The following is a 56,345-nucleotide window of genomic DNA, read 5'->3' as shown; positions in this document are numbered from 1 at the left end:
ACTCCGCCGCGACAAGGGCGATCTTGCGCCGGATCTCTGCCGAAGCGGGAGGCGGAGTCTTCCGACTCGGGGCGGCGGGTCGAGAGGAAGCCTTCCGGGCTTGGGCAGGCTTTTCCTCCGAGGCTTGGAGAGCCTTGTCGGCCATCTGTTGCAGCTCGGACTTTCCCGGGAGGTCCCCGGCTTCTTTGCGGGAAGCGTCGGTCCACTTTCCGCGCTTTTGGCTGGGACGACTCTGCTTTTTGCTGGAGCGCTCGGATGGTTTCATTCCTAAACTAAAGCCATACTCTCCTCTCCGGTGGCAAGCGACGGCAAGCTTTTATAGTTGCGCCTCTACCCGAGGGGACAATTGGCTTGCCTGGGCTGGACGGGGGCGGAAAATGAGATCGTGCGTCGGGCGTTTCAGTGGGCTGCCCTCCTGCTTTGCCTTTCTCTGCTCCTCTTTTGGGCCTGGCGAAGCTCGCTGGAGCGGACCGACGGCCGCTATGACGCGCAGATCCGGATAGCCAGCGAGCGATACGGCGTCGATCCGCTGCTGATCCGTGCGGTCATCTGGCAAGAGACCCGTTTTCGCCTCAATAAGATAGGACGCGTCGGGGAACTCGGCCTCATGCAGGTGAGGCCGACGACCGCGCTCGACTGGGCGCGGAGCGAGAAGCGAGCGGACTTCCGGCCCGAGCAGCTTGCCGATCCTCAGATCAATATCCTGGCCGGCGGCTGGTATCTCGCGCGAGCTCTCCGCCACTGGCAGGATACCGACAATCCGTGCGTGTTCGCTCTTGCCGAATATAATGCGGGGCGACGCAATGCCCTTCGCTGGGTTGACCCGGCGCGGCCGAGGAGCAGTCGTGCCTTTCTCTCGCGGATCGGCTTTCCCAAGACGCGGAAGTACGTGCGCGAAACCCTGGACCGTATCGCTTTATACCGTACGGGAGTGCCGTGGAGGGCGTGTACCGATCTTTTTTCCCAACCCATGGGAGCAGGGGAAAGGAAAGAAGCTGTGCATGTCGCGGGCCGGCCGTAGCGCGGGCTTCGTTTCCCGTAAAAGAGTGAGAAGGAGAAAAACGGGTTGCCAAGCCCGCTTCCTGGTGCATGATGGAGGATCGGTCGGGCCCTTAGCTCAGCGGATTAGAGCGTCTGACTACGGATCAGAAGGTCGTAGGTTCAAATCCTACAGGGCCCAGGCGGAGCAGTTGCGCGGGTGTAGTTCAATGGTAGAACGGCAGCCTTCCAAGCTGCATACGAGGGTTCGATTCCCTTCACCCGCTCGGGGCGATTCGCCTGCCTGTCTCCCAAGCGTTCTCCTGCGGCTTGCGAACTGAACCTGTCTGCATCGTTGGGACTTGGATTTCCCTCCTCGCAGGTTGTCGTCATACCGCTCCGGGGGAAACCCTGGCGCCGCGCCTCGCATCCAAGCCCATTTGCGGCGCTTCGGCCACGAAATTGGTGAGAAATGGCGGTTAGTGATGAAACCGAGTAGCCCGCCTTCCGGGACGGACGGTAGGTTTTCCCTCCCATGAGCCGAGAGCTCGATGGAGGTCGGCCAGGAAATGGTCGGCCATGTCTCGGGAAAATCCCTCTCGAACCACGATGCGGAGAACCGCAACCGCTTGCGCATCGGGAGGCATCGTGTAGGCGGGCACTTGCCATCCGCGCTCGCGCAGCTTTTCGGAGAGGTCGAATGCCGCCTCGGAAGGCAGGTTTTTTAGCTTGAAGGCGAAGGCGGGGATTTGAGAGCCGTCGCTGACGAGATCGAAGGGCCCCATTTTCGCAATCCGGTCGGAAAGAAAGAGGGCGGTTTCCCGCATCGCCTGCAGGATGCGAGTGTAACCCGCGCGGCCAAGTCGGAGAAAGTTGTAGTACTGGCCGACGACTGGTGCGCCGGAGCGAGAGAAGTTTAAGCCGAAGGTCGGCATCTCACTCCCGAGATAGTTGACGCGAAAGATCAGCTCTTCGGGCACTGCTTCCTGCGAACGCCAGAGAACCCAGCCGACGCCGGGATAGACGAAGCCGTACTTGTGACCGGAAACGTTGATCGACTGGACCAGGGGCAAGCGGAAGTCCCACCTCAGGTGCGGCTCGAGGAACGGAGCGATAAATCCTCCGCTAGCGGCATCGATGTGTAGAGGAACCTCCCATCCCTTGGCTTGTCCCCAGCGGACCAGTTCGTCGTGAATCGCCTCGATCGGCTCGTATTCCCCGGTCATGGTCGTGCCCAGAATGCCGATCACCCCGATCGAGTTTTCGTCGACATAGGTGGAGGCGCCGGTCGGCGTCGTAACATAGCAACCGGGGGTCACTGAGATCAGCCTCGGCTCCACCTCGAAGTAGCGACAGAACTTTTCCCAGACAACCTGAACGTTCGTGCCCATGACGAGATTGGGCCGGTCCGCAGGCAAGCCTGCGGCCAGCCGCCGCTTCCGCCATCGCCATTTGAACGCCAGGCCTGCCAGCATCGCTGCTTCAGAAGATCCGAGAGTCGAAGTGCCGAGCGGGCTGTCGGTCGGGCGAGCGTGAAACAGACGGGCCAAAATGCTCACGCAGCGCTGCTCGATTTCAGCGGTCTGGGGATACTCGTCCTTGTCGATCAGGTTCTTGGGGAGGCTTTCCACCATGAGATCGCGGGCCTCCTTTTCCATCCAGGTCGTCACGAAGGTGGCAAGATTGAGCCGCTCCTGCCCGTCGAGCAAAAGCTCGTCATGAATGAGCTGATAGGCGATCTCGGGCGACATCTCCTCATCCGGCAGGCGATGGCTCGGAGCGGGCTTGCTCATTGCCCTTCGCGCGTAAGCGGGGGAAAGAAAGGATTCCGGGGCGTCGTGCGGGTGAAAAATGACTCTGTGCATGGTGAGTATCCTCCTGGGGGCTTGAGGTCAGGCCTTTCGCAGTCGCTCGACCAGTCCGTGGCGAAGACCGCGCACGCTGACGGTCAAACGATCGATGCCCAAGGCGGCAAGCGTCGAAAAGAGGACGGCGACTCCGGGGAGAAAGATATCCGCCCGCTTCGCGGGAACCCCGGGGAGGGCTTGTAATCGAGCCAGATCCGATCGAGAGAGTTCTTCCAGGATGCGCTGGATCGCATCCGCAGAGACGGAGAAAAGATGGATCTTTTCCCGGTCGAATTGCCGAAGCTCCTGCACCAGCGCAGCCAGGGCGGTTGCCGTGCCCCCGACGGCAACCAGGGTGCGATTACGCGGGGAAAAGTCGCGGAGGGCTTCCTTGAGCTGCTTTTCTAGGGTGAGGAGCATCGAGGCCAGGCATTTGCCGCCGATCGGGTATCCCGAGACGAATCGATCGCGAACGCGAATACAGCCCAGTGGCACACTCAAGCGGGCTTCGATCGCTCCGCCTCCGCCTTGTGTCCATTGCGAGCTTCCTCCGCCGACCTCCGTAACGAGGAGCTCTCGGTGTTGCAGGAATGGGTCGGCGGCCACGCCGTGAAAGGTGATCTCCGCCTCTTCCTCTCCCGAGAGCAGGAGAACCGGGCAAGCGAGCAGCCCGCTGATCCGCTTGAGGAACTGTTTCCGGTTTCGACTGTCCCGAACGGCGCTGGTCGCTGCCGCGATGCGGCGATTGGCTCGCCACTGATCGGCTGCCTCACGAAGACTTCGAAGGACCGTCTCGGTTCGCTCCACGGCTTCTTCCGCCAACTCTCCGGTGGCCAGGACTCCTTCGACGAGACGGGTGGTGGAGCTGCGATGATCCAGTGTCCGAAGATCCGCTCCGTCCCACTCAGCCACGAGGAACTTGATCGAGTTGCTCCCGATGTCGAAGGTGGCGTAGCGCGGCAAAGCGGGAACCCTCTCTCGGCATCTTGGGGCCAGCGGAAGCTCCTGGTGCCCTACGGCGGAAAGAAGTGGTTCGGTCGTCATGGAGGAGGCTCTCCGTCTACGCGCGCGGCTTGCTCAAGAATCTCTTCGAGTTCTCCAATCAGCCGGTCGATCTTTCGCAAGTCCTTCCGTCGTCCCTTTTCTGGGACGATCAGCAGCGATTCGAGCTTGGCGGCCGCTTTGGCCAGGAGCCTCTGTCCTCTCTTGCCCGCCCGCTCCTCCAGGTGCTCCAATTTCTGAGCGGTCAACGTGATCTGACGGATTTCTCTCTGCAGGCGTGCCACATAGTGTGCGGCGGTTTCCTCGAGCAGGAACGAAAGGGAGGACAAGCTCTGCTCCACTTCCTCCAAGTCGCTTGGGCGCGCCAGGAGTCGCGGAAATCGCTTCATGCTACCGCCTCCGGTGTCCCACGGAAGACGATCTGCCCATCGGAAAAATCGACGGAGAGCGCGGTGTTGTCGGCAATTTCTCCTGCGACGATCTTGCGGGAGAGCGGGGTCTCCAGTTCCTTTTGGATCACTCGCTTGAGCGGACGGGCTCCGTAGGTGGGGCTGTAGCCCACCTGGGCCAGATGTTGCTTGGCGGCGTCGGTCAACTCCAGGGTGATCGATCGTTCGGCGAGGCGCTTGCGCAGTTCTGCGAGTTGCAGATCGACGATCTTCTGGAGCTGGGGCAGTTGCAACGGCTTGAAGAGCACGATCTCATCCAGGCGGTTGAGGAACTCCGGCCGGAAATGAGCCCGGAGTTCTTCCATGACGCGGCCGCGCACTGCTTCCGGGATCTCTCCCATGGGTTCGATTCCTTCGGTCAGGTAGATGCTTCCAATGTTGGAAGTCATGATGATGATCGCATTCCGAAAGTCGACCGTGCGGCCTTGGCTATCGGTAAGCCGACCGTCATCCAGAATCTGGAGAAAGACGTTGAAGACATCGGCGTGGGCCTTCTCCACCTCGTCGACGAGAATCACACTGTACGGCTTGCGCCGAGCTGCCTCGGTCAACTGCCCTCCCTCCTCGAATCCGACGTATCCCGGGGGAGCGCCGATCAGGCGGGCGACCTGGTGCTTCTCCATGTATTCGCTCATGTCGAGCCGAATCATGTTCTCCTCGCTATCGAAGAGCGCTTCCGCCAACGCCCGGGCGAGCTCGGTCTTTCCCACGCCCGTCGGCCCCAGGAAGAAGAAAGATCCGATCGGCCGCTTGGGATCCTTGAGGCCGGAGCGGGCGCGGATCACGGCATCGGCCACGGCCGCTACCGCCTCGTCCTGGCCGATCACTCGCTGATGGAGGAGGGAATCGAGCCGGAGCAGCTTCTCCCTTTCTCCCTCCAGGAGCTTGGAGACGGGAACCCCGGTCCATCGCGCAACGACCTCTGCGATCTCCTCCGGAGTGACCTCCTCCCGAAGGAGCCTTCCGCTCGCTTCACCCTTGGCGAAGCCTTCCTCCAGTTCCTGGAGCCGCCGCTTCAGTTCGGGAATTTTCCCGTACTGGAGCTCAGCGACTCGGTTGAGGTCGTAGGCTCGCTGGGCGATCTCCATCTCGTGCTCCGCTGCTTGGAGCTCTCCGCGTACCTTTTGCAGGCCGCCGATCGATCCCTTCTCCTCTTGCCATCGGGCCCGGATCCGATCCCGCTCGCTGCGCAGGTTGGCGAGCTCTCCCTCCAGGGTTTCCAAGCGCTTGCGCGAAGCGTCATCCCGTTCCTTGCGCAGCGCCTCCTTCTCGATTTCGAGCTGGAGGACGCGCCGTTCCAGCCCTTCCAGCTCCTCGGGCATGCTTTCCATTTCCGCCTTCAGCTTGGCCGCTGCTTCATCCATCAAGTCGATCGCCTTGTCCGGGAGGAACCGATCCGTGATGTAGCGGTGGGAAAGTACCGTTGCCGCCACGAGGGCGCTATCCTGAATCCGCACTCCGTGGTGAAGTTCGTACCGCTGGCGCAGGCCGCGGAGAATCGAAATGGTATCCTCCACGGTCGGCTCGGAGACGAGGACAGGCTGGAAGCGCCGTTCCAGGGCCGCATCCTTCTCTATGTATTTCCGGTATTCGTCGAGAGTCGTGGCTCCGATGCAATGGAGCTCACCCCGCGCAAGGAGCGGCTTGAGCATGTTGCCCGCGTCTATCGCCCCTTCCGCGCGTCCCGCCCCCACCATGGTGTGAATCTCGTCGATGAAGAGAAGGATCTGTCCTTCCGATGCCGTTACTTCCTTGAGGACCGCCTTGAGCCTCTCCTCGAACTCTCCTCGGTACTTGGCGCCGGCAACCAGCGCACCCATGTCAAGCTGAACGACGCGCTTGCTTTTCAAGCTCTCGGGAACGTCGCTTGCCACGATACGCTGCGCCAGTCCTTCGACGATGGCGGTCTTTCCGACCCCTGGCTCCCCGATCAAGACGGGGTTGTTTTTCGTCCGTCGGGAAAGCACCTGAATCGTGCGCCGGATCTCCGCATCCCTTCCGATCACCGGGTCGAGCTTGCCCTTTTGCGCAAGCTCGGTAAGGTCGCGTCCATACTTTTGGAGCGCTTCATAGGTTTCTTCTGGATTGGGGCTGGTCACCCGCTGGTGGCCCCGAACCTCCGTCAAGGCGCGCAGAAAGGCTTCTCGGCTGAGACCTGCTTCGCGCAGCAGGCGCCCGGTCACCGTGGCCGGCGGCTCGTCCAGGAGCGTCAGCATGAGGTGCTCCACACTGACGAATTCATCCTTTAGACGCCTTGCCTCCTCCTGTGCTTTGACCAAGGCTTCGCGGAAACGTTGGGTGACATAAGCCTCGCTGTTGGACCCGGAGACGCGGGGCAGCCGTTGGAGCTCCTGGCTCAAGCGCTCCCGCAGCTTGGCGACATCAACTCCTGCGCGGTCGAGCAACCGGGGCACGAGCCCTTGCTCTTCAGCCAACAGTGCTTCGCATAGATGCTCGACGTCCACTGACTGGTGGGAGTGCCGTAGGGTTAGGTTTTGCGCCTCGGCGATAGCCGCCTGCGCTTTTTCTGTGAATCGATTCATAGGGAAGGCCTACCTCAGAAACTTACTGGAGGCAGGAGGGAAAGCGCAAAACTTTTACTGCCCCGCATGGGGTGGCGGCACCTCGGGCACGAACTTTGTGAGACGTGCAGGTTAAGGCTCCGGAGCCCGCCTGCGAAAAAGAGCCTCGCCAGCGATCCAAAGCCAGCCGATGCCCAAGAGACTGCCTCCGAACGGGGTGGCCCGGGTCCAGCCGAGGTTTCCGCTGAGGACCCACGCGTACAGGCTTCCGGAAAAGAGGATGATGCCGAAGAGGAAGCAGAGGGAGGGGATGGCGAAGCCCTTAGGATACCGGCTCAAGGAGAGAAGTGCCAACACGTGGACGAACTGGTACAAGACAGCCGTTTTCCAGGTTTCCAGGGAGTGGGGAAGGAGGGGAGAGGTGGAGAGCCGGTGTGCGCCATAGGTGGCCGCGACGATGCCCAAAAAGCCAAGCAAGCCAGCCGAGAAAGTTCGAAAGCGACTCATGTTGCGAGATTTGTCGGACAGGATGCCCTCTGCTGTCGAGCCGATTTCGAAAACCCGAGTCCAAGCATGAAAAGGACGCGCGTTCTTTCAACCTTAGGTTAGTCTGAGAGCCGCAGGAGAACGCTTGTGAGACTTACAGGTTAGGATTGTCAAGAGGTTGGCAAACGCGTATAGGGAAAGCGCCATGGCCGAGCGGCACCGCGCACGACAAATCGCGGATCGGCTCTCTGGCGCTCAAGCGCAGCTTTTCAAGCGCGTCTGCCTGGTCGGCTTCGATGGCGTGGTCGAAGAGTCGTTCCGGGTGGTTGACCATCGCCGGTCGCACGATCATTACACTGTTCTTACTTCGATCGAGCAATTTTTGACGCGCCTGCGCAAAGAGGCGCAAGAGGAGGAAGGCCATTCCTTCGGCTTTGATCTCGTCGAGGGTCAACCCCGAATGAGCGGCAGCGCGCCTTGGTTTTGCTCCGCTCTGGGCGCCTTGGGCGCCCAAGTTGACTTCCTCGGCGCGTGCGGGAATCCGGGGTGCGTGCATCCAGCCTTTGCCGAAGCGGAACGGCGCGCCACCGTTCATCCCCTGGCTTCTCCTGCCTATGTGCGCGTCTTGGAATTTAGTGGCGGCCGCGTTTCTTTCGGAGATTACCGGCCCTTGGAGGAGATCACCTGGGAGCTCCTGGAAGAGCGAGTCGGAGGGGGCGCTTTGCGCGAGCTGTGGGCAAAGGCGGACCTAGCCGCGTTTCTGAATTGGTCGCGGCTCCCGCATCTTTCTCTCCTTTGGAAGCGGCTTCTATCCGAGCTTTGCCATGCTTCCGCCTCCCCGCGAAAGCTCCTTCTTTTCGACCTGGGGGATCTTCGCCAATCGACGGAGGCCGACCTCCTGGCCGCGCTCAAGATCCTGACCGAGTTCCAGGCGGACCACGACGTGATGCTGAGTTTGAACGATCGGGAAAGCGAAGTCGTCGCCCGCGTCCTCCACCTGCCTGAAATCGACCTGGATATCGCAAGCGCTCCTTCTTTGGCTGCGGCCATTCGAGAAAAAGTCGGGATTTCCACCGTAGGGATCCATTGCCCAAGATTTGCTGCGGCCTCCGACGGAGTGGCCGAGGAAGGGCTGGGAACCCCCCATACGACAAAGCCGAAAATCGTTCTTCAAGCGGGAGATCATTTCAATGCTGGATTTTGCGCCGGACGGCTTCTCGGCTGGAAGCTCGCGCACTGTCTCCAACTGGGAGTCGCCTGTGCCGGTTTCTACGTCCGGCATGCCGCAAGCCCGACCCGCGAGCAGCTCGTCCGTTTCCTGCGGACGTTCTGAGCGCCATGGGGAAGCGTATCGTGAACGGGACCCCTCTTTGGCACGGAACACGAGCTCAAGCGCCGATAGGATGCCCGTGCCGCAAGATTCCCGGCAATGTCGTGGCGGGGGGGGTCAGAGATCGCGCTCCGCGCGCCGATTGAAAAGGAGCCAAAACAAGATGAACATCCATAGGCCACTGGCCCTGAGGGCAGCCGCTCTTCTCCTGGCAGTTATGCCGTTGTCCCTTCACGCCGAGCCCCCATCCACCAAGCCCGCGCCCACGGCCCCAGCGAAGAAAAAGAACTGGACGCCGCCTTCGCACAAGATGCTCGCTCAAGTTCTCTCCGATCGGACGATGGCGGCACATCCCGAGTTGTTGAGCGTCACATTTCATGGCGTTCCGCCAGGAATGGACAAAGTCTACACGATGTTCGCCGGGTCGTTTCCAGAGCGGATCGGCAACCCGGATGATCCGGATGACATCGATGTGATCACCAAAGGGATCACGATCGTCGATCCGCGTTGGTATCGCACGACCGACCATCCGAAAAAATTCCTGGTGATGCTGCCGCTGCGCGACAAGAACAAGGAAAACATCGGGCTCATCGTCTACGCGTTCAAGCTGGATACAAATCCCGGCAAGGGCGAGCGAGAATTCATTGCCGAGGCGCTCGATTTGCGCGACGCACTCAGCGAGCAGATCCCGAGTTACGAAGCACTCTTCGCCGCTCCGCAATGAGACGCCGCGCGCTCAAAAAGGAAGAGGCGGAATGGGAGATTTTTCACGCAAGAACAACGGGAAGGAGAAGGAAGGTGCTTGGGCCCCTCGGAAGGATATCGTCCTCTGCCGCTTCGGCGGCGCTCGCCTGGTTGATCGCTGGGATCGCATCGCCCAACGCGCATGCGCTGAAATTCGTCGCGATCCAGCATCATCGACATGCCGATGCCTCCATCCCGCCCTGGAAGCCAGGAAAGTTGGATCTGCAACCGGAAGAAGAACTCCATATCGTGGGCGCCGACGTCATGGATCAGATGACGCTCGGTTGGGTATGGCGGATGCGAGAGGCCTATCCGCGGCTGAGTGTCACAATGGAAGCTCGCGCGTCGGGCACCGGTATTCCTGCGCTGATCGATGGGCGGACGCAGGTGGCGACGATCGGGCGCGAGATGCTGCCGTCCGAGGAAAAGGCATTCGTCGATCGGTTTGGCTATCCGCCGTTTGCCATTCGCGTGGCGACGGGCAGCGTCGGTTCTCTTGGCAAGACGGCCGCGATCGTCATTCTCGTGGACAAGGAATCCGATCCCGGGTCTGAGCTTAGCCCAGCTCGATGGCATCTATGGAGAAGATCGTAAACGCGGCGAGAAAACGGAGATTCGAACCTGGGGCGACCTGGGGCTCAAGGGCGACTGGGAGAAGCGCCCGATTCACCTTTACGGCTTGGCGGTACCGAATGGGATCGAAGCCTATTTCCGGGCGCGCGTCCTGGAAGGCGGGGCTTACAAGCCCGACATTCAGTTCGTCAAGGGCAGTGGGTTCACGCACGCCTTCAACATGGCGGTCCACGAGATGGCCGCGAAACCCGGCGGTCTGACCTACGCGACGCTGGCGAATGTCGAGCCGAACGTGAGGCCTGTACCCCTGTCCGAGAGCCCACGCGGTCCTTTCCTGTTGCCTACGACCGAGACGGTCTACGAACACACCTATCCGTTAATCGCTCTATCTACCTCTATGTGAACCGGGCTCCCGGCAGGCCGCTTGAGCCCAAGATAGAGGAATTTTTAAAGCTCGTGCTGAGCAGGCAGGGACAGGAAGAGGTTGCGAAGGACGGCGTCTACTCTGACGCCGAATCTCGTTCGCGAAGAGCGCGCGCGGCTGCGCAATTGAGAATGCTGCGCGAGGAGGCAGGGAGAGCTTGCGGATCAAAGGTCCGCCCGGACCGAGCCGATTTTCAGTCGCCATTTCTCACAAGCGCTCTCCTGCGGCTTGCGAAATGGGCTCGTCTGCTTCGTTGGACCTGGTTTCCATCCTTGCCGTAGATCTTCATAGAGCTCCGGGGGAAACCGGCGCCGCGCCTCGGGTACGAACTTTGTGGGACATGCAGTCTATGGGGTGGGCCTTCGGCAACGATGGAAAACCAATTCGAAGCAGGCAGGGACGCTTGGATCATTCCGGTGCAAGAGGAAATGCGGGAGAGATGGCGGCTAGACCGCGACAGGAGCGCAAATGGAAGGCTCCGGATGATAGTCGACTAGCGAAATATCTTCGTAGCGGATCTCCTCCAGCGATCGGACACCTGGATGAATCTCCACGCGGGGAAGGGGTTTCGGGGCTCGGCCGAGCTGGATTCTGGCTTGTTCTAGGTGGTTCGCGTAGAGGTGGAGATCGCCGAAGGTGTGGATGAACTCCTTCGGCCGCAGGTCGCAGACATGCGCGACGAGCAGGGTGAGCAGAGAGTAGGAGGCGATATTGAAGGGGACGCCGAGGAAGAGGTCGGCACTCCGCTGATAAAGTTGGCAGGAGAGGGAGCCGTCCTGCACATAGAATTGAAAGAGGACATGACACGCGGGAAGCGCCATCTGGCCGAGCTCGGCGGGATTCCAGGCGGTAACCAGGAGACGACGGCTGGATGGGTTGCGGCGGATCTGGTCGAGGAGCTCCTGGATCTGATCGACCGAGGTTCCGTCCGAGCCTCGCCAGTTCCGCCATTGCGCCCCGTAGATTCGCCCCAAATTTCCCTGGGCGTCCGCCCACTCATCCCAGATCGTGACTCCGTTGGCTTGAAGGGTTGCGACATTGGTTTCTCCCCGCAGGAACCAGAGAAGCTCGTGGACGACCGACTTCCAATGGATTCTCTTGGTGGTCAGGAGAGGGAAGGTGGTGGTTAGATCGAATCGAAGCTGGGCGCCGAAGAGGGAGTAGGTGCCGGTCCCTGTGCGATCGGAGCGACGAGTGCCCTCGCGGAGCACGGTCTGCAGCAGATCGAGGTAATTGCGCATGCGAGGTCGACACCGACTGTAGGAGAAGAATGAAATCGTCACAATCCCAAGAGGTCAAGGCTTCGTCCGAAACGCCCATGATGACGCAATATCGGGAGCGGAAGGCCGAATTGCCTGGGGATGTGCTGCTCCTCTTCCGGCTGGGAGATTTCTACGAACTTTTTGAAGAAGACGCGAAAGTCGGGGCGAATCTCCTCGGGCTTGCGCTCACGCACCGGCATGGGATGCCGATGTGCGGGATGCCCGTCGAGTCGGCGGATGGGTATATTGCCCGTCTGGTGCAGGGAGGGAGGCGGGTCGCGGTCTGCGAACAAGTGGAGACTCCACAGCCAGGGAAGCTGGTTCGACGGGAAATCACTCGGATCATCACCCCGGGCAGCCTGCTCGACCCAGGGTCGCTCCGCTCGAAAGAAAACAACTTCTGCCTAGCTCTGGTCGCCGGCCGTCATCGCCTCGGAGTCGCCGCCGCCGACCTGGGAACCGGTGAGTTTCGCGCAGGAGAATTGGGAAGAGAGGAGGAGCTGGTCAACCTGCTCTGCCGCCTTCGGCCCAGCGAGATCCTTCTGCCGGAGGAGGCGTCGGACGCGCGTCCGGGCCAGCCTCGGATCGGGAGGCTGGAGGAACTTCTCGGAAGATGGGGCAAGCCTGTGCTGACCCGGCACAAGAAGTGGGCCTTCACCTCGGAACACGCTGCGGCTCTTTTGCTCACCCATTTCCGGGTGAAATCCCTGGCGGGCTTTGGACTCGCCGGGGCCCCTCTGGCCCTTTCCGCTGCGGGAGGTCTCCTCCACTACCTGCGCGAGGAACTGCGCCAGGATCTCTCCCACGTGCGGGAGATCGTCGCGATCTGCCGGGAAGAGTTGCTCATTCTGGATGCCGTGGCCCAGCGCACCTTGGAGCTTCTCTCCGCGCCGAGCCGAGGAAAAAGTTTTCTCGAGGCGATCGACCGAACGCTGACTCCAGGGGGGGGAAGGTTGGTGCGCCAGTGGGTCGCCGAACCTCTCCGCGATCCAGAGAAGATTCGAGCGCGTCAGGATGCCGTTGCTGATTGGGCGGAGCGAGACCGAAGCCGACGATCGCTTCGGGAGATCCTCCCCGGGATAAGAGATCTGGAACGGCTGCTCGCCAGGGTGGCTCAGGGGTCGGCCAGCCCTCGGGAGATCGGGGCGATCAAGGATTCTCTCAAGCCGCTGGCCAAGATCCAGGAGCTTCTGCCCCCGTCTGGCAAGTGGGCGGAGTGCCGGAGCGATCTCGAGCCACAGGACGATCTGGTTGCCGAGATCGAGCGAGCCCTGGTCGCCGACCTGCCTCTTTCCTGTCGGGAGGGGGGCCTTTTTCAAGCGGGTTTCGATGCCGGCCTGGACGCTATGCGGGAAGCGGCCGAGAGCGGAAAAAGATGGCTCTTGGAATTCGAGCGGAGCGAGCGGGAGCGCACCGGCCTGCGGTCGCTCAAGCTCCGCTACCATCCGGTTTTCGGATACCTGCTGGAAGTTCCCCGCGGCCAGCTTGCGCAGGTTCCTCCGGAGTATGTGCGTCGCCAGACCTTGGCGAACGCGGAGCGGTTCACTCGGCCGGAGCTACAAGCCATGGAGCAGAAGATCCTGGGTGCGGAGGGCCGCGCGCGCGAGTTGGAGCTGGAGCTCTTCCGCATCCTCCGGCAGAAGCTCTGCGATCGGCTTCCGACCCTCCAGAAAGCCGCAAGAGCGGTCAACGAGATCGACGTCGCAGCGGCTCTCGCCGAGCTTGCCCGGGAGAGGGGCTATGTCCGGCCGGAAATCGTCGAGGAGCCGGTGATCGAAATTGTCGGCGGCCGCCACCCGGTGGTCGAGCAGGCTCTGGAGGGGGAGCGGTTCGTCCCGAACGACACCTACCTCGACGGGCGACATTCGCGCTTGGTCATTCTGACGGGACCAAACATGGCCGGCAAGAGCACCTATCTCCGCCAAATCGCGCTCATCGCTCTGCTCGCCCACATCGGTTCCTTCGTCCCCGCGTCGCGCGCGAAAATCGGAATCCTCGACCGGATCTTCACCAGAATCGGGGCCAGCGACGACCTCGCCAGCGGCCAGAGCACGTTTCTGGTCGAGATGCAGGAAACGGCCAATCTTCTCCGCCATTCCACCGAAAGGAGCCTCGTGATCCTCGACGAAGTCGGCCGGGGGACGAGTACATTCGACGGCCTGTCGATCGCCTGGGCGGTGGCCGAAGAGCTTTGCGACCGGAATCGTTGTCTCACCCTGTTCGCGACCCACTATCATGAGCTGGCGGAGCTGGCGCAGAGCCGGCCGGAGGTGCGCAATTTCTCCCTGGCGGTCCAGGAAATCAACGGGGAGGCCATCTATTTGCGGAAAGTGGTGGAAGGGGCGATCGACAAGAGTTACGGGCTGCAGGTGGCGCGGTTGGCGGGCCTGCCCGAGCGGACGATTCAGAGAGCCGCGGAGGTGCTTTTGGGCATGGAAGCCGAGGAGGAGGATCCGCGTAGCAAGGCGATCCAGGCTCGTCGCCGCCCCCGCCGCGCGGAGTCCGAAGAGTTGCCTCTCTTTCCCGGATGGGAAAGGGGGGAGACCGGCGACGCGGCTCCGTGAGAGGGAGACCGAGAGATCGCCGGCGATCGCAGAAGCTGTCCTTCCGGCTTTGTCCTTGTTCCCGCCCTCTGCGAATGCCACTATGGATTGCGCAATGAGCGTCAGTTCGGAAATCGAGGAGGGGACTCGGCTCATGCCCCGGTTTGATTCCGCGGGAACTCTCCCCTGTATCACCGTGGATGCGGAAACGGGCGAGGTGCTCATGTTTGCTTACATGAATCAGGAGGCGCTCGATCGGACGATTCAGACAGGCCGGGCGACCTATTACAGTCGCTCCCGGAAGAAGCTCTGGGTGAAGGGGGAGGAATCCGGATTCGTTCAGCACGTCCGAGAGCTGCGCGTCGACTGCGATCAGGACTGCGTTCTGATCAAAGTATCCGTCGAAGGCGGAGCTTCCTGTCACGTGGGCTATCGGAGCTGCTTCTTTCGGCGGCTGAAGCCCGGGAGCTCGGGCGAACTCGAATTCACCGAGTCGAAGAAAGTCTTCGATCCAGAGAAGGTCTATCCGCGGAGTTCCTGAACCGTCGACCAGAAACCGGTGCTCGACCGATGACCGGCCGAGCTGGCTCTGGCGGTTCCTCTTGTCGATAGGAATAAGATATTAGGAGGGGAAGCGGGTCGTTTTCTGGCGTTCCGGGGGATGGGCTCCTTCCCAGTCCACCCAGCGGATCAAATCCGCCAGGGGTATCCTGCCGTCGTGATGCCAGAGGGGAGGGGGAGATTGCATCGTTCCCACGCGGCAGCAGCGGGAGGCGCCGAGACGCCAAAAGAGCTTCTGGACGGAGAGCGGAACCCGCCCGGCGACTCCGACCGCGGAGAGATGGCCCCGGAGCGGGGCCAGCCAACTCTCTAGCTTCTCTCTCGGGACCCTGTCCAGATAGAGAACGCGATGGCCGCAGGTGGGCTGAAATTGCGGGAGATCGCGAACGACGAGGGTCCATTGGAGGCGATCTCCATCTTCCCAAAGAGGCCAGCCGAGGGCGCGGGCCATCACGCGAGCCTCGCGGATCCTCGCCGCTTCTTCCGGGCGGCGGGGGATCGAGTCGAGAAGGGCGTTTTCGGAAAGCCCGCGGGCCAAGAGTTCCGCCAAGGGGAGAACGGCGGCTTCCGATTCGAGGATGAGGCACTGCGGGGAGAGGCAGCCAGCCTGATCGTATTCGGTCAGATCCTGGACGATGCCTTTCACCAGATGGGTCGTTGGACGGCCCACGGCTCCGAGCCAGAGAAGGCTAGCTCGATGTCCATAGGCGAGGAAGAGCTGATCTTTCCGGCAGCGGGCCCGGAAGAGCCGGATGGTCTCGTCTCGGCCAAAAACGACGATGGCGTCAGCCGAGGCAAAGGCATCTTCGGAATAGGAAGGAAGGATGCGGACCAACTTTCTTAAGGCGGGAGGAAGCGCTTCGCAAAACCGGGCCATCGCATCACTCTGTTCGTCCGGGCACTGGAGAAGATTCTCCGATCCCAGAAGCAGCCCTTCCACGAGGGAGCGCCATCCCGAGACCGGAACGGTGCTCGCCAGGACATGGTAGAGGCGCTGCGGAGCGATCGCACGGCTCCATCCACGGCCATAGGGGACAAAGCGGTCGAGCGCATCCAAGCGGCCTAACGCCGCCCTGAGAAGCTGGCGGAGATCCTCGCGGCCCGAGATTCCAAGCTCAGGAAAGAGCGAACAGAGGGGAGCCAGTCGCTGGATGCGCTCGGCGGCCGTCATGACGAACGGAGATCTTCGGCAGTGAGGGAACAGCCGCGCAAGGGGAGAGTCGGGCGCCGGCCAAGGAGGCGGAAGCCGTCTGGTGCCGCGATCGCCTCGTCCTGGGTCTGGATCGCCAGCACCGAGTCGATGTTGGCGAGGTCCACCCAGGCCACCAATCCCTTTTCCCCGGTCAGGCAGTCTCGGCCGGTGAGCGGATTGAGGATCCGGACGCGAGCCCAGGGCGGAGTTCGATGGATTCCTTCCGGGCCTTGGGCGTAGGCCTGGCTGGAGAGTTCGGTCATGCCGTATTCGCTCCAGATCTCCTCCGCAGGGATTCCAAACCGCGTCTCCAGGGCACGATAGAAGTCGGGCTTGGACAGTTCGCGAGTCCGCCCCTTGAACCCGCCAGTCTCCAAAAGAAAACTTTCCCGGGGTAAGCGAAGGGGCGATCCTTCGTGATGGTCGATCAGCGGAATCAAGGCAAAGGCCGTCCCGCAAAGTCCCACCGGACGGCCCGCGCGCACCGCCTCGGAGAGGGCGGCGAGGAGACCCTGCTGGTCGAGGCGGCCCTCCTGAATCCAGAAATGAGAGAAGTGGGTGCTCTGCTCCGACCAGAAGCCGAACATGGCCGATAGCGAAGAATGGGGAGCTTCCTGAGGAGAAGGGACAAGAAAGTGGAGATCGACCGTCTCCCACGGCACGCCCGCCCGCCTGGCTCCTTCGGTGCTCACGGCCCGGTAGAGATCGACATCGAGCAGAAAATGACGGCCCGGATGTTTTGCGGTCGTTCCGCTGGTTTCAAAGATTCTTCGAGGCGTCTGGCCCTCAGGAACGAAAAGACGCGACTGCTTGAAAAGCTCCTGGGGAACAGGAGGAATCTTCCGCCACCCGGCGGGAACCCCCCCTTCGGCTTGCAGCAGCCGCCGGAGCGGAGCCACCCCGTGGGATTGAATCTGACAGAGCGCGAGGGCAAGCCCCTCAAAGCCGCTTTCATCCTCCGCGGAGAGGCTCCACAACCACTCGGCCCATCGCGCTCGACCTTCCGGTCTGTCCAGTTCTTGGCGGAAAGAAGGGAATCCGCTTTTCTCTTTTGCCATTCGTCACTCCCTCAGCGAGGATAACCACTCATCGACCCGGTGGAACCGGAAAATGTTGTGTTGAGCGAAGCAGAGAGACGGCGTATGGGGATCGACAGCGCGGAGAGAATGAGCCTGATGCCGGGATGTGAGTTGCGTGGAGAGATCTTTGCCCAACAGGATGGCTGGGTTGGGGGCCGGTTTTTCGGTACGATGGTGGTTCGAGGCCGGCTGGTGCTCTCCCCGTCGGCCGAGGTCCAGGGGGTTCTCGTCGCGGGCAGTATCGACGTCGAGCAAGGCGCTCGTGTGGAGGGCATGTGTTTTGTGGGACCGCACGGGGTTGAGGAATGGAAACGGTATCAGGAAACCGAGAGTGCAGGATGATCGCCGAGAAGAATCGGTTTAGCCAAAAGGAAGTACGCTGCCCACATTGCGGCCACCAGCAGTGGGAGTCGCGCACAGCGCTCTCCACGTTTTGCCGGAAATGCCAGCAATACCTTTCGCTCGTTCCGAAGCGAAGAAACGAACTGCCATCCAAGTCCCGACCCGTCCGGGATCGATTCGTCCGTTGCCCCTTTTGCGGAGCGGGCCAATTCGTCTATTCGGCGGCGCTCTCTTCCGGATGCATTGCCTGCGGAATGGGCCTCAACCTCGTGAGCTATCAGGTGCGGGGCAAGTCGGGGGATCGGTTGAAGACGCTGGGGGACATCGATTTCCATCCCCGCTGCGAGTACCACGGCCCACGGGTAGAGGCGCGCCAGGTGCGGATCAGCGGTCGGGTGGATGCGGAGGTCTGCGGAAGCGAAAGAGTGCAGTTCCGGAAGGAGGGAGATGTCGAAGGGGGAGTGGTTGCGCCGGATGTGGAAGTCTACCCTCGGGCAAACGCTTCGTCGGCAGCCATTGTGGCCTGCGCCTTGTGGGTTGCGGGCCACCTCGAAACCGACCGGATCGTGGCCTTGCGTGGCCTGGAGGTGGCGGACGGAGGAAGCCTTCGAGCGGGGCGCATTCTCACTCCACGCATCCAGATGATGGGCCACGCTTCCCTACTGGGGAAAGTCGAAATCCGTCCTCTACCGCAGCCGCCGGAGGTCTCGCTGCCCGCCTTGGAAGAAATCGCCAGGCGGATTGTTCCGGAGGAACCTCTTTTCGGCTGGTGACTTTCCCTTGGGGGTTGCCGGCGGGATCGCGACTTCGTATGGTGGTGAGCCTGTTATGCTGCAGCTTTGGATCTGTCTCCCGTGGACTTCAACGATCTGGCTTTGGTCTTTTCTGATTGGCACCCCAGTGGTCCAAGCCGGCTTTTTGCCCGAAAAGTCGCCTCCCGTGGTTCCCGGAGCGCAACTTCCGGGATCGGGCGCGGAAGACGGAAATCCGCCCGGCCGAGACATCGGCGCGCGGATCTACCAGGAGGCGATCTATAGTGCAGGCATGGACACGGGGAGCTTGCCGGGAGGGGGAACCTTCTCGTCCGTGTCGGCCGTCTGTTTTGTGCTCAATCGAGTGCTCGGTTCGCCGCCGGTCAGCCCCTACTTATCCGAGCTGGAGCGTTGGCTGGAAGCCAACGGCCGGAGGATTGGGGAACAGGGTCAACTGCGGTCGGGCGACCTCATCCTCTCGCCTCATTCGCTTTCCGTAGCGGGACAGGTGGGAATCATCGGAAGAAGAATCAGCAATTATCCCGACTTCGAAATCTATTCGAATTCGGCCCGCAATCACCTCTTCGTCCCGGGCTGGTCGCTCCGGAAGTGGAAGGAGTACTTCCAGTCCCAATTGGGGCTCGATGTGGTCTTTTTTCGCGTGATTCGCAGCCCGGAGAAGGAACAAGGAGAAACCCGTGAGAGTCTTGATTGCCACCGCCTTCCTCTTTTCGGTTTTTTGCCGACAGGCTCTAGCTACTGAGCCCTCGGACCTTCTGCCCAACACCACCCCCCGGCTGGCGCGCTTTTTGGAGCAGTTGCCCTTGAAGGCGCAGCAGGAGATCGCGCGGCGATTCCGGGTGGCACTCTCCTACGATCTCATTGGGAGCGACAATGTTCCAGACGGCTCAGGAAAGTCGATCCTGGAAATCGAGCTTTCCACCGAGACCAGCCGAGGCGTCATGGTCTTCGAAACGACACCAACGGACGCCCGGTTTCTCTTTCTTGACGATCTACCCTACCGCATCCCCGATCGCTTTCGGCTTTCCGATGGAGAAAAGCGGACGATCGCCCTCGTTTTCGCGCGGTACGAAAAGAGCGAGTTCAAGGACAGAGACTGGGCGCGCATGTGGTTCTCCCGACCCTCGGTGATGACCTCCTGGCAGTTACAGGCCTATCGGGATTTGGGCATGCTCCCGCGGGAATTTGGCCGCCTAGGCTACGGACCGTGAAGAGCGGAAAGGAAGGCGACGCCGGCTTGCTTCGGAAGTATTGGCTTGCCGAGAAGAGGAGTTCCGAAGCTTACCGGGATCTCGCCGCAGGCGAGGCGGATCCGCGGCGGAAAGATGTCTTTCTCCGCCTCGCCGAAGCGGAGGAGAAACATGCCGCCCGGTGGGAGGTAGAACTGCGTGCACGGGAAATCCCTCTTCCCAGCTTGGCGGGAGGCTGGCGGCAGCGCTTGCGCCGCTGGTGGCGGCAGGCGCTAGGCCCTTCCCTGGTTATCCGGAATTTGGAGAGTGCGGAGGATCGCCAGGAGGAGGAATACGAGAAGCAGCGGAAAGCGGGCCGGATTCCCGCCGACCTAAGTGCCGCCTACGGCGAGATGGCAGCCGAAGAACGTTCTCATGCCCAGATCCTGCAGACACTCGGCACGGCGAGCCAGCCGAAGAGCGTCGCCGAAAGGATTCTCGCCCGGGAACGTTGGCACAAGAAGGGTGGAGGTTGGGTGGCCGACGCGATCTATGGCGTGAACGACGGCTTGGGAGCGGTTTTCGGAATCGTCTCCGGGGTGGCGAGCGCCACGGAAAACCAGACGCACTACGTGCTGCTTTCGGGGCTGGCGGGAATGCTTGCCTCGGCCCTTTCCATGGGCGCGGGGGCTTACCTCGCGGCAAAGAGCGAACGAGAGGTTTACCAGGCGGAGATGGCTCGGGAAGGGGAAGAAATTGCCCGGCACCCCGAGGAGGAAAAGGAAGAGATGGCACTCTTTTACGAGCTCCAGGGATTCAATCGCGAAGAGGCACAAGCCATGTCGGAAAAGCTCTTTGCCCGTCCCGACCAGTTTCTGGCGGCGATGTCACGATCGGAGCTGGGACTTTCCGTGGAGTCGTTTCCCAGCCCGACGACCGCCTGCCTTTCCGCATCGATCTCCACCGGGATCGGAGCTCTCGTTCCGCTGCTCCCCTTCTTCTTTTTCGGTGGCTTTTGGGCGATCTCGATCTCGTTTGCGATCAGCCTGATTGCGCATTTCTTGGTCGGGGCGGCCAAGTCTTGGATCACGACCCGATCGTGGTGGTCCTCCGGGCTTGAGATGACTGCGGTCGGTGTGCTGGAAGCCGTCGCGACTTATACCCTTGGCTTCCTCTTTCGCGTCCACGCCTAGCCTGCTTGTCACACAAGGGTTCTCCTGCGGCTTGCGAACTGGACCCGGCTGTTTCGTTGGGACTTGGGTTTTTGGCCTTCCTCGCAGTGCGTGCTCATACCGCTCCGGTGGAAAACCGGCGCCCCGCCTCGCATCCCGGCCCATCGGCTTCGCCTCGGGTACGAATTTTGCGAGAAATGGGCGCGATCAGGATGGCTTTGCACCAGAAGTCGGGGAAGCCGGGCGCGGCGTTTCCGTGAGCATGCGAGTGGCCAGGGCAAGGGATTCGTCGCTCTTGCCTCCTAACATGCGCGCAAGCTCTTCCGCTCTTTCGGGAAAACCAAGCTGAGCGAGGGAGACCGAGACGCCGTTGCCTGCAGGCTCTTTGCTGACACGAAAATGCGCGTCGCCTTGGGCTGCAACGGGAGCCAGGTGAGTGACGCAAATCACTTGATGTTGCCTGCCCAGGAGCCGAAGATGGGCTCCCACCTTCCAGGCCGTTTCGCCGGCAACATTGGCGTCTATCTCGTCGAAGATGAGAACGGGCACGTGATCGACGGCGGCGAGCACCGTCTTGATCGCGAGCATCACGCGAGCCATCTCCCCGCTCGATGCGGTTTCCCGCAGGGGGAGGGGGGGACGGCCGGGGTTGGGCGCAAAAAGAAATTCGACCTCTTCGGCTCCTCTCCGTCCCGGCTGCGGACGGACCATCCACTCCACCTGGAAATCCGCGCGGGGAAATCCGAGTTCCGCCAGCACGGCGGATACTTTTTGGGCGAGGATGGTTCCCACGCGCCGCCTCTCTTCCGCGAGCGTCCGAAGGATTTCCTCGAAGCGGCGTTCCAGTTCGGGTCGTTTTTCCGCAAGCTCGCGATGTTGTCGGCGCTCCGTTTCCTCGTCCTCGAGCTGGCGCTCCGCATTCTGGAGGCTCAGGAGGACGTCGGCGAGGGTTGGGCCATATTTCCGCTTCAAGCCTTCAAGATGGCTCCGACGCTGCTCCAGAGCGTTCAGACGATCGGGATCCACGTCTAATCGTTCTCGATAGCTGGTGAGGAGCACCCCCATCTCCTGCAGGCCCACGGTCGCAGCTTCCAGGAGCTCTCCGGCCTTGGCGGCGCCGGTAGCGTCCAGACTCGACCAGGCGGTGAGGACGCGGCGAGCTCGGGAGAGCCGGTCGAGAGCGCCTCCCTCGGTGAAAAGGAGCGCATCGAGCTCGCCGACCATTTCGAGCAGCTTCCAGCCATGCTGGGCGAGCTCAAGCTCCTGGTGGATCTCCTCCTCTTCTTCGAGCCGGATCGCCGCTTGTCCGATCTCCTGGACCATGCTTGTCCAGCGCAGGCGCTGGCGTTCGCGCTCCGGATCGGAGAAGATCCTCTCTCGGCTTCGTGCGAGTTCGAGCTTCTCGAAGGCGTCTTCCAGTTGGGCGACCCGCTCCTGCAAGCCGCCGAACGCATCGAGAAGAGAGAGTTGGGCGCTGCGCGGAAGGAGGGACTGGTGCTCATGTGGTCCGTGGAGGTCGAGCAGCGAGTCGCCGACCCGTCGCAAGACCGCCAGGGTGGTCGAGCAGCCATTGATAAATTGCCGACTCCCTCCGGAGGGCGAAATACTTCGCTTGACCAGGAGCCTTCCTTCTTCGCAGGGAGCGATCCCGCTCGACTCCAACAAAGGGGTCAGGGTCATTGTCGCATCGCTGTTCAAGAAAAAATCTCCTTCAACCGAGCAGGGTTTATCCCCATCGAGATAGAGAGCTCGGTCTGCACGATTTCCTAGGAGAAGGCCCAAGGCCCCGATTAGGAGGGATTTCCCGGCTCCCGTCTCGCCCGTGATCACCGTGAAGCCGGGGCCGAGCTCCCATTCGAGGCAGCCGATCAGGGGTAAGTGTTCGACGCGGAGGAGACGGAGCACGGATACTCCAGGCGCTGGCGGCTATTGCTCGGCCTCCACCGGGGAGGAGCGCGTCTTGCCTTTGAGGAAAGCCGAGAGAAAAGAATCCAGCTCACCATCGAGAACCCCTTGAATGTTGGAAGTTTCTTCCCCGGTGCGTAGGTCGCGCACGAGCTGGTAAGGTTGCATCACATAGGAGCGAATCTGGCGCCCCCAGCCAATTTCTCCCTTCTCGCCGTAGATGCGCTCCTGCTCCGTCCTCCGCCGGTCCAACTCCACCTCGTGAAGGCGGGAGCGCAGGACCCGTAGAGCAGTGGCTCGGTTTTGGAGTTGGGAGCGCTGGTTCTGACAGGTGACGACAATCCCGCTCGGCAGATGAGTGATGCGCACCGCGGAATCGGTCGTGTTGACTCCCTGTCCTCCGTGACCACCGGACCGGAAGACGTCAATCCTCAAATCGGAGGGGGGGATTTCGATCATAACCTCCTCCGCGACCTCGGCGACGATGTCGATGGAGGCAAAGCTCGTCTGGCGTTTGCCCTGGGCATTGAACGGAGAGATGCGTACCAGCCGGTGCACCCCTCTCTCGCCCTTCAAATAGCCGTACGCATAGGAGCCTTCGATCAAGACGGTGGCCGTCTTGAGTCCGGCTTCCTCGCCGGCGAGAAGATCGAGGATTTCAAAACGAAAAGCATGCCGCTCGGCATAGCGCTGATACATCCGGAGGAGCATCGCGGCCCAATCGCAGGCCTCGGTGCCACCAGCTCCCGCATGGATGCCCAGAATGGCGCTTTTGATATCGAGCGGATCAGCCAGAAGCAGCCGGAGCTCCGCCTCGGCAAAGTGCGATGCCGTCTCGGACAATTCGTGGGCAAACTCTGCCTCGAGCGCGGAATCCGGATGTTCGCCAAGCAGCTCTTCGAGGGCACGCAGGTCCGCAACACGCCGCTCGAGGCTGCTCAGATCCTGCAATCGGGAGCGGACCTCCTTGTTGCGAGCGATGATCCGTTCCGCTTCCTCCCGATTGGACCAGAATCCAGCGGATGCCATGAGCCCCTCGATCTGCTGACGTTCGGCAAAAAGTCGATCGGCGTCAAAGAAACCTCCGCAATTGGTGGAGGCGGGCCTCGAACACTACCCACTGACCGGAGCCATGCTTCTTCTCGTCCATGTCGGCAGCATAAGGGCTCGCGTTTGACGACGCAAGGGGCGGTAACGGATGCCTCGCCATGCTTTCCGCTTGCGTACGGCAAACGCGAGAGGCTTTCTTGAGAGCGATGGTGACGGCGGAAGAGGCATGGCGCATCCTGGGAACCTTGGCTAAGCCGATCGGGTCCGAACCGGTACCGTTGGGTGATCTGTCCGGAAGGATACTGGCCGAATCGGTTTGGGCGGAGACTCCTCTTCCTCCTTTTTCCCGCGCGCTGGTGGATGGATATGCGGTGCGCGCCGAAGACCTCCCCGGCCCGCTCCCCGTCTGCGGGTCTTCCGGGGCGGGCCGACCGTTTCCGGAAACTCTTCCTCCAGGCGGGGCCGTGCGCATCATGACGGGCGGTGTCGTTCCGGAGGGCGTCACACACGTGGTGAGGCAAGAGGAGGTCGAGCGTGCCGGCGAAGGGATCCGCGTTCGTTCTCCACTGGCATCCCCCAATATCCAAACCAGGGGAGAGGATGCCAAGCCGGGCGACCTTTTGCTGACTCCAGGAGTTCGGCTCGGTGCGGGCCAGATCGCCCTCCTGGCAAGTCTGGGGAGGAGCGAGGCCTTGGTTTCTCGGCGACTCCGGGCGGCGCATCTCCTTTCCGGGGATGAGCTGGCTCCAGCGGGGAAGCCTCTCCCGGAGGGCCAGATCTACGACGTCAACGGTCCGATGATGGCCGCGCTCTGTGATCGGGTGGGGGTCGAGATGGTCGGACAGCAGTGGGTCCCGGATGTTCGAGCCGAAATGGAGCAGGCGATCGATGCGTGGATCGCGAAAGTAGACGTTCTCCTGCTCTCCGGAGGGTTGGGGCCTGGCGAGGCCGATCTGGTGAGAGAGGCTTTGGCCGCCCTGGGATGCACCGTCCATTTCCATGGGGTGGAGATTCGGCCGGGGAAGCCCTTTCTTTGTGCCTCCCGGGGTAAAACCCTGGTTCTGGGACTACCCGGCAATCCAGGCGCGCACCTGGTGCTTTTTTGGCTCTTCGTGACGCCTCTGCTCAATGCCCTCTCCGGACTGCCCTTCTCCGTTCCGTGGCAGACCGGGCGCCTTGGCGTGGATCTCCCCTGCGGTCCTCTTCCGCGGGAGACCTTCTGGCCGGTGACGATTGGTTCCGAAGACGGATCGATCTGGCTTCACCCGCTGCCGTGGACCGGCTCGGCTTCCGTTCCTGTTCTGGCACGTACGCAGGGTTTCGCTCGCCTTCCCAAAGGGTGCCGTCACCTTGCCGCGAAGGAACTTCTCGCCTTTCTCCGCTGCTCATGAAATCCGGCTCCCCATCTCCTTCGGACTCCTTTTCCCACTTGGATGACATCGGGCGGGCACGCATGGTCCGGGTGACCGGAAAGATCGACCAGAACCGCCGGGCGGTCGCGGAGGGATTCTTGCGGCTGGCAGCGGAAACAGTAGAAAAGCTTCGTAGTCAAGCACTGCCCAAGGGGGATGTTCTCACGGTGGCGCAGGTCGCCGGCATTCTCGGAGCGAAGAAAGCGGCGGAGCTCATCCCCCTCTGTCATCTCCTGCCCCTCCATCACGTAGAAGTGCGACTGACGCCCGAGCGGGACCAGATTCGGATTGTCGCGGCGGCAGAAACCGTGGGCAAGACCGGCGTGGAAATGGAGGCGCTGACCGCGGTCGTGGTGGCGGCCTTGACGCTGTACGACATGTGCAAAGCGGTCGACAAGGGCATGTCGATCGAAGGGGTGCGGCTCCTGAAAAAGGAGAAGGAGCCGGTTGCGGGAAAGCGGGGATCATGAAGGTCGGACGGGTTACCCTGAGCGATCGGGCCCATACCGGCGTCTACGAGGATCAGAGCGGTCCCGAGATCGAGCGACTGGTCGAGGAGATCTTTGCCGAGCCGATCGAATTTGTTCGAGTCCTTCTTCCAGACAAAGAGAAGCAGATTGTGGAGGCTCTCCGCCGCCTCGCCGATCGGGAGGAGTGCGCCCTGGCGCTCACCACAGGCGGGACCGGGCCTGCCCCCCGGGACGTGACTCCAGAGGCGACGCGCCAAGTCCTTCAGAAGGAGCTGCCCGGGTTTGGAGAGATCATGCGCTCTCTCTCCTACGCACGGGTTCCAACCGCGATTCTCTCCCGGGCGACCGCCGGGATTCGCGGACGCTGTTTGATCATCAACCTGCCGGGCCGCCCTTCCGCCGTCCGGGAATGTCTCTCGCTTCTCGGGCCGGCGATTGCCGAGTGCCTGGATCATATCCGAGGCTTCCGCCCTCGACTGCGGGAGCAGAAGTAGCGACGGCTGGAGAATCCCACTCGGACGAGTCGGCATGCACTACGGAGGACATGGGAAATGAAGGCGATTCGCGTTCATGCGTTTGGCGAGCCCGAGGTGATGAGGTGGGAAGAGGTACCGGATCCGGAGCCTGGGCCGGATCAGCTTCTCGTTCGGATCAAGGCCGCTGGAGTGAACCCGCTCGACACCTATATCCGTTCCGGCCGCTTCGGGGTGCTTCCCGATCTACCCTATACTCCCGGACAGGACGGTGCGGGCGTGGTCGAACGAGTCGGAGCAGCAGTTTCGCATCGGAAACCGGGCGATCGGGTTTATCTCGGCGGTAGCGTCACCGGGACCTACGCCGAATTGGCACTATGCGAGAAGGAGCAGACCGGCGTGCTCCCGGAGGCGGTTTCTTTCGCACAGGGTGCGGGAATCTTCATTCCGTATGCGACGGCCTACCGCGCTCTCTTCCAAAAGGCTAGGGCGCTGGCCTCCGAGTCTGTCTTCATTCATGGCGGGAGCGGTGCGGTGGGCATCGCCGCCATTCAATGGGCCACCGCGGCCGGGTGCCGGGTCGCTGCGTCAGCGGGAACGGTCGATGGGCGCAAGGTCGCGCGGGAGCAGGGGGCCGAACTGGTCGTCGATCACCACTCGGAAACGCATGGAGAGGAGGTGAGGGAGTGGACGAAAGGGGAAGGGGTCGCCGTTCTCTTGGAAATGCTTGCCAACGTTCATCTCGGCCGTGATCTCCAGCTCCTCGCGGTCGGAGGACGGGCTGTCGTGATCGGTTCCCGGGGCTCGGTCGAAATCGATCCTCGCGCGCTCCTCTCCCGAGAGGCCTGCCTCTTGGGAGTTTCCATCTTCCGTGCCTCGGAAAAGGAGAGGGCGAGTCTTCGTGCTGCGCTCGATGCGGGCTTGGCGAATGGCACGCTTCGCCCGATCGTGAGGCAAGAGCTCCCGCTGGAGCAGGCGCCTATGGCTCATCGTCGTGTTCTGGAACCGGGAGCCTTGGGCAAGATCGTCTTGATTCCGTGAAGAGGAGTTCAACCTGCCTGTCTTACAAGGGTTCTCCTGCGGCTTGCAAAATGGGCCCGGCTGCTTCGTTGAGACTTGGTTTTCCCTCCTCGCAGCATGTCATCCTACCGTTCCGGGGGAAAACCGGCGCCCGCCTTGCACCGGGCCCATTCGCCGCGCCTCGGGTAGGAACTTTGTGAGACATGCCGGTTAGAGCGCCGCGATCAGCTCGTTGAGCACCTTCTTGGCGTCGCCGAAGACCATCATGGTCTTCGAGAGGTAGAAAAGATCGTTGTCCACGCCCGCAAATCCGGTGGCCATGCTCCGCTTGATGAAGAGGATCGTCTTGGCCTTGTCGACTTCCAAAATGGGCATTCCATAGAGAGGAGAGTCCGGACGGGTGCGGGCCGCTGGGTTGGTGATGTCGTTGGCGCCGACGATGATCACCACGTCGGTTTCAGGAAAGAGCGGATTGATCTGTTCCATTTCGACTAGCCGGTCGTACGAGACGTCTGCCTCTGCAAGCAGCACGTTCATGTGTCCCGGCATTCGGCCGGCCACCGGGTGGATCCCAAACTTTACGTCGACCCCTCGGGAGCTGAGCCGATCGGTCAGCTCCTTGACGACATGTTGAGCCTGGGCTGCCGCCATCCCATAGCCGGGCACGACCACGACGGCGCGGGCTCCCTCGAAGACGGTACTCGCCTCCTGGGGGGTGTAGCCCTGGATCGAACGCCCGTCCCGATGGGGAGCCGCGGTTTCTACGGCATGGCCAACCGCCCCGAACAAGACATTGGTGAAAGAGCGATTCATCGCCTTGCACATTTGAATGGAGAGGATCAAGCCCGACGAGCCATCAAGCGCTCCGGCTAGAATCAAGAGCTTGTTGTTGAGGAGAAAGCCCATGAACGAAGCGGACAGGCCGGCATAGGCGTTGAGGATCGAGATCACGGTCGGCATATCGGCTCCCCCGATCGGCAGGACAAGAAGGACTCCGAAGAGGAGGGACAAGACGATGAAGAAGCCGAAGAGGATCCCGTGAGGAGTCGGTGCGGAAGCCAGCCAGAAGGCCGAAAGGATCGCCAGCGCCAAGACCGCCAAGCTCACGAAATTTCGTCCCGGATAGAGGATGGGTCGGGTCGGCAGGATCTCGTGGAGCTTTCCAAAAGCGAGCAGGCTGCCCGTAAAGGTCAGAAACCCGAGCAGGACCTCGGCGCAGAGAATGGCGGTTGCGCCTGCTCCGAGGGTTCGTCCGCGGAGGTAGTATTCCGCAGTGCCGACCAGGCCGGCCGCCAGGGCGCCGAATGCATGCGAAAGCGCGGTCCGCTGCGGCACCGCGGTCATGGGCATGAGCAGCGCCATGGGAGTTCCGATCGCTACCCCAATGACGAGCGCCACGCCGATCCAGAGGAAGCTATGAATTTCCGGCTTGCCGAGCGTGGCTACGACGGCGATGGCCATTCCGATCGAGCCCGCCCAGTTCCCTAAACGGGCGGTGCGCACCTCGTTCATCCATCTCAACGAGAGGATGAAGAGGGTCGCCGCCACTAGATAGGCAAGCTGAACCCAGTGTTCGACCATCGTCTACCTGTCGTTTTTCTTGCGGAACATGCGAAGGATGCGGTCGGTGATGAGGAAGCCTCCCACCGCGTTGATCGAGGAGGCGATGACCGCAGCCGTGCCCAGGAGCACCGCAAGCAGGCTACCGCCCGAGCCGGCCAGCAGAAGGGAGCCGACCAGCGCGATCGAGGAGATCGCGTTGGTCAGTGACATGAGCGGGGTGTGGAGCAGCCGAGAGACATTGTGAATCAGCTCCAGGCCTACGAAAGATGCCAGGACAAAGACGTAGAGGTTGGTGATCCAATCGATCTGTTGCTCCATAAGAGACTCCTTGGGATGTTTTTGAGTGGTCCGAGCGGCGAGAGATCACCCCGTTGGCTTGGGCGGGCTCGCTTCGCTTGCTTTTCGTACGCCTTCGTGAACGATCTGTCCCGCTCGGCAGACCAGCGTCTGCCCGAAGATCGGATCCTCCGTTTTGATCTGCAAGGCACCATCCTTCAGAAGGAGGGAGAGAAAGGCTTGGAGGTTCTTGGAATAAAAGAGGCTCGCTTGCGGAGCCAGCGCGGAGGAAGGATTGAGAGGGCCGTGTAGGGTGACTCCAGATCGAACGACGGTCTGGCCGGGCTCGGTCCACTCGCAGTTCCCACCCTGCTCCGCCGCCAAGTCAACGATGACCGATCCTGGGCGCATCCTCTCTACCGCTTCCTTGACGATGAGAATGGGCGCGGGCTTTCCGGGAATGAGCGCCGTGGTGACCACGACATCGGCTTTTTCGCATTGGGCGGCGATGAGCTCCCGCTGGCGTCGAAGGAACTCTTCCGATTGGACCTTCGCATAACCCGAGGAATCCTCTGAGGTCGCCGCTTCCTTCTCCAGACCCACGAAGCGCGCTCCGAGGCTCTCGACCTGCTCCTTGGCCACCGGGCGAACATCATGCGCTTCGACGATGGCTCCGAGACGCCGTGCCGTTGCGATCGCCTGCAATCCCGCCACGCCGGCTCCGATGACGAAGACACGAGCGGGGGGAATCGTGCCCGCGGGGGTCATCAGCATCGGGAAGAAGCGGGGCAATGAGGAGGCGGCCAGCACGACGGCTCGGTAGCCCGCCACCGTACTTTGAGAGCTGAGTGCGTCCATCGACTGGGCTCGGCTGATCCTGGGCAGAAGGTCCAAGGCAAAGACGGTAAGACCTCGTTTGGCCATCTCGGCGACCAGAGGAAGCCGTGTGAAGGGATAGAGGAGAGAGAGCACGACGGCACCAGGGGAGAGTTGGGCGATATCCTCCGGAGTCGGCGGATGGAATTGACAAAGAATCTGGGCTTGGTGGAGCACCTCACGGCGGCCTTCCAGGCGCGCTCCTTGTTCTCGATAGGCCGGGTCGGGGAAGCCGGCCGCCTCGCCCGCGCCCGTCTCGAGGATCACCTCGAGACCTAGCTTCATCAGGGCAGGGATTCCGTCGGGGATCAACGATACCCGGTTTTCCCCTGGCAGCGTTTCACGGCAGGTTGCGAAGATCATCTGGTCGGTCTCTTGCCTAGAAAAGGGGACACACTATAGGATGCCGCCTCTGCGGGAATCAAGGGAGCAAAAAGAGCTTTCGCGAAGTCCGGGAGAACGCTGGGGAGATCGGCAGGCTGACCGCCTTTTCTCGTGCGTCGTGAAAAGGGTGCATCGCCCAGTGGGGAGGGAGTGATCTCCACCCGGCAACGATTGCTCCAGCCGGAAGCACTCGGAGAGGCTACTGGTGGTAACGCCAGCGGTCGAAGCCTCTGGGGGAAAAGGCCCGGGAAGCGGGTCAGCGAGCAAGCAGGCCCTAAGGAAAGTGAACGCTGAACAAAGCCTCGAAACCGGCAATGCGGACGCCGAGCTCGTGAGAAAGAAGCGAAGGCCGTTGTCTCCCTGGGAAGGAGAGCAATACGTGCACTGGGGAGAGCCGCCGGGGTATTGGGCGAGGGCATGCGTGCAAAGGACGATGCATCAACACGGGAGGCCCATCTGGCCGGGAGCTCGGGCTGGCCCCGAGCGGACCGACCGCTGCCCTGCGAGGGGCCGAAGCGGGACCAGGTGGGAGTCGGATAGGTCCATACTACCTGTGAGCTCGGAGAAAGTCCGAGGGAGGGAAGGGGCCTTAGTTCAAGGGAAACGTCGGAAGGAGCGAGAACGGAGAGTGGCGGTACGCCTACAACCTCCCTTGCGTGTTCGGAAGCTCCCGATGACGTTGCAGGAGAAAGCGAAGGCAAGTTCGACCTCATCTCCCTCGGGAGCTGTACGTGGAACTTACCGTGGGCATAATCCTGCGCCAACCTTGTCCGGAAGCCGAATGCGGGAAATCCGCCTGTTCGGTTTGATGAGCGGGGAGTGGAAACGGCCGATAGGGAGAGATACTCAGGCACTGTCATACCGAAAGGGGCAGCTCCCGCTATGGCTCTCCTACGTCGCACCGCGCCACTCCTCGACTCCACACAAGCTTTCTCCTGCGGCTGGCAAAGTGGGCTCGTCGGCTTTGCTCTTGCTTGGTTTTCCATCCTGGCAGTTTGTTCTCATACAGCTCCGGGGGAAAACCTGCGCCCCGCCTCGCATCCAAGCCTATTTGCGGCGCCTCGGCTACGAAATTTGTGAGCAATAGCGGCTAAGTCCGACAAACGGTTCGCAAGTCCGGAGCAAGAGCCTGTCCGGCCCATCGAAAAGAAGATGCGCGACTCTTTTTCTATGGGCAAGCGATCCCCAGCAGGCGGTAGGCGGTTCTCTGGAGTGGAACGGAGTGGAATTGGCTCTCCGCGACCATGGCTTGAAGGGCATTGCGCCCTTCGGAGCGCAGTTCATGTTGTGCCCAGAGGAGAGCCGCGCAGAGGGTTTCTTCCTTGGAGAGACCGATCTTGGGGAGCTCGGCGTAAGGAGTGGAGAAGGAGAAGTAGTGGAGGAAGCGGAACTCGCTGCCCTGGTTGACGAAGAGCAGGTTGCCTCGCCGCTCGTTTCCTCGCTCGATGACAAAAAAGAAGCTGCGTTTTTCGCAAACGGATGGCCCGACCAGGTCGTGAGTGCAGTCGAATGCCAAGTAACTCCGAATGAGGAGCTGATTGCCCTGCGGCAAAGTATCGAGGAAGCGGGCCAGCCGCTCCGTCAAAAAAGGGGTCATGGCCGCCCGCCGGCCCTCCAAGGAACCCGGATTCACAAGAAGGAGGAAACCGAAGAACGCAAGGATCGACGCCAGGAAACGCGGATCCTGAAAGCGTTGGGGAAGAGGCCTTGGTCCGAGACGAACGGGGAAGCCGAGATCGCCCGGGGAAGGCGTTGACGTTTTCATTCGGGTAACGGCGTTCATGGTCTGGAAGGACTCTCTCTCGGCTTCGTGAGGCGATAGTCGACTACATGGATACGCTGGCGTTCATGGCGTGAGGCAAAAGGAATCCGTACCCAGTAACGAAAGGCGACCGTCTTAGGTACGTAGCCGAGCGGGATGCGCTCGGCCGCATAGGAGAAATCGAGATGCTCGAAGCGGACGAAAAACCAGGCGACGTTGACCGGCTCCGCCAGAAGAGCGTGCGCTTCCAGGATCGAGTAGTCTCGGGCGCTGACGTGCATTTGCCCATGAACGTGGTTGAGCAGCTTTTCGAGTGGAGTCCGGAAGGGCTCGTTCGGCTTTCCCGCGAAGGCGAGGTGATAAGCTGGCTCGCCGTGCCAATCCTCGCGATCGAGGAGGACCACGTGGAATCGGGGAACGGCTTTCCGAAAGGAATAGACCGTCTCGATGCCTCGCCTTGCCTGTTTCACCTCCGCCTCGGCTGCCGCGCGCCTGGCTTTCTCGTCACCCGGTGCGTCCGTGAGAATCAAGGCATGGCTGTTCGGGAGGATTTTGACGACGACGTGGGTATGACTCCGGGGGGAGTTGTCCTTCCCCAACAACTCGAGGTCGATCTCCTCAAGGAACTGATAGGCATTGAGCTCATGCGCCAGAGCCTCCTGCTTGTCGACCATCCGATTGAGGATCCAAGAGAGAGGTGGGTTCTGGGCGGGAGGCGAGGACGACTCCGCCATCAGGCGCGTGCAAAGGGCCATCCACCCAAGCAGTACGCCTGCGCAACCTGGAAACGACGTCGGATCGGGAATCCGCATTTCCTAGATGGGGAGTTGGATTGGCTCGATCCCGAGCGCTCTTCCGGATGTGTCATCTAGGCTGAGTAAGACGCCGTCCGCCTGAAGGCCGTTCGTCGCCAAGCTAAACCTTTGAGGAAGAAGACTGATATACCGTTGGATGACCGGCGCCACGTCGCGGCCGATGACCGAATCGTGCGCTCCGCAGAAGCCGACATCGGTCACGTAGGCCGTGCCACCCGGCAGAATCCTTCCGTCAGCCGTCTGCACGTGGGTGTGTGTGCCCACCACTGCGGAAACCTCTCCGTCGAGATAGCGCCCAAAGGCGATCTTTTCCGAAGTGGCTTCCGAATGGAAATCCACGAGAATGCAGGGCGTCTCCCGCCGAATGGCTTCTATGGCGGGCCGAATCGTTAGAAATGGATTATCCGTCTGGGGCGTCATGAATGTACGACCCAGAGCACATAGGACGCCTAGCTTCTTTCCATTCCCTTGGACGACGATCGAGCCGCTCCCCGGCGTATTCGGCGGATAGTTGAGCGGGCGGAGAAGGCGCGGCTCGTCGGCGAGAAAGGGAACGATTTCTCGCTGATCCCAGGCATGGTCGCCAAGCGTGATGACGTCGGCGCCATACCGGAGCAACTCATAAGTGATCTTGGGCGTGATCCCATTGCCGCCGGCTGCATTCTCTCCGTTGACGACGACGAAATCGATCGGTGTCTTCTGACGCATCCGAACGATCGCAATGCGGAGCACCTCTCGTCCGGCTTCTCCGACGACATCGCCTAGAAAAAGTACCTTCACCGAGCCAGCTTCGTTTCTCGCTGACCCTCCATCTACGGGAGAAGAACGAGAAAAGCGACTTTCGCCCCAAGGCGCGAGAGCCGGCTAGCGCCGGTCCCGCTTACGGAAGCCTCCCGAGCCCGAGCCAGGACCCGAGGGACTGAACCTTTCCTCCTTCGGCTTGGCCTCGTTCACGACAAGACTCCTTCCTTCGACCTTGGTGCCATGCAACTTATCGATCGCCTCTTTGGATTCTTCCGGGTTCTCCATCGTGACGAAGGCGAAGCCACGTGACTGGCCCGTCATTCGGTCGATGATGAGGTTGACCTCGGTGACCTTCCCATACTGGCTAAAGAGCGCGCGAACGTCTTCCTCTCGATGAGAGAAAGGGAGGTTCCCAACATACAGTCTTCTATTCATTCAATCTTTCCTCTATACAAACACATCTGACTTACCGGGTCTCCCCCGATCGCAGCGGCCATGGGAAAGAGCACGTACAACCCTTGCTGTCCGGCTCTCTCTCGCAGAACCTCGGTCACGATCCCACATCGCAGGAAAGAGTCAAGCGGAAAGCGGGAAACCATGGGCAACCCGTCACTGGCAGGGTAGGCTGCGCAAGAGGAATGGGTCATCGTTCGTCGTATAGACGCCCGGGATTGAGGATGCCTTTCGGGTCAAAGGCGGCCTTGAGCCTTTTCTGAAGGGCAAAGAGCGCCGGATCCAGGGGCTGCATCTGGCACCGGCCAGAGTCCAGGAGAGCGGCATGGCCTCCCATGGATCGAGCCCACTCCCAGACGACGGCAGGCTCGGCCGATCCTTTCCACCAGCGTTGTGCTCCGCCCCAATCGATCAAGAGCGCTCCGGCGCCGGGCGCGAGCGGAAGAGTTGCAGGGGGGACCGAAAGCCGCCAGATCGCACCGGGCATGGAGAAAAAAGGATGAGTGCGCTCGCGCAGTGACCGCCAAAAGGCATCCGGATCCGCCAAACGGTCTCCTCCGATTCGCTTCGCCGCGGCCCGCACGCCGGCTTCCGTGCCGCTCAGGCGAAGGAAGAGGCGCTCGCCATCGTGGCACGCGGCGCTCAAGGAGAATGGCTTGACGGCGAGTTCGCTCAGTACGCGGACGGCGTCCTTCTGTCCTTCCTCCCACGTCAGGGTCTCCGAGGCGGATGGCTTCGGGCTCACCTTGAGGCTGATCTCAAGCAGAGCGCCGAGGGTTCCTTGCGCCCCGGTTACCAAGCGCGCAACGTCGAAGCCGGCCACGTTCTTGATCATCTCCCCACCAAAGCGAAGAACCCGGCCTCTCCCATCCAGCAGGCGCACCCCGAGGACGAAGTCCCGAGCCGCCCCAAAGAAAGGGCGAGCCGGTCCGGAGAGGCCGCAAGCGATCGTCCCGCCGAGCGTCGCAGAGGAACCGAAGGACGGCGGCTCGAAGGGGAGCCACTGTCCCTGAGCGGCTAGAAGATGGTGAATTTCGGACAAGGGAGTTCCGGCTCGCGCAGTCAGAACAAGTTCGGCCGGTTCGTAGTGAACGATGCCCCGATGCTCACGCAGCGAGAGGCGTCTGCCCTCGACCGAGAGGCCGAGGAACGGCTTAGTATCCGCTCCGATGAGGTGGAGCCGGGTGCCGGAATCGTGGGCTTGCCGGACCTCATCGACCAACGCTTTCGTAAGATCACTCTCGCTCGGGCTCACTGGCTCTTCTCCTCTTGGGAATCGGTCGAAGTAGGCTCAACCTGCTTCTGAGAAATGGCGGTTAAAATCGTTCTAGCTCGGGAAAGGGCAATCTTCCCCCGTGGACATGCATGGTCCCCAATTCGGCGCACCGACGGAGCTGCGGAATCGCCTTGCCCGGGTTGAGGATGCCGTCGGGATCAAATGCCGCTTTGATCCGATGAAATTGTTCCAGTTCCGGCGCTCGAAACTGGATGCACATCGGATCCAGCTTTTCTACTCCGACGCCATGCTCTCCGGTGATCACTCCTCCGAGCTCGACGCAGAGTTCGGAAATCCGGGCTCCGAGCCGTTCTGCATTCGTCAGCTCTTCGGGCCGACTCGCATCATAGAGGATCAGGGGATGCAAGTTGCCGTCGCCCGCGTGGAAGACGTTGGCAACCGGTAGCCCGAATTCCTCCGAAAGGCGAGCGATGCGACGCAGGGCTTCCGGCATGGCCCGGCGAGGGATCGTTCCATCCATGCAATAGTAATCGGGCGCCATACGGCCAGCGGCTGGGAACGCCGACTTCCTTCCTTTCCAAAGCAAAAGCCTCTCTTCCTCGGAGCAGGAGAGGCGCAAGAAGTAGGCCCCCGCGTCTCGCAACAGTCCTTCGGCGAGGGCGATCTCTTCGTCCACCTCCTCGGCCGGTCCGTCGCACTCGCAGAGAAGGAGAGCGGCCGCATCCACCGGATAGCCCGCGTGAACGAACTTCTCGGCTGCCCGAATCGCCAAATTGTCCATCATTTCCAGTCCTGCCGGAATGAATTGTCGACCGATCAGCCTTCCCACCGCTGCGGCTGCGGAATCGACCGAGGCAAACGCGGCGACGATCAAGCGGGCCGAGGGAGGACGCGGCAGGAGACGGACTGTCGCTTCCACAGCAACCCCGAGCAGTCCTTCCGATCCAACGAAGAGGGCCAGGAGATCGAAGCCGGCCGAGTCGAGTGCTTCCGCCCCCAGTGTCAGCAACTCCCCATCCGAGGTAACAATCTTTGTGGAAAGCACGTTGTGAACGGTCAACCCGTATTTCAGGCAATGGAGGCCGCCCGCGTTTTCGGCAATGTTCCCTCCGATCGTGCAGGCAACTTCGGAGGAAGGATCTGGAGCGTAGAAGAGGCCATGAGGAGCAGCGGCTTGGGAGATCGCCCGAGTCGTTACCCCCGGTTCCACTCGCGCCGTTCGGTTCAAGGGATCCAGCGCAAGGATCTTCCGAAACCGGGCCATGCTCAAGAGCAGGCCGTCCCTTCTCGGAAGAGCTCCTCCCGACAAGCCGGTTCCCGCCCCTCGGGGAATCACCGGCAGGCGCAGCGCGTGGCAGACGCGGAGGATCTTCTGCACCTGGGCGACGGATTCCGGAATCGCCACCGCCAAAGGGGTTACCCGGAAGGCGGTCAGTCCGTCACACGCATAGGGCCGCAGCTCTTCCGGGTGGGAAAGCAATGGGCAATCCGGGACCGCCCTTCGCAGGCGCCGCAAGATTTCCTGGGGCGGGCAGGAGGCGAATTCTGTTCCCGATGGCTCCTGCTGGAGGTCCGTTTGCTTCTGCTGCACGGTGCGGAGCCGGAGGAACGAGCCAAGAGACGGACGAGCCACAAGAGACGATTGCCTGGAAAGCTGCGCTTTGACAACTCTCCTACGACGGGGCGGCGGCGCGGGCCTCGTTCCCGAGTGCTCGGTCCTGGGATTCGTCGACCAGTTCGATCCAGTGGCGAACGCGAAGCCGGGTCCCGCTTGCGAGGTGAAGCTGGCAGCCCATATTGGCCGTCAGGATCTCCGCGGGGCCGCCCGCCTCGAGCGCGCCGACTTTCCTGTCGCGCAGTTCGCCGGAGAGCTTCGGCTGCAGGAGTGCGTAGGCTCCCGCCGCTCCGCAACAGGCGGGAGAGTCGGGCTGCGGGGAAAGGCGAATTCCCATCTGCCGGAAGAGCGCTTCGACGACCCCCGGCGATTGGGTGCATGGGCAGTGCAGCGCGACGGCCTGCCCGGGCGGGGCGATGGGAATGTCTACATTTTCCGAGAGGAGAAGAGCCGCTGGGTCCTTGAGCGCGTCTGCGATCCGACGGGCGCGCTCGGCATAGGCTGGATCGCTTCCCAGAAGCTCGGGGTACTCACGCACCATGAGCGAGCAGGCGCTTGCCGGAATGAGCAAGGCTTCCGCTCCCGCTTCCAGCGCCGGCCACCAGAGATCGACATTGCGTCGGATCTGGCGAATGGCCCGTTCTTCCGAGCCGAAGTGGTGGAAGAGGGCGCCGCAGCATCCCGATCCGGGAGAGAGGATCGGCTCGATGCCCAACCGGTCACAGATGCGGGCCAGGGAGAAGTGGGTTGCGGGGGAGAAAACCGATTGGGCACAGCCCGGGACGATGAGCATCCGCCGGGGGTGATGCCGCCGAAGCGCAAGGAGCGGCGGCGCCGGCAAGCCGGAGGGAAGCTTTTCCGCGAGGCGAGCCGGCAGCAACGGCCGGAGCAGTCGGGCCAGGGAGACGGCCCGGGTGAGGCGGGCGGGATAGGGAATCACGGCGCCGATCATCCAGCGCAGCAGCCGATCGATGGGGGTCCGAGGACTCTGGGCCGTGACCAGAGGACGAGTCACCGTGGCAAGCCGTCCATATTGGACTCCGGATGGGCATGCCGGCTCGCAAGCCCGGCAGAGCAAGCAGCGATCCAGATGCTCCCGGGCCACCGACCCGCCCCGGCCTTCCAGCACCTCTTTGATCAGGTAGATACGGCCGCGAGGGCTGTCGAGTTCGTCCCCGACGATTCGGTAGGTCGGGCAAGCCGGCAGGCAGAAGCCGCAATGGACGCAGGCGCGAATGAGCCGTTCCCCTTCCTGGGCGGCCATCTTCCCCTGCAGCGATTGGGACAGGCGCACTTCCATGGAGCCTCTTTACGAAGGAAGCTACCCGCTCCTGCACGCCGGGGCAAAACGGATCACGGTTGGATCGCCTCCCTCCAGCCTGCGTCACGCAAAAGCGTTCTCCTGCGGCTTGTGCAATGGACCTGGAATCGAAGCGTGCGGGGCGGGAGTCCCGGCGGCTAGAACCGAACCAGCCGGCTAACCTGCGAGGCTAGACAAGAGGCCCCGCCTTGGCAAGAGCAGCGGGAACATGAGCGCCGAAGCGGGCAAAATGTTCCCGGAAGAGAGCAGCGAGCCTTTGCGCCTGATGCCGATAACTCTCCGGATTTTTCCAGGTCGATTGGGGCGAAAGGATCGTAGCGTCGACATCCGGACATGTACGAGGGATCTGGAGGTGGAAAAACGGCTCTTCCACAAGGTCGGCCTTTGCTAGGGAACCGTTACAAATGGCACGGACGATAGCGCGCGTAGCGGCCAGGGAGATGCGACTCCCTTCCCCGTAGGGACCTCCCGACCAGCCGGTGTTCACCAGCCAGACGCGAGAGCCGTGTTCGGCGAGCTTCTTCTTCAGCAGCTCCGCGTAGGTTTTGGGCGGATGCACGAGGAAAGGAGCGCCGAAGCAGGTGCTGAAGGTAGCCTCGGGGCTCCGGATGCCCACTTCGGTCCCCGCTACCTTTGCCGTATATCCCGATAAGAAGTGGTAAAGAGTCTGATCCTGCGTGAGCCGCGAAACGGGGGGCAGGACGCCGAAGGCATCGCAGGTGAGAAAGACTACGTTTTTTGGATGCCCGCCCATCCCATCTGCGGCTGCGTGTGGCAGATAGCGGACCGGATAGGCCGCACGCGTGTTTTCCGTCAGCGATTCGTCGTCGAAGTCGATTCGGCGTGTTTCGACATCGAGGGAGACGTTTTCCAAGAGAGCGCCGAAGCGCTGGCTCGCTGCATAGATCTCTGGCTCGCCGGTGGCCGAGAGATGGATGGCTTTCGCGTAGCAGCCTCCTTCGAAGTTGAAGATGCCGGAATCAGTCCAGCCGTGCTCGTCATCGCCGATGAGCGTCCGATGCGGATCGGCGGAAAGGGTGGTCTTCCCGGTGCCGGACAGCCCAAAGAAGAGGGTCGTGTCGTCGGGGGAAGAGCCGAAGTTGGCCGAGCAGTGCATCGAAAGGATTCCCTGCAGCGGGAGGAGATAGTTCAGAATCGTGAAGACCGACTTCTTGATTTCTCCGGCGTAGGCCGTTCCGCCGATGAGCACCAATCCCTTGCCGAGGTGGATTGTGATGAATGCCTCGGACCGGGTTCCATCGAAGCCGGGGTCAGCGTGGAAATCCGGAGCATGGATAATCGTGAAAGCGGGCTTCGCGTGGGGCAGCTTCGAACGATCCTTCTCCCGCACGAAGAGGGTCCGGGCGAACAGGGAGTGGACCGCCCGTTCCGTGATGATCCGGAGGGGAATACGATAGTGCGGATCGGAGCCTCCGTAGCAGTCTTGGACAAAGAGGTCCTTTCCCTGGAGATAAGCGAGAAGTCGCCTCCGCAACTGCTCGAAGGACTCCTCCGAGAGCGCTTGATTCACCGGTCCCCACCAGATTTTGTCCTGGGAAGAGGGCTCCTGAACGAGGAACTTGTCCTTGGGAAGGCGGCCGGTGTGCTCGCCCGTCCGGAAGACGAAAGGTCCAAGATGACTGACCATTCCCTCGTAACGGCGAATGGCGGCTTCGTAGAGAGCTGGCGTCGTCAGGTTCCAGTAGACCTCCCGGACGTTCCGGATTCCTAAGTAGTTCAGTCCCGAAGCCTCTCCCATGCGCCCCCTCTTTTTTTCTCTAGGCGGGAGTCTCTGATCGACAACGGAACCCGCCTCGTTTGCTAGAGACTCAAGTCTAAGCGCGATCGCCCCGCTGCGCGAGAAGCGATTTGCGGATCGATTCCAACTGCTTGGCACAGCCGAGCTTTTCGCTCTTGTGCGCGATGAAGCTCGCATATTCGGCCATGTAGTGGCGGCCGGCTCCCCGGAAGTCAAAATCTTCCGGATGATCGCGCAGGTACTCGCGATGCACGCGCGTCCAGACCAAGCGTCCGTCGGTGTCGATATTGATCTTGGTCACCCCCAGCTTCGCGGCAGGGAGGTATTCGTTCTCGTCCACGCCGCAGGCGCTCGGATCGAGCTTCCCGCCCGCCGCGTTGATGCGTTGCACTTCCTCCTGAGGAACGCTCGAGCTTCCGTGCATCACCAGCGGGAAGCCGGGCAGGCGCTTGGAAATGGCCTCTAGCACGTCGAAATGGATCGATTGCCTTCCCTTGAACTTATAGGCCCCGTGGCTCGTGCCGACGGCGCAGGCGAGGGAATCGCAGCCCGTCTGCTCCACGAATTCTTTAGCCTGAGAGGGGTCGGTGAGGCAGGCATGTCCCTCTTCGATCTTGATGTCCTCCTCAACGCCTCCGAGCATCCCGAGCTCGGATTCGACGCTTACTCCCTTGGCATGGGCGCGCTCTACGACTCGTCGCGTAACGGCTACGTTCTCCGCGAAGGGATGGTGCGAGGCATCGATCATGACCGAACTATAAAAGCCCGAATCGATGCAGTCGTAGCAGGTCGCCTCGTCGCCGTGATCGAGGTGGACCGCGAAGATGCTCTCCGGGTGGATGCTTTCGGCGGCGCGAATCATCGCCTCGAGCATCCGCTTGTCGGCGTACTTTCTGGCTCCTCGCGAAATCTGGATGATGAACGGAGCCTCTGCTTGTGCGCAGCCGCGGAAGAGACCAAGGGTCTGCTCCATGTTGTTGATATTGTATGCACCGATCGCATATTTACCGTATGCGCAACGAAAAAGTTCCGCCGTCGTGACAATCATGATCCCTGCCTCCTTCTCCTTTGCTTGCCGGACCCTATCTGGGCATCTTCCCTGTTCAGGGGTGAAAGTCAGACTACGTTCCCCCCTTTCACGGAGCAAGCCCGAAGTAGCAGGGCTGGCGCGATGAAGGCCGGAGGGGCGTTCATGAGGAGTTCCGTCGGTTCCGCACTCGTCCTCGCCGGTCACGGTTCGATGTTCAGCGCCGAATCCGCGCTTCCCATCTATCAGCATGCTGCAGCCTTGCGGAAGATCGGGGTGTTCGAAGCGGTCTACGAGTGTTTCTGGAAAGAGGAGCCCTCCTATCGCAATGTCCTCTACGAAGTAGAAGAGGAGTCCGTCTATCTTGTGCCTGATTTCTTGAGCCACGGCTATTTCACCCGGGAGATCCTCCCTCGGGAGTTCGGGCTGGTCGGCCCGATCACCCGGTGGAACTCGTGTGAAATCCGGTACTGCGAGCCGCCAGGCCGCCATCCTCGAATGGCCGAAGCGATCCTGGAGCAGGCTCTCAGGGCGCTCGGGGAGAGGAATTGCCGCGATGTCGCCCTCTTGCTCGTCGCTCACGGGACCGATCGGAATAAGAACTCGGCGCAGACTGCGTGGGAACAAGCCGAGCGCATTCGGAGATCCGGGCGATTTGCCGAGTGTGGCGTCGCGTTCCTGGAGCAGGACCCTTGTATCTCCGGATGGCGCGATCTCGTTGACTCGCGAGATCTCGTCGTCGTTCCTTTCTTCCTTTCCGAAGGCAAGCACTCGTATACCGACATTCCCCGGATGATGGGTTTGGTCCGCCATCCGCGGGATCCGGAGTTCCGCAACCCGCAGGCGACGGAGGGAGGACGAGGGATCTACTATGCGGGGAGCGCGGGAATGGCTCCCATCGTGGATCAGGTCATTCTGGCGCAGGTGGAGGCTTTTGATGAAGCTTACCCAATGGCTTGAAGCCCGGCTTGCGCGGACCTCGCCGCCCTGGACGGTAGGAGAAGTTCGGATCTATCCTGGCTATCTGCTGACCCATTGGGAGGATGCTCCAGAGGATTCCCGGCTGCGGCAGCTTTCGGGTTGGGAAGCTTTCCTGGACCTTGTACGTTTCGACGCGGCCGGCCGTTTTCGTCCGCTCCGCGGCGCCCCGGGGCTGCGAAAGGGTTGGCGGCGGGGGCCTCTCTCGATTGCCGATCTCTTCACCGATCTCCGGGTTCTCTATCCCGGAGCAATGGCGATCCTTGCCGCATGGGAGACAGAGCGGCTCGGTCCGACGCCTTTTTCCATGACGGCACGGCGTCAGACCGGCATTTACGAGGTCACGCGGCAGTTGCCAGACGAAGATCTCCCGGCGCTCGTCGAGCAGATCTGCGTTCGAGGCTGCTTACGCCACCCCCTTTGGCATCTTCCGGCGCCCCAGCCGGACAAGCAGGAGGGGCTCACTCTTCTCTGCCCGGAGGCGTGCCACTATTTTCTCCATCGGGCTAGGGCGCGTGCAGCTGCTTGAGAAGAACTTTCGAGTGCCGGCCGCCCTGGTCGTAGAGGAACCGGCGAGCCGCCGGCAGGTCATCGGGAGTCCCTTCGCGAAAGCCGACCTTTTGGGTAAAGAAGTTGTAGGTCCTTGCGGAAAGCGCGAAGAGTTGCCGGATCCCCTCCTGGCGTGCCACCGATTCGGCAAAATGGACGAGCTTTCGTCCAAGCCCTTGGTTTTCGTAAACCCGCGCAACGGAGAGACAAGCGACTTCCGCCTGAGAGGAGTCCAGGAAGCGGTGGAGGGCTACGCAGCCGACAAGTCCCCGGTCGATCTCTAGTACGTAGTAATCGTTGAGTCGGGCCAGGATGCTCTGCCGGGTGCGGGGAAGGATCTCGGCGGCATCCACCGATTGGGAGATGAGCTGGAGGATCGAACGGACATCCTTTTTCTGCGCCTTTCGGATCGACTCGTATCCCTCGGCGTAGACCATCGTGCCCACTCCGACTTGGGAAAAGAGCTCCGAGAGCAGCGCCTCGTCGACGCAAATGTCGAGCAGGTGGATTCGCGGGATGCCGCTGCGGCAGGCGGTAATCGAGTGAGAGAGCTTGGAGAGCAGGAGCGGGGAAGTCGTGTTCGCATGATGATGCACGAAGGATTCAGCCTCGCTCACGGAGAGTTGCCTCGCTAAGTCGTTCTCCTTGGCGTAGTCGATCTCGCTCGAGAGATAGATCAACTTCACGGCGCGGACGGCCTCCGCGATCGCTGCCGCTACCGCATCGGAGTTCACCCGGAACAGATTCCCTTCCCGGTCGGATCCGATCGGGCCGAGGATCGGGACAATGCCGCGATCGAGAAGATCGTGAAGGAACGCGGTGTCGACCCGTTCGATCCGTCCGGTTGACTGGTGGTTGATTCCGCCGACGATCCCAAAGGGGTGGACTACGATGGCGTTGGGCACTGCCGCCCGGAGATCGGCGGCGCCGAACGCGGCGAGGATCTGCTGCGCGACCTGAGAGGAGGCGGCAAGGCTCACTTTCAACGTTGCGGGGTCGGTGGGACCGGTTCCATCCGAGGAGGAGAGGGGGATCGAACGCTCCACGGCAAGCTCGCGCATCTGGCGACCGATACCATGGACGACGATCAGCCGGACGTTCAGACTGCGAAGGACAGCGAGGTCGAGGGCGAGATTGCCGAAATTATCGTGGGCGACAACGGCACCGTCGACAGCGATCACAAAGATCTTGTCTCGGAACTCGGGGACATAGGTGAGAATCCCTCGCAGGTTCGTAAAGTTCATCGACTTTTTCTTGTTGCTTTCTTCTGCTGGGCCGCAACCAGCCGGGCGGCCAGCCGGATCGCGGCGATCATGCTCCGAGGATCCGCCACATCCTTGCCGGCGAGATCGAAAGCGGTTCCATGGTCGGGAGAGGTTCGAATCAGGGGGAGGCCAAGGGTGACATTCACGCCCGTCGCAAAGGCCACAAGCTTGAATGGGATGAGACCCTGGTCATGGTAAGCAGCTACGACGCCGGCAAATTCCCCGCCGATCGCCTGGCGGAAGACGGAATCGGGTGGCAGGGGGCCGAAAACATTCCTCCCTTTTTTCTGCAACTGGGCAACGGCCGGCTCGAAGATCTCCCGTTCCTCCGAGCCAAATAGGCCTCCTTCCCCGGCATGGGGATTCAGCGCGGCGATGGCGATGCGCGGAGAAGGGCGACCCAGTTGGGCCAGGAAGTCGGCCAAAAGCTCGGCCGAAAGGATGATCTTTTCGGGAAGGATCGAGGCGATCGCCTTGCCGAGGCTGCAGTGGGTGGAGAGTAGCGATACGGAGAGCTTCGGATGCCAAAAGCTCATCACGGTCCGTTCCGCCGGGCAGCCGGTCCTGTCGGCGAAGAACTCGGTCTGTCCCGGGTAGGGGAAGCCCGTTGCCTGCAAGCCCGCCTTGTGAACGGGCCCGGTCACGATCGCGTCGATTGCCCCCTCCTTCCAAAGGAGGACCGCTTCCTCCAGCCATTCCTGCGCGGCCCGGGCGGAAGAAAGGCTCGGCTTGCCGGGAGAAAAGCCTTGATCCGATCCGATGACGCGATAGGCGCAGCGGGTGGGCAGTCGGTGGGAGGCGATCGCTTTGCGCACGACTTCCGGGCCGATTCCTGCCGGATCTCCCACGGGAATGCCGATTACTGGTTTATCCACTGGCTCTATTCCTCCCCGAGGGATTGCGGCGCACAGAGGACTCTGGCAAGGGAAAAGAGCACCGGAAGAAGCAAGCGGCGCGAGGGAGGTGGTGAGTCATGGGAGTTATCCTGCCTGCCTCACAAGCGTTCTCCTCTGGCTTGCGAAATGCACCCGTCTGCTTCGTTGGGATTGGTTTTCCCCTCCTTGCCGTATGTTCGTCCTATAGTTCCGGGGGAAAACCTGCGCCCCGCCTCGCATCCAGATCCATCCGCCGCGCCTCGGGCACGAACTTTGTGAGACATGCAGGTTAGAACATCTTGATGAATGCTTTCACCCGCAAGCTATCGAGCCATTCTTGCTGGCGTTTCTGCCGCTTTTCTTGCAAGAGAGCCGACTCGATCGGGTTGCGCACATTGGAGATGGGCTTGACCCGCTCGCGCCGCTTGTCTTCCAGGTGGAGGAGGTAATAGCCATCCGGGGTGGCGATCACGTCGCTCGTCTGTCCTGGAAACATCGCAAAGGCAGCATCCGCGATTTCGGGACGCAGCGTGTCCCGGGTCACCCAGCCGAGGTCTCCCCCCTCCTGTTTCCTGGGTCCCTCGGAATAGCTGCGCGCCAGGTCGCTGAAGTTCTCGCCGAATCGGAGCTTGGTCTCCAGCTCTTTGGCCGTCTCCAGCGGCTGGTCATATTCTTCCTCCTGTCCGTTGGGGCCAACGCGGCGCTCCTTCAAGGCGGATTTTTGGAGAAAGATCAAGCGCAACTTGACGCTCGGCGGCTCCACGAAAAGGGCGATATGGTCGTGGTAGTATTGCTCGACCTGATAGGGAGAAATCACGATGCTATCGGAGACATTCTTCATCCGCATGGCCTGAACGATGATCTGGTCGAGGAGGTTTTGCTTATAACGCTCCTCGGTCATCCCGCTGGCCTGCAGCGTTCGGATGAAAGCGATGCGATCTCCGTCGAATTGGCTGCGAATCATATCTCGGACTCGGGTCTCGATAAAGGTGTCGGGGATCTGATATCCCTTTTTCTTGAAGTCTTGAATGATGAGTTCTCGCTCGATCAGCGCTCGCAGCGCGTTGAGCCGCGCCTCCTTGACGCGGTCGACCAGTTCCGGGCCTTGATAAGTTTCACGCAGGACCGCTTCGTTCGGCTCAACCTGCTTTTTGACTTCCGAAAACGTGATCACCTTATCGTTGACAATCGCGGCAACGCCGTCGACGCCAGCCTGTCCGATCAGGCGATCGGGAACGCTCGCCAGGAGAAAGAGCAAGCCGATGAAGAGGCCGGGCCGATCGAGCCTCCCGGCCCGTTTCCAGGCGCGGAGGACGCTTCGGCCGGAAGCAGGCGGTTTGGCTCCGAAGCGGTTTCGGTGCAATTGCGGCATAGGGAGGGAGCTTGCCTGGATGTCGGATGCTCCCTGGTTACGTTCCACGAATAGGCTGATGCTTGCATGAAGCCTGAAACGTGGAGAGCGAAGTTGGTTTCGTCGCTCCGGAGCCGACATTGGGGTTCTGCCAGACGATCCGCGCGGGCTCTATGCCTCCTCCTCGAGGGGGCGCCACAGACCACGCTACGCCAACGTTGCGATCCACTTCTTGAGCGAAGCAAGCTTACTTCTCCCATCCTGTCCGGTCAAGCGGGGGAAGCGGCCTCTGACCATCAGATAGCGGCCGTTCCGCTGCAAAAGGAGCTTGTCTCCTTGAACCTCGACGCGCTCGAGCCCTCGGTCGCTCCCCAAAATCCGGATTTCGACCTCCTCGAGGAGTAAGCGGGCTGGTTCCGGCAGCAGGCCGAATCGGTCACGCCACGATTTCTCCAACTCCTGACGTTCCGCGAGCGAGACCGCTTCCGCTGCCTGTCGGTGTGCCGCGATTCGTTCTTCGGTGGAGGCGATATACGAAGCGGGGAGACCGGGCCGTTCGGGACCGGAGGCAAGGAAGTCGATCGAGACCTTGCATGCCAGAGGGCTTCGGGTCTTCTTTCCCTGTACTGCGGCAACTGCTTCCCGCAGAAGGCGGCAGTAGAGCTCGAAGCCGATGGCGGCGATATGACCGCTTTGCGCCGTTCCGAGCAGATTGCCCGCTCCCCGAATCTCCAGATCGCGAAGGGCGATGCGGAAGCCCGCTCCGAGTTGGCTGTATTCCTGCATGGCTCGGACGCGCCGTTTCGCGTCGGCCGCGAGGAAACGGTCGCGGGGCAAGAGAAGATAGGCGAACGCTTTCTGGTTGGATCGGCCGACACGCCCGCGGAGCTGGTAGAGGTCGGCCAGGCCGAATCGGTCGGCGCGGTCTACGATGATCGTGTTGGCGTTGGGGATGTCGAGGCCGTTTTCGATGATCGAAGTGGCCAGGAGAACGTCGGCCTCTCCGGCGACGAATCTTTGCATTGCGCCCTCGAGCTGTTCCTTTTCCATTTGTCCGTGCCCGATTTCGATGCGAGCCGCAGGAATCAGCTCTCGAAGGCGGCGGCAGACCCGGTCGATCGAGGCGATCCGATTGTGCAGGAAATAGACCTGCCCGCCCCGGGCTAGTTCCTTTTCGATTGCGGCACGGATCGTCCGCTCATCGTAGGGACAGACCAGCGTCTCGATCGGCAGGCGGTTCGCCGGCGGAGTTTCGATGAGGCTGAGATCGCGTGCGCCCGCCAGGGAGAGATAGAGCGTACGGGGGATCGGGGTTGCGGAAAGGGCAAGCATGTCGACGAAGCGGAAGCGTTCCCGCCAACGTTCTTTCTGGTGCACACCAAAGCGCTGCTCTTCGTCAATGGCGACCAATCCCAACCGAGCAAAGGTGATGTCCGGGGAGAGGAGCCGATGCGTGCCGACGATGACGTCGCACGCGCCAGAAGCAATCGCGGCCAATACCCGCCGCTCTTCTGCAGCGGAGGCAAGCCGGCCTAGGAAGGCGACTTGAATGGGGTAGTCGGCAAAGCGTTGCCGGAGAGTCTGGTAGTGTTGGTAAGCGAGAACAGTGGTCGGGGCGAGCAGGGCGGCTTGCTTGCCGCCGACGGCAGCCTTGAAGATGGCGCGAATGGCGACTTCGGTCTTGCCGAAGCCAACATCGCCGCAAATGAGCCGATCCATGGGACGAGCCGCTTCCATGTCGGTCTTGGTCTGCGCGATGGCGCGGAGTTGATCCGGCGTTTCCCGGTAGACGAACGATTGTTCGAACTCCCGCTGCCAATCGGAGTCGGGCGGGCAGGCGTTTCCGGATAGCACCTGCCGCTCCGCCTGGATGCGCAATAGCTTCGCGGCATAGTCTCGAATGGCACCTTGGGCAACCGCGCGGGCCTTCTGCCACCGGGTCCCCCCCAGTGCGTCCAGCTTCGGGGCGCGGCGGGTTCCGCCGAGATAGCGCGAAACCAGATAGCTCTGATCCATTGGCACGAAGAGCTTCGTTCCTTCGGCGAATTCGAGGAGCAGTGCTTCTCCCTCTCCGTCCGGAAGAGGTTCTACACCCTGGTACCGGCCGATTCCATGCTGGAGGTGAACGACAAAATCCCCCGTTCGCCATTCCGCGAAGGCAGTCTCGACAGGCCGGACCTCCGCGGCGCCGCTCGCCTGCTTTGTCCGCAGAGGGAGCGTCTGGTATCGACCGAAGATTTCCGCGTCGCTTAGAATCGCCGTCCGCCCTGCGGGCCAGGAGAACCCACGGGCGAGAGCTCCCGGAATCCAGGCAATCCCTGCGGGATCGATCCGCTCCACTGCCAACAGCTCCTCCAGGCGTCTCTCTTCGCCTTGGTTGTTGACGAAGATACCGACATCCCATTCCTCGCGGAGCCAGCGCTGAAGCTCGGTGGCAAACAGCCTCCAGCGGCCCTCCCGTAGGAGACGGTCCTCTTGCGGCATTCCCAGGAAATCGTGCGGATGAAAAACGAGCTCCGGCTCCAAGGAATCGGCTCCGTCTTCACAGAGGCCTTCGTCGACAAAGAAGCGACACCACCCGTCGGGAAGGCATTTCTCCACGGTGGTGGTCTGCTCCTCGGTAAGTTCGACCGGGGGGAGAAGGGAAATCGTGGCGGACGGGAGGATGCGCAAAGAGCGTTGGGATGCGGGGTCGAATTCCCGAAGGGAAGCCAGCGCGTTGCCCTCCCACTCGGTTCGCAGCGGGAAGGCGGCTGTCCAGGGAAACAGATCTACGATGCTTCCTCGCACACTCACCTGTCCCCGGACGCTCACGCGAGGGCAGTGCTCAAACTCGGCGGCGGTCAGTTCCTTCAAGAGCGCTTCTCGATCCGGCGAGTCTCCGGGAGCGAGCTGGATAGTGCTCTTCTGCAAGGCCTCCGGCCTTGGCACGGGTTGGCGTAAGGCAGCCGGAGTCGAAATCAGGCCCGGAAGCTCCTTCTGGAGGAGTGACGTGGCGACTTGGAGGCGGGAAGCCGCTAAGTCGAGATCCGGTAGAGCCCCTTGCGGCACGGGAGAGCTTTCCGGAAAGATCGGAATCCGCCAGCCCCATGCTTCCATGGCGCCGGCCAAGGCGGTTGCCCGCTTAGGGGAGGCTGTCACGACCAGCAGGAAGGGGGTCGACGATGCGTCGAGAAGGCCGGCAAGCACAAAGGCCTGGGCAGCCGTCGGGATCGGACCCAAGGTGTAGGATTTCCCTTTCCATAGTTGTGCTCGCCATCGACCAAAAAAGTCCGAGGAGAACCAGCGAGCCAGGGCATCCGTTCGTTGCGTCATCTTTCGGCGAAATCCCTGCTTTTGTCGAAGAGCTCTCTTTCGCGCGTGGCTATGCGAGTGGCCGAAGGATCATGCGCCCGGTTGGAGACTCGATCCAGACTTCCAGCCGACCATAGCGGGGAATCTCATCATAGCCCTGCTCTACATTGGCGCTTCCCAGGACGCAGCAAGCGGAAACCCCCTCCTCGAAGGAAATCGACAGGAAGACCACGAGCCCATCCTCGCATCTGCGAATTTCGTCGATATGACCTCTCCAGGGACCGGGCCACGTCCTCCCTCGTCGCAGAACGATCCGAGTGGGACCGCTTCCGGATGGCGATCCAAGTAATAGAGCAGGGCTCTGCCGATCTCGGCGTCGTTTCCCGGCAATCCTTCTTCCTCGAAGGACGGGAGTCTCTTTCGTCGCTCTCTCTGCTGCCGGGGAACCTGCATCGACAAGCAAACCTGACTGGAACAGCCTTCGAAGTCAAACTCCAGGCCCGGCCCGAACTGCCAAGAGCTTGACGTACAAACGACCTCTGTCCCGCTCCATCCAAAGCGGTGATGCTCAGGCTTGGATGGAATCGCTCATTGCGGGTGCGAAACGAGACTGCGGTAGGCGACGGCGACCAAGGCGTAGCAAATAGGAATATTCACGAGAATCGCCAGGAACAAAATCGCGCTCAGGAAAAAAAGGAATGCCACCGGGACGGCGATCGCCAGCGTCTTAGCATAGTGGGAACGCCCGAGTTGATACGCTTCGACAAAAGTTTCCGTAACCCCCGAAACAGCCTCGTCTGCGATCAAAAAGGGCGCGAACATGAAGAGCGGGAATAGACCAAGCACGGCGAGCGCGGAGAGAGGTGCGATTGCCGGGAAAAGCAGGCCAAGGAGGGCAACGATCCCGGACACCCAGCCAAAGAGGACGCCGGCGACAGACTTCCACGGCGCTCCAAAACCATAAAGAAGTTCTTCCAACCGCGCCTCCTTTCCGTCGGCGAGGCAAAGAAAGAATCGTGCTAGTCCTACCACGAGAATCCCGAAAATGCCCTGACTCAAAAGAATGCCGAAAGCCCCGGCGGAGGTGCCATGGGAGAGGGCGGCGGTGATGTTGGCCAATAAGAGCGTTACGAGCAAGTAGATCGCAGCCGCGGCTAGAGCCAGCCAGACAGAGGGTCGCAGGCGATCGATCGCGGAGTTCAAAGACTGTTGGAGAAAGAGAAGGGTCGGCGGCATGCGACTATTAAAACCAGGGAAAGAACTCTCGTCAAGAATTTGGCGCTGTTCTTCTTTTGATGGATCGGCTGAATAAAAAGGCCCGATCGGAATGAGTGCGTCACATGACAAAACGGCCGCAAAAGTTAGTTGAGACTAATAAAAATCTTGGCTAAGCGCTCGTGAGCGCCTAAGTAGTTCCCTCGATGAGGGACGAGAGGACGAACGGGAAAAAGCGGGGCACGACCTTCCTCTGGCTTCTCGCGACTCTCCTTCTCCTCGGCAAGGGTTCGTCTGCTGCTCAGGATCTGGTGGATCCAGAAGCGCAGGCTGTTCCTCCTCCCGATGGAGTTCAAAGTCCTGGTCCCTCACCCTCTCCCGGCTCTCCAAATGCTGGAGAAATCGGCTCACCCCCGCCCTCCGGAGCCGAGGCGCCCGCGGTCTTGCCGGAAGTCGAGGTCGCTGGAGAACCGCCGGGGCCGGCCTCGCTGCCGACGACCGCCTATGGGACCGAGATGAGCATCCTCGATACGCCGCGGGAGGTGACGCCGATCTCTCGGGAACAGTTGGACACCGTTGCACCGGGGAACCTGATGGGATATGACGATCTGGCTCCGCTCATCCCCTCCCTGACCACGATGGCTCCTGCCGGGGACTATTCGGTGGAGCCCTTCATTCGGGGGCTTCCCGGCACGGTCTTCCGCAACGGGATGCTCGTCGGCTTGGAGAGTTATGGCACCTCCGGACCCATGCCCAACTTCTACGCCTATGACAATATCGACGTCGTCCAGGGGCCGGTGCCCGCCGTCTTTGGCGCCCGGGAGATGGCGGCAGGCTACGCCAACGACGTGACGAAGCAGCCCTATTTCGATCGCTTTCGCGGAAATGCCCAGTACAGCATGGGGATGTACGATCAGAACCGGTGGAACCTCGATATAGGAGGGCCATTCGCCGGGGGGAAGGCAGCCTACCGCTTCGACTACGCGGGGCAGGACTCAGGCAGCTACTACGAGGGGGCCTACATGCACAGCCAGGACTTCTATCTGGCCGTATCCGCGCGTCCCTCGGAGAACTACACGATCGACTCGAACTTCGAGTTCGACACCCTTGGCTTCAACTTGCCCTTGGGAATCAACCGTCCCGATCAGGCGCTCATCGACAGCGGACTCTACCAGAGCGGAAACATGATTGGATGGCTCGGACCGAATGGAACCTTCCATCCCGGAATCGGGACCTCGGTTCCCGGCCAGGGGTATGTCGTTCAATGGGGACCGCAGGTGCCGATCAGCCTACGGGACAACTTGGCGAACCTTGCCGGCTCGGGGAACCGGAACATGTACGGAGTCGCTCAGATCATCCAGACCCTCAAGCTCTCCGAGGATTTCCGGATCGTCAACAACACGATGTTCGAATATTTCAACATGGTGCAGGATCCGCTGGCCAACTCCAATTTCAGCTATTCCCCCGGCGACTGGTTGATCGAGCATCGGCTCGAAGCGCAGGCGAAGACGGAAACGCCCATCGGCCGGCTCGCGCTCTTTCACGAACTGGACGGTGGCATCTTCTTCTGGTTTGACAACCAGACAGATTACACCGAGACGAGCCGGATCGCCGACAACTTCTGGAACATGACCCAGCCGCTCAGCCGGTCGGGCCTGCTCCCGCCGATCACGATGGCGCAAGCCTTACGGGCGAACGACATCTACCTGACCGACATCCCCGTGCCGGGAGTTCCGGGGATGACCTACAACACCGACAACTTCGCAACGGCCCAGTCCCAATTCTTCCAGGTTTCCCCCTTCGTCCAGGACAACATCCGGCTTGCGGAGAAGTGGAACCTTCTCCTCGGCGCCCGGCTCCAGTGGTATGAGATCGCCAACAGCGAGCCGCCTGGCACCCCTCCGGCGCTCCTGCTCCAGAGCAACTACTCGATCCTCGAGCCCCAGGCCAACGCGAGCCTGAGCTACAAGCCTTATCCATGGATGAACGCCTACTTCACCTACTCCTACGCTCAGACGGCGGGCATGGATGTCCTGGGGGCTTTCTGTCCGGCATTCACGAGCTCCTACTACCACCTGACGAATATCATGTACGAGTCGGGCGTAAAATTGAACCTGCTCCGCGACAAGCTTTTCCTGAGCGCCGAAGGCTTCTACTACTCGACCTTCTTTCCCGTGACGGTCCTTCCCGGTGGCTTTACCCCGCTCACCCCCGCCGACGTGCTTGGAGCGGAGCTGGCCGGCACCTATCAGCCGAACCGCAATTGGACCTACAATTTCGGCTTCGACTATCTCACGGGCGAGGAGTTCTGGACGCAGAGCGCAGCGCAGACCGGCCCCACGGTGATCCAGAATTATTCCGCGGCAACGGCAGCGCGATACAACCTCCCGGTCGATCCCTATACCACGCTTCCGACCGGGACGTATCCTTTCATCGGGTTTCCCCACGAGCATGGGACCGCGATGGCCACCTATAAATCGGATTCGGGGTTTGGCGCCTCCCTCTGGCTCTGGATCCAGAGCGGCATGTTTCTCTCCTACGACTATGCCACCCGGATCCCCGTCGACTACACCCTCAACGCGAGCCTCTTTTACACGACGAAACGGTGGGAGGCCCGGGTGCAGGTTTACAATCTGACCGATAACCACTACTGGTTTCCGACAGGGACCGGGTTCCAGGGAGACCGGGTCTACAATTATGACAAGGTCTTGATCGGACTCCCCTTTTGGGTGATGGGAACGGTCCGGGTCTTCTTTTGAAGGAGCGCCCCGGCTTGACGGTAGGTGGAAAATCGGCCAGCGTGAGGATTTTCGGCACCCATAGCTCAATTGGATAGAGCATCGGGCTTCGGACCCGGGGGTTGGGGGTTCAAATCCTCCTGGGTGCAGGCCCTAGCCGCCATGTCTCACAAGCGTTTCCCTGCGGCTTGCAAAACGGGCTCGTCTGCTTCGTTGGTCTTGGTTTTCCATCCTCGCAGTATGTCCTCATACAGCTCCGGTGGAAAACCTGCGCCCCGCCTCGCATCCAAGCCCATTTGCAGCGCCTCGGTTACGAAATTTGCGAGACATGGCGGCTTGCTCAAAATTTCCAGGTGACCGTCCCCTCGATCCAGAAAGGCCAGCCGGCATAGATCGTATCGAGGTTGAGGGTACGCACCCGGCTGAAGGCAAAGCCGTTGGGCAGCCAGTAGTGCTCGTCGGTAAAGTTGAAGAGGTAGAGGCGCGCCTCCCAATGGCGCTGTGCATAGAAAACCTGCGCGTTGAGGACGAACTCGGGTGGAATCCGCACCTGGTGCTCGTAGCCCAGGTACATATCGGAAAAGAGGAGTCCTCCGAGGGTGACGCCGACTCCCGAGTCGTCCTGGTAGGTCACCATTCCGGAGATCGTCTGCTCGGGCCAGCCGATCAGCGCATAGCTTCCCGGCGGAAAGCTGCCGGAGTTATCCAGGGGCAGGCCGAGCCGGTCGGCCTGCGCGGTCGAATAGGTCTGGGTCAGGGGCGGGCCATAAGGTGACGAACTCCAATTCTCGACTCGAGTCATGAAGAGATAGTTTGCTCGGATCCAGAAGCTTCGGTTCGGCTGGAAGGTCGCGGTCGTTTCCAATCCGTTGATCTGAGCGGAGTTTGCCGGCTCCAGGTAGTTGAAGAGATAGGTATTTTCGTGAAAGACGTCCGCCGAAAGAAAAAGCCGGTTCCGGGCGAGGCTGAATTTTACTCCCAATTCTTCCAGCTCGTTGAGGAGGTGAAACGATTGGTTGGTGAACGTCGGCGAGTAGCCGCCTGCCCCTCCCACGTCGGTCGCTTGAGCCCAGTTGAAGTTGAAGTAGGTCGTCATCCACGGGTAGGGCTTCCACGTCGGGCTGACGTTGAACAGAGGCAGGGCTTGCGTCGTGTCGAGCTGCTCGAACAGGATGGCGGGTGTGCCCGGGGGGGGGCTGGGCGGAGATCATGTAGAGATCGAGACGCGCGCCCAGGATGACCGAAAGGGTGTCTGTAAGCTGAATCGTCTGCTGCCAGAATGGAGACACCTTCCAGTAGCGAGTCAAGTTGGTTCCGGTCGCTCCGTTGAGCGGCTCGAAGTAGAAGGGGTAGGGGCCGCCGGGAACGAGCCACTCCCCGCCTCCGGGAGCCGAAGGGTTGTCCACCCAGGCCTGAAAGTAGGGGGAAAAGGTGCCGTTGCGGAGATAGGGATTCTCGAAGAAGCTCCACTGGTTTGGGACCGTGAACTCAAGCGAGTCGTAGGCAAGCACCTGCTGGTAGCGCCATTCGATGCCCGTATCGAGGAAGTGCTCCATCGGTCCTAGGAGTCCCGGGGTCGTGAACTTCCCCCGGACCTCGGTCCGGTTGTTGATCTCGTACGCGTTCCACGCCTCTTGGAAGAAGATCTCGTCCTCGCTCGCGATGTGATCCTGGTACCAGAAGAGCGTATTGTTGACGACCTGGAGGTCGTCGCTCACTACGACCGACTGAATGAGCTGGGCCATGCCGGTGATCGCCCGGCCGAGATCGCCGGGATATTTGATCGTCTGCCGCCGGCTGACGGGAACGGGAGTGCTGAGAAAGTTGCTCGCCGGAACCGTGCCGGGACTACTCACCTGCGAGAGGGGTGGGTAACCGGGATAGTAGAGGTCATCCCGGATCAACGATTCGGTCGGCCGATTCATCAGCACGTCCTCGAGCATGTAGGAGTAAGTGCCGAAGTCGGCGTAGAGGTCGGCATGGTAGCGGTCGTTCGGACGCCAGCCGATCGCTCCGTAAAAATTTTCCTGCTGATCGAAGATGTAATCGTAGTAGCTGCCGTTGTTAATCCCGAGATAGCTGAAGCGGTAACCGAGCTTGGAGGATTGGCCCTCGGCCGGACGGTCGATCGGCCCGCCGATGTCGGCTCCCCACATATACTGGTCGTACATCCCCATCGTCGCCCAGGCGTTGCCTCGGAACCGGTCGAAGTAGGGCTGCTTCGTGATGTAATTCACATAGCCGTTGGAAGGCTGGGTTGCCCCATAAACCGCGCCTGGCGGTCCTTCGACGAGGTCCATGCTCTCCACCATATTGAAGTTCCAAGGAACATCCTGTAAGCCGAAGTTCACGCTCTCCTCAATCCCGTTGAGGGAGGTCAGGCTCTGCCGCCCCCGGATATCCGGGGAGGAGGCGCAGGAGGTCTGCGAGGGATCGACCATCGCTGCGGGATTGAGGTAGGTGATCGACAATGGGTTGCCAACATCTAAATAATATATGGACACAGAGGTATTTTCATGGAAATATGTATGAGTTAATTTAAGTGTCTGGGCCAAGCGGCAGGGCGTTTGCTACAAGACGGCTTGGCGGATGTGGAAGGAGGGGCGTTTGCCGGCTCCGGCCGAGCAGTTGCCGACCGGAACCGTGATCGTGCATGCGGAGACGGCACAACCCGATGGCGTGGCCCTCTACGCGCGGGTATCCAGCGCCGATCCAAAAGCGGATCTGGACCGGCATTGGCTTGGGTTCTCCGAGTTCGCGCTCAAGCAAACGGTTGTCGATCGTCAAGGCCGTCAAGGAGGTCGGCTCCGGAATGAACGGCCATCGAAAAGGCATGATTGGGCTGCTGCGTGATCCGGAGGTCGGCGTCATCCTGGTCGAGCATCGCGAACGGCGGATGCGCTTGGGCTTCGAGTTGGAAGCGGCATTGGCTGCGCAGAGCCGATCGGTCGTGGTGGTGGAACCGGACGAGAGGACCGACGATATCGTGCCCGACTTGCACGAAGTTATCGTTTCCCTGTGTGCCAGGCTCTACGGGAAGAGATCCGCCCAGAACCGCGCCAAGAAGGCACTCGAAGCGCTCCATGAGTAAGCTTCCCGTTTTCCCCTAACAGACCCGTTTGAGTGTGACACCCGAGCAGGCTTCGTCTCTCGACGCCTATGCGGCGCTCCACGGGCGCGCAGGGCGGAGCCTCTTCCCCAAGATGCGGGCGGGCATTCCCCTGAACGAACTCAAGCGGTGGTTCCTGCTCCGGTTCGGCCTCACCGCCCGGCAGTTCAACGCCATCCGGGTCGAGCTCGAAGGCAAGATCGCCTCGATCCAGGAAAGGCGGCCCGAGTGGATCGAGGAAGCCAAAGAGCGGATCCAACGAGCAGAAGAGGCGATGGCCCGACTTGAGAAGAAGGAGCCGGGCTCAAGCGTGCTGCACCAGAAAAAGCGGCGGCTTGCCATCCTACGGACGAAGCTCGAG

The 56,345-nt window shown here is 61.4% G+C and carries 50 protein-coding genes, 3 tRNA genes and 3 pseudogenes (1 of these 56 only partly in view); 25 read left to right on the top strand and 31 right to left on the bottom strand.

What is annotated here, in order from left to right:
• Positions 1-265: the 5' end (the start) of a glycogen synthase gene (locus tag A37A_RS0105640; RefSeq protein ID WP_018290548.1), read on the bottom strand. Its footprint begins 1,457 nt before the window's first position; the window shows 265 of its 1,722 coding nt (coding positions 1-265); its start codon is at positions 263-265; its stop codon lies beyond the left edge, outside the window.
• A gap of 57 nt (positions 266-322) precedes the next feature.
• On the opposite strand from A37A_RS0105640, the gene A37A_RS18185 reads away from it, so the two are divergent.
• From A37A_RS18185 to A37A_RS0105625, 3 genes are all read left to right on the top strand, one after another.
• A complete protein-coding gene (locus A37A_RS18185) occupies positions 323-1,021 on the top strand; it encodes a lytic transglycosylase domain-containing protein (RefSeq protein ID WP_018290547.1) in 699 nt (232 codons plus the stop codon).
• An 85-nt stretch (positions 1,022-1,106) separates the two neighbouring features.
• A tRNA-Arg gene (locus tag A37A_RS0105630) sits at positions 1,107-1,180 on the top strand.
• Positions 1,181-1,194: 14 nt separating this feature from the next.
• Positions 1,195-1,265: transfer RNA gene (locus A37A_RS0105625), tRNA-Gly, on the top strand.
• Between the two features lie 192 nt (positions 1,266-1,457).
• On the opposite strand, the gene A37A_RS0105620 is transcribed toward A37A_RS0105625, so the two are convergent.
• The 5 genes from A37A_RS0105620 to A37A_RS0105600 all read right to left on the bottom strand — a co-directional run bounded on the left by A37A_RS0105620 (position 1,458) and on the right by A37A_RS0105600 (position 7,305).
• Positions 1,458-2,843: a glutamate decarboxylase gene (locus A37A_RS0105620; RefSeq protein ID WP_020494067.1), complete on the bottom strand. Its 1,386-nt coding sequence runs from the start codon at positions 2,841-2,843 to the stop codon at positions 1,458-1,460.
• A 27-nt stretch (positions 2,844-2,870) separates the two neighbouring features.
• Positions 2,871-3,869 carry a hypothetical protein gene (locus tag A37A_RS16010; RefSeq protein ID WP_018290545.1) on the bottom strand — a complete coding sequence of 333 codons (999 nt, stop codon included), beginning with the start codon at positions 3,867-3,869 and terminating at the stop codon, positions 2,871-2,873.
• Positions 3,866-4,216, bottom strand: a complete 351-nt coding sequence (locus A37A_RS0105610) for a hypothetical protein (RefSeq protein WP_018290544.1) — start codon at positions 4,214-4,216, stop codon at positions 3,866-3,868. The genes A37A_RS16010 and A37A_RS0105610 overlap by 4 nt, the downstream gene beginning before the upstream one ends.
• Entirely contained in the window at positions 4,213-6,819 is a 2,607-nt protein-coding gene (clpB, locus tag A37A_RS0105605) for an ATP-dependent chaperone ClpB (RefSeq protein WP_018290543.1), read from the bottom strand. Before clpB ends, A37A_RS0105610 begins: the two co-directional genes overlap by 4 nt.
• Before the next feature lie 111 nt (positions 6,820-6,930).
• Entirely contained in the window at positions 6,931-7,305 is a 375-nt protein-coding gene (locus A37A_RS0105600; RefSeq protein WP_018290542.1) for a DUF423 domain-containing protein, read from the bottom strand.
• Positions 7,306-7,489: 184 nt separating this feature from the next.
• On the opposite strand from A37A_RS0105600, the gene A37A_RS0105595 reads away from it, so the two are divergent.
• The 4 genes from A37A_RS0105595 to A37A_RS21275 all read left to right on the top strand — a co-directional run bounded on the left by A37A_RS0105595 (position 7,490) and on the right by A37A_RS21275 (position 10,334).
• Positions 7,490-8,617, top strand: a complete 1,128-nt coding sequence (locus A37A_RS0105595; protein WP_018290541.1) for a carbohydrate kinase family protein — start codon at positions 7,490-7,492, stop codon at positions 8,615-8,617.
• Between the two features lie 337 nt (positions 8,618-8,954).
• Positions 8,955-9,338, top strand: coding sequence for a hypothetical protein (locus tag A37A_RS0105590; protein ID WP_196799510.1), 384 nt, complete (start codon positions 8,955-8,957; stop codon positions 9,336-9,338).
• A gap of 74 nt (positions 9,339-9,412) precedes the next feature.
• Entirely contained in the window at positions 9,413-9,952 is a 540-nt protein-coding gene (locus A37A_RS20555) for a hypothetical protein (protein WP_196799509.1), read from the top strand.
• Positions 9,953-10,037: 85 nt separating this feature from the next.
• Positions 10,038-10,334 carry a hypothetical protein gene (locus tag A37A_RS21275; protein WP_018290539.1) on the top strand — a complete coding sequence of 99 codons (297 nt, stop codon included), beginning with the start codon at positions 10,038-10,040 and terminating at the stop codon, positions 10,332-10,334.
• A gap of 467 nt (positions 10,335-10,801) precedes the next feature.
• Here the strand turns inward: A37A_RS21275 and A37A_RS0105575 are convergent, their stop codons facing one another.
• A complete protein-coding gene (locus A37A_RS0105575) occupies positions 10,802-11,596 on the bottom strand; it encodes a thymidylate synthase (RefSeq protein ID WP_018290537.1) in 795 nt (264 codons plus the stop codon).
• Positions 11,597-11,625: 29 nt separating this feature from the next.
• On the opposite strand from A37A_RS0105575, the gene mutS reads away from it, so the two are divergent.
• Together mutS and hisI are read left to right on the top strand one after the other, a co-directional pair.
• Entirely contained in the window at positions 11,626-14,181 is a 2,556-nt protein-coding gene (mutS, locus tag A37A_RS0105570; protein WP_018290536.1) for a DNA mismatch repair protein MutS, read from the top strand.
• A gap of 94 nt (positions 14,182-14,275) precedes the next feature.
• Positions 14,276-14,701, top strand: a complete 426-nt coding sequence (gene hisI / locus A37A_RS0105565) for a phosphoribosyl-AMP cyclohydrolase (protein ID WP_018290535.1) — start codon at positions 14,276-14,278, stop codon at positions 14,699-14,701.
• A gap of 81 nt (positions 14,702-14,782) precedes the next feature.
• Here the strand turns inward: hisI and A37A_RS16000 are convergent, their stop codons facing one another.
• Both A37A_RS16000 and A37A_RS15995 read right to left on the bottom strand, forming a co-directional pair.
• Positions 14,783-15,892, bottom strand: a complete 1,110-nt coding sequence (locus A37A_RS16000) for an acyl-CoA reductase (RefSeq protein ID WP_018290534.1) — start codon at positions 15,890-15,892, stop codon at positions 14,783-14,785.
• Entirely contained in the window at positions 15,889-16,971 is a 1,083-nt protein-coding gene (locus A37A_RS15995) for a hypothetical protein (RefSeq protein WP_018290533.1), read from the bottom strand. Before A37A_RS15995 ends, A37A_RS16000 begins: the two co-directional genes overlap by 4 nt.
• Positions 16,972-17,055: 84 nt before the next feature.
• Between A37A_RS15995 and A37A_RS0105550 the strand changes: the two genes are divergently transcribed.
• Genes A37A_RS0105550 through A37A_RS0105530 form a run of 5 tightly spaced genes read left to right on the top strand, consistent with a single transcriptional unit; the run spans position 17,056 to position 20,469 of the window.
• Entirely contained in the window at positions 17,056-17,334 is a 279-nt protein-coding gene (locus tag A37A_RS0105550; RefSeq protein ID WP_018290532.1) for a polymer-forming cytoskeletal protein, read from the top strand.
• A complete protein-coding gene (locus tag A37A_RS0105545) occupies positions 17,331-18,107 on the top strand; it encodes a polymer-forming cytoskeletal protein (protein ID WP_018290531.1) in 777 nt (258 codons plus the stop codon). The genes A37A_RS0105550 and A37A_RS0105545 overlap by 4 nt, the downstream gene beginning before the upstream one ends.
• Before the next feature lie 55 nt (positions 18,108-18,162).
• Entirely contained in the window at positions 18,163-18,849 is a 687-nt protein-coding gene (locus A37A_RS18180; RefSeq protein ID WP_018290530.1) for a hypothetical protein, read from the top strand.
• Entirely contained in the window at positions 18,785-19,318 is a 534-nt protein-coding gene (locus A37A_RS0105535) for a hypothetical protein (protein ID WP_155996486.1), read from the top strand. The genes A37A_RS18180 and A37A_RS0105535 overlap by 65 nt, the downstream gene beginning before the upstream one ends.
• On the top strand, positions 19,315-20,469 hold the full coding sequence (locus A37A_RS0105530; RefSeq protein WP_018290528.1) for a VIT1/CCC1 transporter family protein: 1,155 nt from the start codon (positions 19,315-19,317) through the stop codon (positions 20,467-20,469). Before A37A_RS0105535 ends, A37A_RS0105530 begins: the two co-directional genes overlap by 4 nt.
• 186 nt (positions 20,470-20,655) lie before the next feature.
• On the opposite strand, the gene recN is transcribed toward A37A_RS0105530, so the two are convergent.
• Both recN and prfB read right to left on the bottom strand, forming a co-directional pair.
• Positions 20,656-22,353: a DNA repair protein RecN gene (recN, locus tag A37A_RS15985; protein ID WP_018290527.1), complete on the bottom strand. Its 1,698-nt coding sequence runs from the start codon at positions 22,351-22,353 to the stop codon at positions 20,656-20,658.
• A 21-nt stretch (positions 22,354-22,374) separates the two neighbouring features.
• Positions 22,375-23,439: pseudogene (prfB, locus tag A37A_RS0105520) on the bottom strand (peptide chain release factor 2); the annotation flags it as partial.
• A 170-nt stretch (positions 23,440-23,609) separates the two neighbouring features.
• On the opposite strand from prfB, the gene A37A_RS15980 reads away from it, so the two are divergent.
• The 4 genes from A37A_RS15980 to A37A_RS0105495 are packed head-to-tail and all read left to right on the top strand — an operon-like array spanning position 23,610 to position 26,799.
• Complete coding sequence (locus A37A_RS15980) at positions 23,610-24,794, top strand: molybdopterin molybdotransferase MoeA (protein WP_018290525.1); 1,185 nt, start codon at positions 23,610-23,612, stop codon at positions 24,792-24,794.
• Entirely contained in the window at positions 24,791-25,285 is a 495-nt protein-coding gene (gene moaC / locus A37A_RS0105505) for a cyclic pyranopterin monophosphate synthase MoaC (RefSeq protein WP_018290524.1), read from the top strand. The genes A37A_RS15980 and moaC overlap by 4 nt, the downstream gene beginning before the upstream one ends.
• The gene (gene mog / locus A37A_RS0105500; RefSeq protein ID WP_018290523.1) at positions 25,282-25,779 is read left to right on the top strand and encodes a molybdopterin adenylyltransferase; all 498 of its coding nucleotides are present in this window, start codon (positions 25,282-25,284) and stop codon (positions 25,777-25,779) included. The genes moaC and mog overlap by 4 nt, the downstream gene beginning before the upstream one ends.
• A gap of 57 nt (positions 25,780-25,836) precedes the next feature.
• Positions 25,837-26,799, top strand: coding sequence for an NADPH:quinone reductase (locus A37A_RS0105495; protein WP_018290522.1), 963 nt, complete (start codon positions 25,837-25,839; stop codon positions 26,797-26,799).
• Positions 26,800-26,988: 189 nt separating this feature from the next.
• On the opposite strand, the gene A37A_RS0105490 is transcribed toward A37A_RS0105495, so the two are convergent.
• The 12 genes from A37A_RS0105490 to A37A_RS0105425 all read right to left on the bottom strand — a co-directional run bounded on the left by A37A_RS0105490 (position 26,989) and on the right by A37A_RS0105425 (position 40,631).
• Positions 26,989-28,359 (bottom strand): NAD(P)(+) transhydrogenase (Re/Si-specific) subunit beta, encoded by a 1,371-nt coding sequence (locus tag A37A_RS0105490; RefSeq protein ID WP_018290521.1) that lies wholly within the window; start codon positions 28,357-28,359, stop codon positions 26,989-26,991.
• Between the two features lie 3 nt (positions 28,360-28,362).
• Positions 28,363-28,659: an NAD(P) transhydrogenase subunit alpha gene (locus A37A_RS0105485; RefSeq protein WP_018290520.1), complete on the bottom strand. Its 297-nt coding sequence runs from the start codon at positions 28,657-28,659 to the stop codon at positions 28,363-28,365.
• Between the two features lie 45 nt (positions 28,660-28,704).
• The gene (locus tag A37A_RS0105480) at positions 28,705-29,856 is read right to left on the bottom strand and encodes a Re/Si-specific NAD(P)(+) transhydrogenase subunit alpha (protein ID WP_018290519.1); all 1,152 of its coding nucleotides are present in this window, start codon (positions 29,854-29,856) and stop codon (positions 28,705-28,707) included.
• A 1,189-nt stretch (positions 29,857-31,045) separates the two neighbouring features.
• Positions 31,046-31,642, bottom strand: coding sequence for a hypothetical protein (locus A37A_RS15975; RefSeq protein ID WP_020494058.1), 597 nt, complete (start codon positions 31,640-31,642; stop codon positions 31,046-31,048).
• 14 nt (positions 31,643-31,656) lie between these two features.
• Positions 31,657-32,394 (bottom strand): hypothetical protein, encoded by a 738-nt coding sequence (locus A37A_RS0105465; protein ID WP_018290516.1) that lies wholly within the window; start codon positions 32,392-32,394, stop codon positions 31,657-31,659.
• Between the two features lie 60 nt (positions 32,395-32,454).
• A complete protein-coding gene (locus tag A37A_RS0105460) occupies positions 32,455-33,234 on the bottom strand; it encodes a TIGR00282 family metallophosphoesterase (RefSeq protein ID WP_020494056.1) in 780 nt (259 codons plus the stop codon).
• 84 nt (positions 33,235-33,318) lie between these two features.
• Positions 33,319-33,633, bottom strand: a complete 315-nt coding sequence (locus tag A37A_RS0105455; RefSeq protein ID WP_018290514.1) for an RNA-binding protein — start codon at positions 33,631-33,633, stop codon at positions 33,319-33,321.
• A 208-nt stretch (positions 33,634-33,841) separates the two neighbouring features.
• Positions 33,842-34,906 (bottom strand): glycolate oxidase subunit GlcE, encoded by a 1,065-nt coding sequence (gene glcE / locus A37A_RS0105445; protein WP_018290512.1) that lies wholly within the window; start codon positions 34,904-34,906, stop codon positions 33,842-33,844.
• Between the two features lie 61 nt (positions 34,907-34,967).
• Positions 34,968-36,407 carry an FAD-linked oxidase C-terminal domain-containing protein gene (locus A37A_RS0105440; RefSeq protein ID WP_051076274.1) on the bottom strand — a complete coding sequence of 480 codons (1,440 nt, stop codon included), beginning with the start codon at positions 36,405-36,407 and terminating at the stop codon, positions 34,968-34,970.
• A gap of 154 nt (positions 36,408-36,561) precedes the next feature.
• On the bottom strand, positions 36,562-37,803 hold the full coding sequence (gene glcF / locus A37A_RS15970) for a glycolate oxidase subunit GlcF (RefSeq protein WP_018290510.1): 1,242 nt from the start codon (positions 37,801-37,803) through the stop codon (positions 36,562-36,564).
• A gap of 190 nt (positions 37,804-37,993) precedes the next feature.
• Complete coding sequence (gene pckA, locus A37A_RS0105430; protein ID WP_018290508.1) at positions 37,994-39,583, bottom strand: phosphoenolpyruvate carboxykinase (ATP); 1,590 nt, start codon at positions 39,581-39,583, stop codon at positions 37,994-37,996.
• Positions 39,584-39,659: 76 nt separating this feature from the next.
• Entirely contained in the window at positions 39,660-40,631 is a 972-nt protein-coding gene (locus A37A_RS0105425) for a ketose-bisphosphate aldolase (RefSeq protein ID WP_018290507.1), read from the bottom strand.
• A gap of 144 nt (positions 40,632-40,775) precedes the next feature.
• On the opposite strand from A37A_RS0105425, the gene A37A_RS0105420 reads away from it, so the two are divergent.
• Complete coding sequence (locus tag A37A_RS0105420; protein WP_026195683.1) at positions 40,776-41,570, top strand: CbiX/SirB N-terminal domain-containing protein; 795 nt, start codon at positions 40,776-40,778, stop codon at positions 41,568-41,570.
• Complete coding sequence (locus tag A37A_RS0105415) at positions 41,548-42,117, top strand: DR2241 family protein (RefSeq protein ID WP_018290505.1); 570 nt, start codon at positions 41,548-41,550, stop codon at positions 42,115-42,117. Before A37A_RS0105420 ends, A37A_RS0105415 begins: the two co-directional genes overlap by 23 nt.
• Here A37A_RS0105415 and argA read toward each other — a convergent pair.
• From argA to A37A_RS20005, 5 genes are all read right to left on the bottom strand, one after another.
• Positions 42,095-43,381, bottom strand: coding sequence for an amino-acid N-acetyltransferase (gene argA, locus A37A_RS0105410; protein WP_018290504.1), 1,287 nt, complete (start codon positions 43,379-43,381; stop codon positions 42,095-42,097). The genes A37A_RS0105415 and argA overlap by 23 nt on opposite strands.
• Positions 43,378-44,277: a 4-hydroxythreonine-4-phosphate dehydrogenase PdxA gene (gene pdxA / locus A37A_RS0105405; protein WP_026195682.1), complete on the bottom strand. Its 900-nt coding sequence runs from the start codon at positions 44,275-44,277 to the stop codon at positions 43,378-43,380. The genes argA and pdxA overlap by 4 nt, the downstream gene beginning before the upstream one ends.
• Positions 44,278-44,566: 289 nt before the next feature.
• Entirely contained in the window at positions 44,567-45,649 is a 1,083-nt protein-coding gene (locus A37A_RS0105400) for a peptidylprolyl isomerase (RefSeq protein WP_155996484.1), read from the bottom strand.
• Positions 45,650-45,835: 186 nt separating this feature from the next.
• Positions 45,836-48,943: a transcription-repair coupling factor gene (gene mfd, locus A37A_RS0105395; RefSeq protein WP_018290501.1), complete on the bottom strand. Its 3,108-nt coding sequence runs from the start codon at positions 48,941-48,943 to the stop codon at positions 45,836-45,838.
• A gap of 49 nt (positions 48,944-48,992) precedes the next feature.
• Complete coding sequence (locus A37A_RS20005; protein WP_018290500.1) at positions 48,993-49,154, bottom strand: hypothetical protein; 162 nt, start codon at positions 49,152-49,154, stop codon at positions 48,993-48,995.
• 101 nt (positions 49,155-49,255) lie between these two features.
• Between A37A_RS20005 and A37A_RS21270 the strand changes: the two genes are divergently transcribed.
• On the top strand, positions 49,256-49,447 hold the full coding sequence (locus A37A_RS21270) for a hypothetical protein (protein ID WP_018290499.1): 192 nt from the start codon (positions 49,256-49,258) through the stop codon (positions 49,445-49,447).
• 63 nt (positions 49,448-49,510) lie between these two features.
• Here the strand turns inward: A37A_RS21270 and A37A_RS0105380 are convergent, their stop codons facing one another.
• On the bottom strand, positions 49,511-50,158 hold the full coding sequence (locus A37A_RS0105380) for a hypothetical protein (protein ID WP_018290498.1): 648 nt from the start codon (positions 50,156-50,158) through the stop codon (positions 49,511-49,513).
• A 185-nt stretch (positions 50,159-50,343) separates the two neighbouring features.
• Here A37A_RS0105380 and A37A_RS0105375 point away from each other — a divergent pair, with 185 nt between their 5' ends.
• Both A37A_RS0105375 and A37A_RS0105370 read left to right on the top strand, forming a co-directional pair.
• Positions 50,344-52,896 (top strand): TonB-dependent siderophore receptor, encoded by a 2,553-nt coding sequence (locus A37A_RS0105375; protein ID WP_018290497.1) that lies wholly within the window; start codon positions 50,344-50,346, stop codon positions 52,894-52,896.
• Between the two features lie 54 nt (positions 52,897-52,950).
• Positions 52,951-53,024, top strand: a tRNA-Arg gene (locus A37A_RS0105370).
• Positions 53,025-53,215: 191 nt separating this feature from the next.
• Here the strand turns inward: A37A_RS0105370 and A37A_RS20000 are convergent.
• Positions 53,216-53,677: a hypothetical protein gene (locus A37A_RS20000; protein WP_155996483.1), complete on the bottom strand. Its 462-nt coding sequence runs from the start codon at positions 53,675-53,677 to the stop codon at positions 53,216-53,218.
• Complete coding sequence (locus A37A_RS15965; RefSeq protein WP_155996482.1) at positions 53,577-55,379, bottom strand: hypothetical protein; 1,803 nt, start codon at positions 55,377-55,379, stop codon at positions 53,577-53,579. Before A37A_RS15965 ends, A37A_RS20000 begins: the two co-directional genes overlap by 101 nt.
• Before the next feature lie 85 nt (positions 55,380-55,464).
• Here A37A_RS15965 and A37A_RS15960 point away from each other — a divergent pair.
• Both A37A_RS15960 and A37A_RS21265 read left to right on the top strand, forming a co-directional pair.
• Positions 55,465-55,966 (top strand): annotated as a pseudogene (locus A37A_RS15960) (IS607 family transposase).
• A 34-nt stretch (positions 55,967-56,000) separates the two neighbouring features.
• A pseudogene (locus A37A_RS21265) lies at positions 56,001-56,345 on the top strand (IS200/IS605 family accessory protein TnpB-related protein); the annotation flags it as partial.

It is taken from the genome of Verrucomicrobium sp. 3C (genome assembly GCF_000379365.1).
Classification (GTDB): Bacteria; Verrucomicrobiota; Verrucomicrobiia; order Methylacidiphilales; family Methylacidiphilaceae; genus Methylacidimicrobium.
Note: the sequence above shows the minus strand (reverse complement) of the source record. Positions and strands in the feature narration are given on the sequence as shown.

What these genes read in the sequence shown, in the direction of transcription:
- A37A_RS0105620 (WP_020494067.1), bottom strand. Translation starts at nt 2,843, where the DNA reads ATGCACAGAGTCATTTTTCACCCGCACGACGCCCCGGAATCCTTTCTT.
- A37A_RS16010 (WP_018290545.1), bottom strand. Translation starts at nt 3,869, where the DNA reads ATGACGACCGAACCACTTCTTTCCGCCGTAGGGCACCAGGAGCTTCCG.
- A37A_RS0105610 (WP_018290544.1), bottom strand. Translation starts at nt 4,216, where the DNA reads ATGAAGCGATTTCCGCGACTCCTGGCGCGCCCAAGCGACTTGGAGGAA.
- clpB (WP_018290543.1), bottom strand. Translation starts at nt 6,819, where the DNA reads ATGAATCGATTCACAGAAAAAGCGCAGGCGGCTATCGCCGAGGCGCAA.
- A37A_RS0105600 (WP_018290542.1), bottom strand. Translation starts at nt 7,305, where the DNA reads ATGAGTCGCTTTCGAACTTTCTCGGCTGGCTTGCTTGGCTTTTTGGGC.
- A37A_RS0105595 (WP_018290541.1), top strand. Translation starts at nt 7,490, where the DNA reads ATGGCCGAGCGGCACCGCGCACGACAAATCGCGGATCGGCTCTCTGGC.
- A37A_RS0105590 (WP_196799510.1), top strand. Translation starts at nt 8,955, where the DNA reads ATGGCGGCACATCCCGAGTTGTTGAGCGTCACATTTCATGGCGTTCCG.
- A37A_RS0105575 (WP_018290537.1), bottom strand. Translation starts at nt 11,596, where the DNA reads ATGCGCAATTACCTCGATCTGCTGCAGACCGTGCTCCGCGAGGGCACT.
- mutS (WP_018290536.1), top strand. Translation starts at nt 11,626, where the DNA reads ATGAAATCGTCACAATCCCAAGAGGTCAAGGCTTCGTCCGAAACGCCC.
- hisI (WP_018290535.1), top strand. Translation starts at nt 14,276, where the DNA reads ATGAGCGTCAGTTCGGAAATCGAGGAGGGGACTCGGCTCATGCCCCGG.
- A37A_RS16000 (WP_018290534.1), bottom strand. Translation starts at nt 15,892, where the DNA reads ATGACGGCCGCCGAGCGCATCCAGCGACTGGCTCCCCTCTGTTCGCTC.
- A37A_RS15995 (WP_018290533.1), bottom strand. Translation starts at nt 16,971, where the DNA reads ATGGCAAAAGAGAAAAGCGGATTCCCTTCTTTCCGCCAAGAACTGGAC.
- A37A_RS0105550 (WP_018290532.1), top strand. Translation starts at nt 17,056, where the DNA reads ATGGGGATCGACAGCGCGGAGAGAATGAGCCTGATGCCGGGATGTGAG.
- A37A_RS0105545 (WP_018290531.1), top strand. Translation starts at nt 17,331, where the DNA reads ATGATCGCCGAGAAGAATCGGTTTAGCCAAAAGGAAGTACGCTGCCCA.
- A37A_RS18180 (WP_018290530.1), top strand. Translation starts at nt 18,163, where the DNA reads ATGCTGCAGCTTTGGATCTGTCTCCCGTGGACTTCAACGATCTGGCTT.
- A37A_RS15980 (WP_018290525.1), top strand. Translation starts at nt 23,610, where the DNA reads ATGGTGACGGCGGAAGAGGCATGGCGCATCCTGGGAACCTTGGCTAAG.
- moaC (WP_018290524.1), top strand. Translation starts at nt 24,791, where the DNA reads ATGAAATCCGGCTCCCCATCTCCTTCGGACTCCTTTTCCCACTTGGAT.
- mog (WP_018290523.1), top strand. Translation starts at nt 25,282, where the DNA reads ATGAAGGTCGGACGGGTTACCCTGAGCGATCGGGCCCATACCGGCGTC.
- A37A_RS0105495 (WP_018290522.1), top strand. Translation starts at nt 25,837, where the DNA reads ATGAAGGCGATTCGCGTTCATGCGTTTGGCGAGCCCGAGGTGATGAGG.
- A37A_RS0105490 (WP_018290521.1), bottom strand. Translation starts at nt 28,359, where the DNA reads ATGGTCGAACACTGGGTTCAGCTTGCCTATCTAGTGGCGGCGACCCTC.
- A37A_RS0105485 (WP_018290520.1), bottom strand. Translation starts at nt 28,659, where the DNA reads ATGGAGCAACAGATCGATTGGATCACCAACCTCTACGTCTTTGTCCTG.
- A37A_RS0105480 (WP_018290519.1), bottom strand. Translation starts at nt 29,856, where the DNA reads ATGATCTTCGCAACCTGCCGTGAAACGCTGCCAGGGGAAAACCGGGTA.
- A37A_RS15975 (WP_020494058.1), bottom strand. Translation starts at nt 31,642, where the DNA reads ATGAAAACGTCAACGCCTTCCCCGGGCGATCTCGGCTTCCCCGTTCGT.
- A37A_RS0105465 (WP_018290516.1), bottom strand. Translation starts at nt 32,394, where the DNA reads ATGGCCCTTTGCACGCGCCTGATGGCGGAGTCGTCCTCGCCTCCCGCC.
- A37A_RS0105455 (WP_018290514.1), bottom strand. Translation starts at nt 33,633, where the DNA reads ATGAATAGAAGACTGTATGTTGGGAACCTCCCTTTCTCTCATCGAGAG.
- glcF (WP_018290510.1), bottom strand. Translation starts at nt 37,803, where the DNA reads ATGGAAGTGCGCCTGTCCCAATCGCTGCAGGGGAAGATGGCCGCCCAG.
- pckA (WP_018290508.1), bottom strand. Translation starts at nt 39,583, where the DNA reads ATGGGAGAGGCTTCGGGACTGAACTACTTAGGAATCCGGAACGTCCGG.
- A37A_RS0105425 (WP_018290507.1), bottom strand. Translation starts at nt 40,631, where the DNA reads ATGATTGTCACGACGGCGGAACTTTTTCGTTGCGCATACGGTAAATAT.
- A37A_RS0105420 (WP_026195683.1), top strand. Translation starts at nt 40,776, where the DNA reads ATGAGGAGTTCCGTCGGTTCCGCACTCGTCCTCGCCGGTCACGGTTCG.
- A37A_RS0105415 (WP_018290505.1), top strand. Translation starts at nt 41,548, where the DNA reads ATGAAGCTTACCCAATGGCTTGAAGCCCGGCTTGCGCGGACCTCGCCG.
- argA (WP_018290504.1), bottom strand. Translation starts at nt 43,381, where the DNA reads ATGAACTTTACGAACCTGCGAGGGATTCTCACCTATGTCCCCGAGTTC.
- A37A_RS0105400 (WP_155996484.1), bottom strand. Translation starts at nt 45,649, where the DNA reads ATGCCGCAATTGCACCGAAACCGCTTCGGAGCCAAACCGCCTGCTTCC.
- mfd (WP_018290501.1), bottom strand. Translation starts at nt 48,943, where the DNA reads ATGACGCAACGAACGGATGCCCTGGCTCGCTGGTTCTCCTCGGACTTT.
- A37A_RS21270 (WP_018290499.1), top strand. Translation starts at nt 49,256, where the DNA reads ATGGCGATCCAAGTAATAGAGCAGGGCTCTGCCGATCTCGGCGTCGTT.
- A37A_RS0105380 (WP_018290498.1), bottom strand. Translation starts at nt 50,158, where the DNA reads ATGCCGCCGACCCTTCTCTTTCTCCAACAGTCTTTGAACTCCGCGATC.
- A37A_RS0105375 (WP_018290497.1), top strand. Translation starts at nt 50,344, where the DNA reads ATGAGGGACGAGAGGACGAACGGGAAAAAGCGGGGCACGACCTTCCTC.
- A37A_RS20000 (WP_155996483.1), bottom strand. Translation starts at nt 53,677, where the DNA reads ATGACTCGAGTCGAGAATTGGAGTTCGTCACCTTATGGCCCGCCCCTG.